At 39.3% G+C, this 57,671-nt stretch carries 53 protein-coding genes and 1 tRNA gene (2 of these 54 running past the window's edge); 26 read left to right on the top strand and 28 right to left on the bottom strand.

Annotated elements, in window-relative coordinates; translation table 11 throughout:
• Nucleotides 1-321 carry the 3' portion of a hypothetical protein gene (locus tag E6H07_09515; GenBank protein TMI66120.1) on the top strand. It extends 1,701 nt beyond the left edge of the window, so the window shows 321 of its 2,022 coding nt (coding positions 1,702-2,022); the start codon falls outside the window, past its left edge; the stop codon is at nt 319-321.
• An 86-nt stretch (nt 322-407) separates the two neighbouring features.
• Here the strand turns inward: E6H07_09515 and E6H07_09510 are convergent, their stop codons facing one another.
• The 3 genes from E6H07_09510 to E6H07_09500 all read right to left on the bottom strand — a co-directional run bounded on the left by E6H07_09510 (nt 408) and on the right by E6H07_09500 (nt 4,848).
• Nucleotides 408-1,274 (bottom strand): sugar phosphate isomerase/epimerase, encoded by an 867-nt coding sequence (locus E6H07_09510; protein TMI66119.1) that lies wholly within the window; start codon nt 1,272-1,274, stop codon nt 408-410.
• A gap of 140 nt (nt 1,275-1,414) precedes the next feature.
• Nucleotides 1,415-2,920, bottom strand: coding sequence for a Gfo/Idh/MocA family oxidoreductase (locus E6H07_09505; GenBank protein ID TMI66118.1), 1,506 nt, complete (start codon nt 2,918-2,920; stop codon nt 1,415-1,417).
• A 125-nt stretch (nt 2,921-3,045) separates the two neighbouring features.
• Entirely contained in the window at nt 3,046-4,848 is a 1,803-nt protein-coding gene (locus E6H07_09500) for a carboxypeptidase regulatory-like domain-containing protein (protein TMI66117.1), read from the bottom strand.
• Nucleotides 4,849-5,009: 161 nt separating this feature from the next.
• On the opposite strand from E6H07_09500, the gene E6H07_09495 reads away from it, so the two are divergent.
• Nucleotides 5,010-5,498 carry an asparaginase gene (locus tag E6H07_09495; GenBank protein ID TMI66116.1) on the top strand — a complete coding sequence of 163 codons (489 nt, stop codon included), beginning with the start codon at nt 5,010-5,012 and terminating at the stop codon, nt 5,496-5,498.
• A 234-nt stretch (nt 5,499-5,732) separates the two neighbouring features.
• Here E6H07_09495 and E6H07_09490 read toward each other — a convergent pair whose 3' ends face one another.
• On the bottom strand, nt 5,733-6,236 hold the full coding sequence (locus tag E6H07_09490; GenBank protein TMI66115.1) for a DUF4399 domain-containing protein: 504 nt from the start codon (nt 6,234-6,236) through the stop codon (nt 5,733-5,735).
• Nucleotides 6,237-6,344: 108 nt separating this feature from the next.
• Between E6H07_09490 and E6H07_09485 the strand changes: the two genes are divergently transcribed.
• On the top strand, nt 6,345-7,199 hold the full coding sequence (locus tag E6H07_09485; protein TMI66114.1) for a dienelactone hydrolase family protein: 855 nt from the start codon (nt 6,345-6,347) through the stop codon (nt 7,197-7,199).
• 25 nt (nt 7,200-7,224) lie between these two features.
• The gene (locus tag E6H07_09480) at nt 7,225-7,761 is read left to right on the top strand and encodes a hypothetical protein (GenBank protein ID TMI66113.1); all 537 of its coding nucleotides are present in this window, start codon (nt 7,225-7,227) and stop codon (nt 7,759-7,761) included.
• Here the strand turns inward: E6H07_09480 and E6H07_09475 are convergent.
• Nucleotides 7,752-8,729: a threonylcarbamoyl-AMP synthase gene (locus E6H07_09475; protein TMI66112.1), complete on the bottom strand. Its 978-nt coding sequence runs from the start codon at nt 8,727-8,729 to the stop codon at nt 7,752-7,754. The two genes, E6H07_09480 and E6H07_09475, sit on opposite strands and share 10 nt — an antisense overlap.
• 59 nt (nt 8,730-8,788) lie before the next feature.
• Here E6H07_09475 and E6H07_09470 point away from each other — a divergent pair, with 59 nt between their 5' ends.
• The 3 genes from E6H07_09470 (at nt 8,789) to E6H07_09460 (ending at nt 11,708) form a co-directional block, all read left to right on the top strand.
• A complete protein-coding gene (locus E6H07_09470) occupies nt 8,789-10,693 on the top strand; it encodes an ABC-F family ATP-binding cassette domain-containing protein (GenBank protein ID TMI66111.1) in 1,905 nt (634 codons plus the stop codon).
• A 228-nt stretch (nt 10,694-10,921) separates the two neighbouring features.
• Nucleotides 10,922-11,434, top strand: coding sequence for a hypothetical protein (locus E6H07_09465; GenBank protein TMI66110.1), 513 nt, complete (start codon nt 10,922-10,924; stop codon nt 11,432-11,434).
• Nucleotides 11,435-11,465: 31 nt separating this feature from the next.
• On the top strand, nt 11,466-11,708 hold the full coding sequence (locus E6H07_09460) for a hypothetical protein (protein ID TMI66109.1): 243 nt from the start codon (nt 11,466-11,468) through the stop codon (nt 11,706-11,708).
• Between the two features lie 327 nt (nt 11,709-12,035).
• On the opposite strand, the gene E6H07_09455 is transcribed toward E6H07_09460, so the two are convergent.
• The 4 genes from E6H07_09455 to E6H07_09440 are packed head-to-tail and all read right to left on the bottom strand — an operon-like array spanning nt 12,036 to nt 16,267.
• Complete coding sequence (locus E6H07_09455) at nt 12,036-13,022, bottom strand: glycosyltransferase family 9 protein (GenBank protein TMI66108.1); 987 nt, start codon at nt 13,020-13,022, stop codon at nt 12,036-12,038.
• 21 nt (nt 13,023-13,043) lie between these two features.
• The gene (locus E6H07_09450) at nt 13,044-14,282 is read right to left on the bottom strand and encodes an MFS transporter (protein ID TMI66107.1); all 1,239 of its coding nucleotides are present in this window, start codon (nt 14,280-14,282) and stop codon (nt 13,044-13,046) included.
• A gap of 3 nt (nt 14,283-14,285) precedes the next feature.
• Complete coding sequence (locus tag E6H07_09445) at nt 14,286-14,969, bottom strand: DedA family protein (GenBank protein TMI66106.1); 684 nt, start codon at nt 14,967-14,969, stop codon at nt 14,286-14,288.
• A gap of 11 nt (nt 14,970-14,980) precedes the next feature.
• Entirely contained in the window at nt 14,981-16,267 is a 1,287-nt protein-coding gene (locus E6H07_09440) for a dicarboxylate/amino acid:cation symporter (protein ID TMI66105.1), read from the bottom strand.
• A 150-nt stretch (nt 16,268-16,417) separates the two neighbouring features.
• Here E6H07_09440 and E6H07_09435 point away from each other — a divergent pair, with 150 nt between their 5' ends.
• The 3 genes from E6H07_09435 to E6H07_09425 all read left to right on the top strand — a co-directional run bounded on the left by E6H07_09435 (nt 16,418) and on the right by E6H07_09425 (nt 19,378).
• Nucleotides 16,418-18,070 (top strand): amino acid permease, encoded by a 1,653-nt coding sequence (locus E6H07_09435; protein TMI66104.1) that lies wholly within the window; start codon nt 16,418-16,420, stop codon nt 18,068-18,070.
• Between the two features lie 120 nt (nt 18,071-18,190).
• Complete coding sequence (locus E6H07_09430) at nt 18,191-18,913, top strand: YebC/PmpR family DNA-binding transcriptional regulator (protein TMI66103.1); 723 nt, start codon at nt 18,191-18,193, stop codon at nt 18,911-18,913.
• A gap of 51 nt (nt 18,914-18,964) precedes the next feature.
• On the top strand, nt 18,965-19,378 hold the full coding sequence (locus E6H07_09425) for a thiol-disulfide oxidoreductase DCC family protein (protein TMI66102.1): 414 nt from the start codon (nt 18,965-18,967) through the stop codon (nt 19,376-19,378).
• Nucleotides 19,379-19,409: 31 nt separating this feature from the next.
• On the opposite strand, the gene E6H07_09420 is transcribed toward E6H07_09425, so the two are convergent.
• On the bottom strand, nt 19,410-20,204 hold the full coding sequence (locus E6H07_09420) for a PhzF family phenazine biosynthesis protein (GenBank protein ID TMI66101.1): 795 nt from the start codon (nt 20,202-20,204) through the stop codon (nt 19,410-19,412).
• Nucleotides 20,205-20,255: 51 nt separating this feature from the next.
• Nucleotides 20,256-22,649, bottom strand: a complete 2,394-nt coding sequence (locus tag E6H07_09415) for a transketolase (protein ID TMI66100.1) — start codon at nt 22,647-22,649, stop codon at nt 20,256-20,258.
• 120 nt (nt 22,650-22,769) lie between these two features.
• On the opposite strand from E6H07_09415, the gene E6H07_09410 reads away from it, so the two are divergent.
• From E6H07_09410 to E6H07_09400, 3 genes are all read left to right on the top strand, one after another.
• Nucleotides 22,770-23,252, top strand: a complete 483-nt coding sequence (locus E6H07_09410; GenBank protein TMI66099.1) for a DUF1573 domain-containing protein — start codon at nt 22,770-22,772, stop codon at nt 23,250-23,252.
• A 22-nt stretch (nt 23,253-23,274) separates the two neighbouring features.
• Nucleotides 23,275-23,724 (top strand): DUF1573 domain-containing protein, encoded by a 450-nt coding sequence (locus E6H07_09405; protein ID TMI66098.1) that lies wholly within the window; start codon nt 23,275-23,277, stop codon nt 23,722-23,724.
• Nucleotides 23,725-23,831: 107 nt separating this feature from the next.
• Nucleotides 23,832-25,055: a pyridoxal phosphate-dependent aminotransferase gene (locus E6H07_09400; GenBank protein TMI66097.1), complete on the top strand. Its 1,224-nt coding sequence runs from the start codon at nt 23,832-23,834 to the stop codon at nt 25,053-25,055.
• Nucleotides 25,056-25,062: 7 nt separating this feature from the next.
• On the opposite strand, the gene E6H07_09395 is transcribed toward E6H07_09400, so the two are convergent.
• The 10 genes from E6H07_09395 to E6H07_09350 form a co-directional block, all read right to left on the bottom strand.
• The gene (locus E6H07_09395) at nt 25,063-25,653 is read right to left on the bottom strand and encodes an N-acetyltransferase family protein (GenBank protein TMI66096.1); all 591 of its coding nucleotides are present in this window, start codon (nt 25,651-25,653) and stop codon (nt 25,063-25,065) included.
• A gap of 94 nt (nt 25,654-25,747) precedes the next feature.
• Nucleotides 25,748-25,987 (bottom strand): GIY-YIG nuclease family protein, encoded by a 240-nt coding sequence (locus E6H07_09390; GenBank protein TMI66095.1) that lies wholly within the window; start codon nt 25,985-25,987, stop codon nt 25,748-25,750.
• Nucleotides 25,988-26,075: 88 nt separating this feature from the next.
• Nucleotides 26,076-26,315 carry a GIY-YIG nuclease family protein gene (locus tag E6H07_09385; protein TMI66094.1) on the bottom strand — a complete coding sequence of 80 codons (240 nt, stop codon included), beginning with the start codon at nt 26,313-26,315 and terminating at the stop codon, nt 26,076-26,078.
• Between the two features lie 33 nt (nt 26,316-26,348).
• A tRNA-Met gene (locus E6H07_09380) sits at nt 26,349-26,425 on the bottom strand.
• A gap of 124 nt (nt 26,426-26,549) precedes the next feature.
• On the bottom strand, nt 26,550-28,616 hold the full coding sequence (locus tag E6H07_09375; GenBank protein TMI66093.1) for a tungsten formylmethanofuran dehydrogenase: 2,067 nt from the start codon (nt 28,614-28,616) through the stop codon (nt 26,550-26,552).
• A gap of 139 nt (nt 28,617-28,755) precedes the next feature.
• Nucleotides 28,756-29,367, bottom strand: coding sequence for a fumarylacetoacetate hydrolase family protein (locus E6H07_09370; GenBank protein ID TMI66092.1), 612 nt, complete (start codon nt 29,365-29,367; stop codon nt 28,756-28,758).
• A gap of 155 nt (nt 29,368-29,522) precedes the next feature.
• Nucleotides 29,523-30,098 carry an aminoacyl-tRNA hydrolase gene (locus E6H07_09365; GenBank protein ID TMI66091.1) on the bottom strand — a complete coding sequence of 192 codons (576 nt, stop codon included), beginning with the start codon at nt 30,096-30,098 and terminating at the stop codon, nt 29,523-29,525.
• A gap of 107 nt (nt 30,099-30,205) precedes the next feature.
• Entirely contained in the window at nt 30,206-30,856 is a 651-nt protein-coding gene (locus tag E6H07_09360; protein TMI66090.1) for a 50S ribosomal protein L25, read from the bottom strand.
• 21 nt (nt 30,857-30,877) lie between these two features.
• Nucleotides 30,878-31,825, bottom strand: a complete 948-nt coding sequence (locus E6H07_09355) for a ribose-phosphate pyrophosphokinase (GenBank protein ID TMI66089.1) — start codon at nt 31,823-31,825, stop codon at nt 30,878-30,880.
• Between the two features lie 91 nt (nt 31,826-31,916).
• Nucleotides 31,917-32,135, bottom strand: coding sequence for a hypothetical protein (locus E6H07_09350; protein ID TMI66088.1), 219 nt, complete (start codon nt 32,133-32,135; stop codon nt 31,917-31,919).
• A 101-nt stretch (nt 32,136-32,236) separates the two neighbouring features.
• Here E6H07_09350 and E6H07_09345 point away from each other — a divergent pair, with 101 nt between their 5' ends.
• Both E6H07_09345 and E6H07_09340 read left to right on the top strand, forming a co-directional pair.
• Entirely contained in the window at nt 32,237-32,929 is a 693-nt protein-coding gene (locus tag E6H07_09345) for a JAB domain-containing protein (GenBank protein ID TMI66087.1), read from the top strand.
• A 64-nt stretch (nt 32,930-32,993) separates the two neighbouring features.
• Nucleotides 32,994-33,371, top strand: a complete 378-nt coding sequence (locus tag E6H07_09340; GenBank protein ID TMI66086.1) for a four helix bundle protein — start codon at nt 32,994-32,996, stop codon at nt 33,369-33,371.
• Between the two features lie 25 nt (nt 33,372-33,396).
• Here E6H07_09340 and E6H07_09335 read toward each other — a convergent pair whose 3' ends face one another.
• From E6H07_09335 to E6H07_09310, 6 genes are all read right to left on the bottom strand, one after another.
• The gene (locus E6H07_09335) at nt 33,397-33,711 is read right to left on the bottom strand and encodes a DUF3467 domain-containing protein (protein ID TMI66085.1); all 315 of its coding nucleotides are present in this window, start codon (nt 33,709-33,711) and stop codon (nt 33,397-33,399) included.
• A gap of 129 nt (nt 33,712-33,840) precedes the next feature.
• A complete protein-coding gene (locus E6H07_09330; protein ID TMI66084.1) occupies nt 33,841-34,764 on the bottom strand; it encodes a DUF1735 domain-containing protein in 924 nt (307 codons plus the stop codon).
• Nucleotides 34,765-34,791: 27 nt separating this feature from the next.
• Nucleotides 34,792-36,369: a SusD/RagB family nutrient-binding outer membrane lipoprotein gene (locus E6H07_09325; GenBank protein TMI66083.1), complete on the bottom strand. Its 1,578-nt coding sequence runs from the start codon at nt 36,367-36,369 to the stop codon at nt 34,792-34,794.
• 38 nt (nt 36,370-36,407) lie between these two features.
• On the bottom strand, nt 36,408-39,563 hold the full coding sequence (locus E6H07_09320; protein ID TMI66082.1) for a SusC/RagA family TonB-linked outer membrane protein: 3,156 nt from the start codon (nt 39,561-39,563) through the stop codon (nt 36,408-36,410).
• Between the two features lie 175 nt (nt 39,564-39,738).
• Nucleotides 39,739-41,784 carry a helix-hairpin-helix domain-containing protein gene (locus E6H07_09315; GenBank protein ID TMI66081.1) on the bottom strand — a complete coding sequence of 682 codons (2,046 nt, stop codon included), beginning with the start codon at nt 41,782-41,784 and terminating at the stop codon, nt 39,739-39,741.
• Between the two features lie 16 nt (nt 41,785-41,800).
• Nucleotides 41,801-42,634 carry a TonB-dependent receptor gene (locus E6H07_09310; protein TMI66080.1) on the bottom strand — a complete coding sequence of 278 codons (834 nt, stop codon included), beginning with the start codon at nt 42,632-42,634 and terminating at the stop codon, nt 41,801-41,803.
• Nucleotides 42,635-42,734: 100 nt separating this feature from the next.
• Here E6H07_09310 and folD point away from each other — a divergent pair, with 100 nt between their 5' ends.
• The 10 genes from folD (at nt 42,735) to E6H07_09260 (ending at nt 56,055) form a co-directional block, all read left to right on the top strand.
• On the top strand, nt 42,735-43,610 hold the full coding sequence (gene folD / locus E6H07_09305; protein ID TMI66079.1) for a bifunctional methylenetetrahydrofolate dehydrogenase/methenyltetrahydrofolate cyclohydrolase FolD: 876 nt from the start codon (nt 42,735-42,737) through the stop codon (nt 43,608-43,610).
• Nucleotides 43,611-43,680: 70 nt separating this feature from the next.
• A complete protein-coding gene (locus E6H07_09300; GenBank protein ID TMI66514.1) occupies nt 43,681-44,262 on the top strand; it encodes a radical SAM protein in 582 nt (193 codons plus the stop codon).
• A 100-nt stretch (nt 44,263-44,362) separates the two neighbouring features.
• Entirely contained in the window at nt 44,363-46,285 is a 1,923-nt protein-coding gene (locus E6H07_09295; GenBank protein ID TMI66078.1) for a flagellar motor protein MotB, read from the top strand.
• Between the two features lie 88 nt (nt 46,286-46,373).
• Nucleotides 46,374-47,483 (top strand): DNA-protecting protein DprA, encoded by a 1,110-nt coding sequence (gene dprA / locus E6H07_09290; GenBank protein TMI66077.1) that lies wholly within the window; start codon nt 46,374-46,376, stop codon nt 47,481-47,483.
• A 309-nt stretch (nt 47,484-47,792) separates the two neighbouring features.
• Nucleotides 47,793-49,289, top strand: a complete 1,497-nt coding sequence (gene guaB, locus E6H07_09285; GenBank protein TMI66076.1) for an IMP dehydrogenase — start codon at nt 47,793-47,795, stop codon at nt 49,287-49,289.
• A 204-nt stretch (nt 49,290-49,493) separates the two neighbouring features.
• Nucleotides 49,494-51,083 carry an apolipoprotein N-acyltransferase gene (gene lnt / locus E6H07_09280; protein TMI66075.1) on the top strand — a complete coding sequence of 530 codons (1,590 nt, stop codon included), beginning with the start codon at nt 49,494-49,496 and terminating at the stop codon, nt 51,081-51,083.
• A gap of 15 nt (nt 51,084-51,098) precedes the next feature.
• Nucleotides 51,099-51,890, top strand: a complete 792-nt coding sequence (locus E6H07_09275) for an alpha/beta hydrolase (protein ID TMI66074.1) — start codon at nt 51,099-51,101, stop codon at nt 51,888-51,890.
• A gap of 17 nt (nt 51,891-51,907) precedes the next feature.
• Nucleotides 51,908-54,523: a T9SS type B sorting domain-containing protein gene (locus E6H07_09270; protein TMI66073.1), complete on the top strand. Its 2,616-nt coding sequence runs from the start codon at nt 51,908-51,910 to the stop codon at nt 54,521-54,523.
• Nucleotides 54,524-54,573: 50 nt separating this feature from the next.
• Nucleotides 54,574-55,335 carry an SDR family NAD(P)-dependent oxidoreductase gene (locus E6H07_09265; GenBank protein TMI66072.1) on the top strand — a complete coding sequence of 254 codons (762 nt, stop codon included), beginning with the start codon at nt 54,574-54,576 and terminating at the stop codon, nt 55,333-55,335.
• A gap of 225 nt (nt 55,336-55,560) precedes the next feature.
• Nucleotides 55,561-56,055: a hypothetical protein gene (locus E6H07_09260; protein ID TMI66071.1), complete on the top strand. Its 495-nt coding sequence runs from the start codon at nt 55,561-55,563 to the stop codon at nt 56,053-56,055.
• Nucleotides 56,056-56,062: 7 nt separating this feature from the next.
• Here E6H07_09260 and E6H07_09255 read toward each other — a convergent pair whose 3' ends face one another.
• The gene (locus E6H07_09255) at nt 56,063-57,247 is read right to left on the bottom strand and encodes an aspartate aminotransferase family protein (GenBank protein ID TMI66070.1); all 1,185 of its coding nucleotides are present in this window, start codon (nt 57,245-57,247) and stop codon (nt 56,063-56,065) included.
• 241 nt (nt 57,248-57,488) lie between these two features.
• Between E6H07_09255 and E6H07_09250 the strand changes: the two genes are divergently transcribed.
• A protein-coding gene (locus E6H07_09250; protein TMI66069.1) for a gamma carbonic anhydrase family protein crosses the window boundary here: on the top strand, nt 57,489-57,671 show its start. 330 nt of this gene lie beyond the right edge of the window; only the first 183 of its 513 coding nucleotides appear in the window; it begins with the start codon at nt 57,489-57,491; its stop codon lies off the right edge, out of view.

Raw genomic sequence — 57,671 nt, 5'->3', positions numbered from 1 at the left:
AAAACAAATATTTCCGCAGATTTACTTTGTTACTTATCGATTGCCTATTTCAAAAAAGGTGACCTTGTGGAAAGCAAAAATATTCTGCGGCAATTACAAGAAAAGCCTGCCAACAAAAATCTTGATATTGATTTTAACATTGCCAGAATTTATACTCAATACCAGTTAAAAGATTCCTGTTTCCTAAGCCTGGAAAGATCTTTTGTGAACCGGGAAAGGGAATTCAGATTACTGAAAATAGATCCGCTTTTTGAATCTATGAGGCAGGATCAGCGCTACAAGGATTTGTATCACCGATATGGGTTCGACAAGTATAAATAAATTATCCTAATAACGGAGATGTCCTCCACTCAACAACTTTCCAATTGTAAGGCTTTAATTCAAAAGCAAAATTAAAAGGCAGCCGCTTATTGATTCAACAAGTATTTCTTCAGCATCTCCACTCCTTTTTTAATTTCTTCTCTTCCGGTTGATTCAATACCATACCATCCTTTATAGCCTCCTTTTTTACTCAACTCGATCATCTTAATCGTTAAGTCATCAGTTGGTTGATTACGATACGACATTCCTTTTGCATAAGGCAATGTTTTCCTGAGATACTCATAATTATCAAACTCAGGAGATGGTTTTCTCCAATCAGGATAAGTACCAAAAGAAGGATTCTTTATTTTCTTTACCAGGTCAACCATCCAATCAGCATCATTAGAAACACCACCATGATTTTCTATTACAATGCTGATGTTGGCAGGTTTTGCATATTCCAGTAACTGGTTATATGCATCTGTCGACCATTTCAATGCTTCTTTCTTATCAGCATTCTGTGGACCACGGCAATTGGTACGTATGGCATGGCAACCGAGATAGTGAGCAATATCAACCCATTTGCGGTGATTGATCACAAATTGTTTTTGTCCTTCCTTAGTATCTGAACATCCATCACCTTCCTGGTCACACATAATAAGTACCATTGTTACTCCATGATCCTTTGCATTCTGCTTTAATTTCTTCAGGTAATCTTCTGTAGGCACTTCAAATAAAGTATTTACAAATTCAATCCCATTCACACCAAAATCTTCACGGGCAATACGGGGGAAATCAAGGTTCTTCCATTTGCCGGCTCTTATTTCTTCCACTAATGCCCATTGTGCAATGGATATATCATCTTTGAATTCTGTTGAATTGTTTGTCATATCAGGCTGATTTAATAATGAAGGTGCAACTAAACCACCGGCACCAATCGTTAACGATGTTTCTAAAAAATTTCTTCTATCCATTTGAGTAGTTTTTAATTCAAAGTATTTTGGGGCCACAGAGTACCGCTGAGTTTAAGGAGAACCACAGAGTTAAATCTCTGCGTACCTCAATTCCTCTGTGGTTCTCTGTGGGCTAAATCCATTTTTAAAAATAATTGTTTTTACATCTCCCACCCGGGTCTGTATTCACGATAAAAGAATTTATTCGCAGCTTCATCATTCGTTATTTTCATCGCTGCTGAATCATAGTCTACTTTTTTTCTTGCTCTTAAAGCAACAGCACCGAGTAAGATCGTTTCTGTTACTGCACCTGCATTTAAAAAACTTCCGGGTGATTCTGTTTTATTTTTAAACGCATTTATCCAATGGGGTCCGCCGTTTTCTATTTCTTCTTTGTAAGGCTCTTTGCCTTCCATATAGGTTTTCATTTTACCATCAGGAATCAATCTTGGATTTTCTGTACGGAATCCAGCAATGATTTTTCCTTTATCTCCAACGAACATCATTCCCTCAGCCTCCAATGGTTTTCCTTCCAGTTCATCCGGTGCATTAGGTTTCATACCACCATCATACCAGTAAAGATCAAATGCAGGTAATGTTTCCTGCTTTGAAAATTTAAACCGAACGATGCAGGAAACAGGAAATGCCACATCATTATTATATGGTTTGCTGATACCGCTTTCAACAATTCTTGTTGTAGTGCCATATGCTTCTGCCGAAAGCGGAGCAGTGTTTATTCCAAGTTGAAGAAACATTGGCCATAAACTATAGTGGCCCATATCAGCGATTGCGCCACCACCGAAATCGTACCATCCACGGAAAACATTATGCGTATAATTAGGATGATAGGGTCGATCAGGTACGAGACCTAACCAGAGATCCCAATTAAAATCCTGGGGTACCGGTGGTGTTTCTTTTGGATTTGCTATCCATTGCGGCCAAACGGGACGATTACTCCAGTTATGAATTTCTTTTAATGTTCCAATTCTTCCCTCATCGATCCATTGTTTCACTAACGTATTGCCACTTCGTTTACTCCATGCCAGCAAATGTGTACTCATCCCTGTCTGTTTTGCAGTATTCATTACGAGTTTTGCTTCATACATCCGGTTGGCGAGTGGTTTATGTATCACTACATGCTTTCCTTTTTTCATGGAAGCAACAGATATATATCCGTGCAAATGATCCGGCGTCATAATTTTTACTGCATCAAAATCTTTTTGCTTTTCCAGGAGCTCACGAAAATCAGTATACATTGAACAGCCTTTGAAATTACGATCAGCAGCTTTTGAATAATAAGCATCCACTACTTCTTTACCAATAGCGAGGCCCCCAGGTATGCCGTTAAAATTTTTGCCCCAGTCGGGATTACCCAATAGTTTTCCGATTGCTCCTTTTATACGGGTTGCATTCCAGTCAATATAATCTGTACTGAACTTATTCGGATCGCAAATAGAAACAATTTGAATGGAAGGGTCAGTTATCAGCTCACACATTTCGGCAAGCCCTTGTGTACCGCAGCCGATATAGGCAAGATTGATCTTATCACTGGGCGCAACAAATCCTTTGCCACCTAAAACATTTCTGGGAATAATTGTGAAAGCTAATGAAGCAGCAGCCGTTGTTCTTACAAACTCACGGCGGTTGATGTGTCTTTTCTTTTTCATACAGCAATTCGTTTTATTGAAAACAGGTTTTTAAATGTACGATTATTTAAAAGGCATACAATTGATTTTCGTAAATGAAAAAATCCCGCAACTGCGGGATCTATGAAATGATTTGTTATTGTCTTTTAGAATCGTCGAACCCTGAAATTACAGGATACCGTTCGTGGAGTACCTCCTATTGTCATCTGGATACTAAAATTACCTTCTATAAATCCTGTCATCACCGGCCCTACAGCTGTTATGTTTACAACCGGTGATGGTGTTGTTATAATTTGTTGTGTTGAGTTAGGCCCTTGCACAAAGCAAGTTAATAATGGCGTAGTACCCGGTGATGTAATATCTGTATAAGTAAAACTTACATAGCTGACAGTGCCCGGTGTTATTATTTTCATGGCATTAACACCTCTTGTTCCACCTTGTGCATGCGCCGTGATACTATCTGGCGGTGCTGTATAAACAGTAGGTGTTCCATCTACCATTACATCTACAAACTCAACTGCTGATGCACCGCATGCCTGTAATGTACCTGCATTCACAGTGCCTGTTGTGCCAGTAACTAAAACAGGATTGCTTTGTTGCAACGTAGCATAATCAATTGCCTGCACACTCAGGTTCAGCGTACCCGAATTATTACACCTGACAATATTTATAACAAACTGGCCATTACTGATAGCAGCCGAATAAACATTGCCTCCCCCCAAATAAGCGAAAGCAACTCCACTTGTTACATTACCGCCTGAACAATTAACTGCATTACCGGTAATGGTCAATGTATTTACAGTTGGCAGCGTAACCACAATAGTTCCTAAATCAGTATTAGAAGCAAATGGTCCGATATTTTGAGAGTAAGCCACTATGTTGCATTGATCCAATACTTCAAGCACCAGCGATTCATTTTTTGGCACTTTACCACAAAGCCTGCCTGCAGAATCTGTTCGGCCATAACCATAGGAATTATTTACTGTTCTTTTAATTCTCACCGGTGCATTACTAAGCGGCCCATTCTCAGGTCCTTTTACCAGTGTCATGCACAAATCAATTAATGGAAACTGTGCATCGCAGTTCCAGAAGGAAAAATGAGAAACGTTGGCGATATAATTACTTCCGGTTTTTGTTGCTGTGCCTTCCTGTTTCCATCTTGCTGTAGCTTCATCAAAATGCCAGAGATCAATTGTAGCAGGTGCAGATGAACCTAATGCAGCAGGAATAGGAAATGTTAGCTCAGCGGTTTTGCCACTTGCAATTTTTAAAGGTTGACCGCCGCCGCCTGTAAGTTCAACACCAAGCATACCATATGTAGTCAAACCTCTTTCGACGCCACTGGTTGTTATACCTCTCAAATCACCCATTACGATTGAACCGAGGTTTGCAGCAGTGGGATCGATCCATGTCATGGCAACATTCACTGTACCATTATAAGCAGCGCCCCCTGCATCTGTAACCGCCGCCACAGGCACAACTAGTTTTGCGCCACCGGGTAAATTAATTGTTCCTCCTGCGGGTGCTGCAAAATTTCCTGTATTTGTTTTTGGCAATAGCTGGATGCGTACATTATGTGTACGTCCTGCTGTTGTTACGAATGTGCGGTAAGCAGTAAAGTATCCATTCTGCTCCACCTTTACTTTTCCGTTTGCTTTGGATAAACTGATATTGCTGAACCGGAAGATACCATGCACGTCAGTTGTGGTTGTATTTGTTCCGCTTTTAACTATTGCACCCTGTACAGGGATATTATTTTCATTTACTACCACACCCAATACGGACGCAGTTACCATTTCATTATCATTCACCGGGGTTTCAGTACCGGGGTTTGGATTCGGGGTGGAACCCGGCACCTCTTTAATTTCCTGTTGACAACCGATGCCGGCAATTAATGCTGCAAAGAGAAAAACAATAATAAGTTTGTTTAAATGCTGTATACGATTCATGGCTCGTAATGTTGATTTGGTAATAAAAATAGACAAAACTGTTTTAGTTTCCCATACCTGACATCAAAAAGAATCAGGCCGTTGCTTTGGATTAATGGCAGTCACCCGGTTTCCTTAATTTTACCCCTGCCTGCGGCAGGCAGGCGCATAAAACCAACATTATGTCAATCCGGGTCTTCATCACAGGCGGCACTTTCGATAAGGAATACAATGAACTGGACGGAAAATTATTTTTCCAGGATACCCATTTACCCGAAATGCTGAAACTGGGCCGCTGCAACCTGGATGTGGAATTGAGAACACTTATGATGATCGACAGTCTTGAGATGGGTGTGGATGAAAGAGAATTGATCGTATTCCAATGCAACCGTTCGGATGAAGATAAAATTGTTATCACTCACGGTACAGATACCATGACAGAAACCGCCAAAGTGCTGGCTGAAAAAGTAAAAGATAAAACGGTTGTTCTCACCGGCGCCATGATACCTTATAAATTTGGCAGCTCTGATGGTTTATTTAATCTTGGCAGTGCTTTGGCTTTTGTACAAACATTACCGCACGGTATTTATATAGCAATGAATGGAAAAATCTTTAACTGGGATAATGTCCGCAAGAATAAACAAACCGGGCAGTTTGAAGAGTTGGATTAATTATTTGTTCGTGTGAACTAAATAATCCTACATTTGGCTGATTACCGCCTCCTCTGAATTTTCTCCGATCCACCTTACTAAGACTTAAGTACCTGTTTTTTTTATTTGTTCAAAAGCTGGTCCTATTATAATACATAATAGAACCAAAAAATAGTATACTGACCCGCTCTCTATAAAAAACCAAAGGGGTGATTGAATCTTCAATCACCCCTTTACTATTTCAGTTAAATATAATTACTTCTTCACATTCACTTCCACAGTTGCAGCCATTTGTCCGCCATATGCACGATGCAAACCATCTGCAAACTGCAAAGTAAGCTTATGCTTACCGGGAGATAGTTTCAATTCATACTCTGTTTGTCCTTTTCCAAAATGAACATTCACTGAATCTTTTTTCACAACTGTTCCTCTTGCCAATGAATCAGGCCCGTCGATCATCAGGTGATGATGACCTGAACCCGAAACCAGTGGACCGGCTGTATCGACCTTCATTCCCTCCACTCCCATTTCCATTTTATAGGTTGTAGCAATTGTTTGTCCGGCTTTCAGATTTTTAAAAAACACTTTTGCACCTGCAGGTGGTATTTCTGTATCTGCCACTGCGGATGTAGGAGCAACATGCTGATGATCGTGGTCTGCTGTATCCATTTTTTCACCGCCTTCGGCAGTTGAATCATTATTATTACAGGCTATCATAGCTGATAAAACCATTGCTGAAAGAAAAATTTTGATTTTCATATTTTATTTTTTGGATGCTAAAGGTAGGTTATCTGCCCGATTGCCAAACCCGTTCATCCCGTTTTCTGAAAGAATACCCGTAACTTTCGTAACTCAAAAACTCTATTTATGGACCAGAATATTATCAATCTCTATGATGAGTATATTCATTCGCCTTCTATTTCAAGAGGTGATTTTCTGAAAAAGCTTATTATGCTCACCGGCAGTGCTGCCATTGCCCAAACAGTATTATCGCAAATTGAAAATAATTATACTGTTGCCGGCAACACTCCTGATGATGACTTGTTTACTGAAAAAGTCTCATTTGCCGGTGTACCCGGAAATATGTCGGCCTATGTAGCAAGACCGAAAGAAGAAAAGAAATACGCCGCCGTGATAGTGATCCATGAAAACCGCGGATTAAATGCTCATATTGAAGATGTGGCACGCCGTGCAGCCAAAGCCGGTTATTTGGCAATTGCGCCAAACGCTTTATCGGCCCTGGGTGATCTGCCTGCAACCGAAGAAGAAGCAAGAACAAAATTCGCGGAGCTGAAAGCAGAAAATAATTTGCAGAACTTCATCAATGCCTATAACTATTTAGCCACACGAAAAGATTATAATGGCAAAGCCGGTTGTGTTGGTTTCTGCTGGGGCGGCGGAATGGCAAACAGCCTTGCTGTGAATTTGCCCGACCTGAAAGCAGCTGTTGCATTCTATGGCCGCCAGCCTGCTGCTGAAGAAGTAAGCAAAATAAAAGCTGCTGTGCAGTTGCATTATGGCAGTCTTGATACAAGAGTAAACGAAGGCATACCGGCTTATGAAGAAGCATTAAAGAAAAATAAAATCACCTATGAACTGTATATGTATGAAGGTGTGAACCATGCTTTTCATAATGATACATCACCCGGCAGATATAATGAAGCAGCCGCTAAACTTGCATGGCAACGTAGTATTGAATTTTTTGGAAAATATGTAAAGTGATTTTTAAACCGGCTTCATTACTACTATGATACTTCCGTTGCGACGCTCCGTTTATCATCCTGTTCTGTATTCAGCAACTGCCTCGCAGTTTACCCTGAGCTTGTCGAAGGCTCGCACTCTTGTAAATTCGTATTGCTATTCAGCATTAGGCCGCAGTTTACTCATTGCGACACTCCTGTTTTGTTTTTTTACAAATACCATAAATGCCGCTGATTCATTCGCTGAAAAAATAATCACAGTAAAAGTGAACAGTTCAGGAATTGTAACTATTGGAAGGGACACGGTAAGTTCGGATGATATTGCAGCCTATATCCGGGACCGGTTATTTAAAAGCTACACCGGGACAGGCAAAATGTATGATGCGATCAAATTAGTGATTGATGGAGAACCACAAGCCGTAGTAATGGAAGTAGTGCAAAAAGAAATTGCCAGGGGACAGAAAAAAGCATTGAATGAACTCTGTATCGAAAAATATAAAAAACTATTTGAAGATATTAGTCCGAGGCAACAAGATAAGATCAAGAAAAACTTCAAAGTACTTTTCCAGGAAAGTTATGGCTGATCGATTTTATTTTCATGCTGTGCTCTCTGCAACCGGTCATTAATAGCAGCGCCTAATTCTTTATCCGGCATTTTATCAGCAATGATCAAATCGGTTTTCATCTCATCTGCCTTTCTTAATACAGAAAAAAGATTGCGGGCTGCTTCATCAAGATCTCCTGATGAGGATAACTGAAACTGAAATGCAGGTGTGAGGTTTGAGAATTGTTTATTCAAACTAATAACTACAAATTCTTTATCGGAAAACCGGCTTATCAATTCTTCAACATTTCCAAAATATAATGGAGTTGATGTAGCATAATGACTTTTTAACTGGCCGGGTGTATCCGGTGCAGTATGTGATAACAGTAACCCAACAATTTTTCCCAACACTTCTTCAATCGCTTCTTTCGAAATACCTCCGAGCCGGTAAATAATTGTTTGCCCATCCTCAAAACCAACAATGGTTGATTCAAGACCAACTGTACATTCACCGCCATCGAGTATGTAGGGGATCTTTTCATTCAATCCTTCAAGCACATGTTGTGCTGTTACCGGGCTTACATACCCAGAAGGATTGGCGCTGGGTGCTGCCAATGGAAAATCAATTTGTTTTAATAACTCTGTAAGCATCGAATGATTGGGGATTCGGATCGCTACTTTTTTGCTTCCGGCTGTTACCAGGTCAGGTACTGAATCTTTTTTCTTTAATAAGAACGTAATCGGCCCCGGGGAAAATTTTTCAGCAAGTTTTATACAATCAGCCGGAATTTCCTCAGCATACTGTTTTAGTTTTTCAAAACTTGCAACATGGAGTATCAATGGGTTAAAACGGGGACGATTTTTTGCATGATAAATTTTCAATACAGCTTCTTCATCTAATGCATTGGCAGCAAGACCATAAACAGTTTCAGTCGGTACAGCTACCAATTCACCCTGTTTCAATAATGATGCGGCTTTTATAATATCGGTTCCGGTTATTGTTTGCATAAAATCCCTGCAAAGAAACATATTTCAGCATAAAGAACGCCACCTGTTATCTTTGCGGCATGCACTATGTTTCTGCCGAAGGATTGACAAAGAGTTACGGCATTCAGCCCCTGTTTGAGAATATTTCATTCCATATTGAAGAAGGAGATAAGATCGCCATTGTAGCAAGAAATGGCTATGGCAAATCCACTTTATTAAAAATTCTTTCAGGTTTTGAAACCGCTGATGAAGGAAAATTATGGGTACATAAAGATGTAACTGTTGCTTTGTTCGAACAGGAACCAACATTTGAAGAAGATAAAACGATCCTTGAAAATATCTTTTATCATAATCATCCGATCATTAACGCCATTGCAGAATATGAACTGGCCTGTGATGAAGATAATATGGAAAGGATGAGTGCCGCCATCATTAAAATGGATGAACTCGGAGCCTGGGATTTTGATTCTAAAGTGAAACAGATCCTTGGCAAACTTAATATTCATCATTTACAGCAAACAGCAAAGACCCTAAGCGGTGGCCAGCGAAAAAGAGTGGCGCTGGCAAAAACATTAATTGATATCGGTTTTGAACATAAACATGTTTTACTTATTATGGATGAACCGACCAACCACCTTGACGTAGAAATGGTGGAATGGCTGGAACATTATCTCAACCAGGAAAATGTAACGCTGCTACTGGTAACACACGACCGGTATTTTTTAGATGCGATCTGCGAAGAGATATGGGAACTTGACAGGAATGAGTTTTTTGTTTACCGGGGTGATTACGAAAATTATTTAGAAAAGAAAGCTGCACGAACAGAAAGTGATGCTGCCAGTATTGATAAAGCTAAAAACACTTACCGCAAAGAACTGGAGTGGATGCGCAAGCAACCTAAAGCAAGAACAACAAAAAGTAAAAGCCGCCAGGATAATTTTTATCAAATAGAAAAGAAAGCAAAGCAACAGATAGATGACTCACAGGTTGAGCTACAAATGAAGATGAACCGGCTCGGGGGAAAAGTGGTAGAGATGAAAAAGATCAACAAAAGTTATGATGAGAAAATTATCCTGAAAGGTTTTGATTATACATTCAAAAAAGGTGAACGTATTGGTGTAGTTGGAAAAAATGGTGTTGGCAAATCAACTTTTATTAATATTATTCTCGGAACAGAAAAAGCTGACAGTGGCAAACTGAATATTGGTGACACAGTGATATTTGGCAGCTTTTCTCAAAAGGGGCTGGAAATAAAGGAAGACATGAGAGTGATCGAGTATGTAAAAGATATTGCTGAACATTTTCCTCTGGCTAGCGGTGGTTCATTAAGCGCTGCACAGTTTCTCCAGCTCTTTCTTTTTGATCCGGATAAACAATACACTTATCTCAGCAGGTTAAGTGGTGGCGAAAAGAAAAGATTACAATTGCTTGCAACTTTATTTCGCAATCCAAATTTTTTGATACTTGATGAACCTACTAATGATTTAGATCTTCCTACGTTGGGTGTACTTGAAAATTTCTTAAGCGAATATCCAGGCTGTTTACTCATTGTATCGCATGACCGTTATTTTATGGACAGGCTGGTCGATCATCTTTTTGTTTTCGAAGGTGATGGTATAGTGAAAGATTTTCCGGGAAACTATACGCAGTATAGACAGTCAACAGTCAACGGTCCACAGACCACAGAAACAGATTTGCAAAGGGAAAAAGATATTACTGAATTAAAACACTCGGCTGTGGTCAGTGGTCTGTCGTCTGTGGTCAAAAAGCGACAATTTTCCTATAAAGAAAAACGTGAATTTGAACAATTAGAAAAAGAAATACCAGCTCTGAATAAGGAAAAAGAATTGCTCACCGAACAACTCAATAATGGTAGTCTACCTTTTGAAAAGTTAACCGAAACCTCATTAAGAATTAATGAGATAACGGCATTGCTGGATGCAAAAGAACTACGTTGGCTGGAGCTTAGTGAGCTGGCTGGTTAGCAGGTTCGTTTGACTTCCTTACTAAAAACCCATGATCTCGCCGTTAACGTAAAAATAATCCTCTTAATTTTCAACGGTTTGCAGCATATCGTGTTTTTCCTTTGTCTGAATGTTGATATAGTTATTTTGAAGCTTCAGTTTTCTTTCTAACTTACATCCTGATTCTATCTCCAATTCCTGCGATTAACAATTTCCGATATCCTCAATTGTTAATTTAAACCTTAACCCATGAGCAGGAACTTTACCCCCGAGGAAACTCTCGTTGATAACCTTCTTTTAAACGACACAGAAGCATTTGAAGAACTTCATCATCGTTACTGTATTTCACTTTACAATTATTGTATTGATAAACTTAATTCTCCCGAAGATGCCAAACGCATTGTAAGGGAAATCTTTGTTTCATTATGGGAAAACCGTCATACACTGCCTGTTGGTTTTTCTGTTTCAATTCATCTTTATAAAGAAGTAAGAAGAAAAGTAATTGAATGCATCAGTAATAACCTGGGTAGTGATAAAAACACAGTTATAATAAAAGACGAGGTAATACCTGGTTTTCGGGTTATGCAGCTTCAGAAAGCAAGGCAACCTGTAAAAACTGTTTTTAAAGAAAGAACAAATATTCAAACAGCCATGATTCATAAAATAAATCATGAGAATAATAAAAAACGAAATTCTTACTTCGATACCGTTGTTCTGAAAAACCTGCTTTATGCATTTCAGAAAATAACACATCTCTGGTAACCTTCAATCACCTATACCTTAAACTCATCGTATGACTATTGAAACATTAAAGAAAAAAACAGATCGCTACCTGAATGGCGAATCAATGCCTGCTGAAACAAAACAGATCCAAAACTGGTTATCCTGCATTGATGATAAGAAAGATAAGTTGTCAATCGAAGAGAAGCTGGTAATTGAAAAAGAAATATTGGCGGAAATTCAGGCCTATACGGCTTATCCTCTTTTCTTCCCCAAACCTGAACCCTGGTGGAGAAAGTTCACTGCCCTATTTTAAATGTTGGAACAGAAAATCGTATGTCACTGTAGGTCAATCTTCTTTTGCTCAATTTTTAAATTGCTTGCATAAATTAAAATGTCTTTCTATTTTTAATATAGCTTATTCACGTCTTAACATCTCCGTACTCACTGTTTTCAAGTTAGCTATCCGTACACCTCTTGATCCGCATCCCATTTTTATTAACTTAAAACGATTGGTGTATGAAAAAGATCAACATGTATTTAAGCAAACCCGATGTGCAGGGTGCAGTAATCATTGGATTAATTTTCGTTTCAGTAGCTGTTGCTACTTTACTCACTTGGGGTAAATAAAGTTTAAAGGAACTTACATCAGCCTTCTAACAGCTGCCAGCACATGTTCGGCGGAGGTTTTACTCATGCATTTAAAATGCCCGAGCGGACATTTATTGTATCCGATCTTGCTGCAAGGCCGGCACCAGAGTTTTTTTACCTCTACTATTTCATTTGGTATATTCTTTTCTCCGTAATAGGGAGACATACCAAACGATGGAACCGTATTACCCCAGATAGAAACAATTGGTTTTTTATAAGCAGCGGCAATATGCATGAGGCCCGTATCATGCGTCACTACAATTTTTGATTTCTTTACAAGGTCTGCGCTTTCATTAATGCTGAACTTACCGCAAGCATTATATACTTTCACTTTATCGACAGAAGCTATCTCCTCTCCTGCTGCATAGTCTTCTTTGCCACCTAATAAAATTATCGGGTGATTTATTTTTTCAGCAAACTCTTTCCATCTTTCAGCCGGCCATTTTTTTGTTGTATGTGCAGCACCGATCACACAGGCAATATAACCAGCATAATGTGATGCAGGTAAATCCGTTTTTTTTGTTTCATCATGTTCACCGATAAAATAATCCAGCCCGTTCCCATCATTCTTTACTCCAAATGATTCGACAGTTTTCATATACCTGTCAACAATATGAATTTTTGGTAGCACATTCAGCTTGATGCTTGTGTAGATATATTTTTCAATATTGAGTTTGTAAAAAGAGAATGATTTTTTCTTAAGTTGTTTTTTTACACGCAGTGTCTTTACATTATTGTGCAGGTCTATAATGTAATCATACTCTTCCGCTTTCAGTTCTTCCATCGTTGTTTCCCAGCTATGCGCCAACACATGAAATTTATCGATATAGGGATTGTGCTGAACGACTGAAAGGAACTTCTCTTTTACTAAAAAATGCACTTCAGCATCCGGCACCTGTTTTTTCAAACAACGGATAACGGGAGTGGTGAGAACAATATCACCGATCGAGGAAAAACGTATGATGAGAAATTTCGGCACTGGAATATTTTACCAAACTTATTAATCCTTTTCGAGAAAGTCCATGTCCTTATTAAAGGTTTCTTTTGTAAACAAAGCTGCAATAATTGTGATCACCATAATGATGACAGCAGCATAAATACCTCCGTTCACATATCCAACCCCTTCCATATCCCGCAACCACTGAAATAAAGGAAGTATAAAAACTGCCAGCATTCCACGAACCATATTGGGAATTGTGGTAGCAGCAGTGGCACGCAAGTTTGTACCGAATTGTTCGGCGCCCATCGTTACAAAAATCGCCCAGAAGCCGGTTCCAAATCCTAACCCTGCACATAACCAGTACATTTTTTGCGCACTGCCATTCCATTGTGTAGTAAAAAATAAAACCATGAAAAGAGCCGTAATACCATAGAAAAGAAATAATGCCTTTTTCCGGCTTTTGAACCACTGACTTACAAAACCAATTAATATATCGCCGATAGAGATCGCTGCATAAGCATACATGATAGCTTTACCAGGGTCGATCTTTTCTTTTATACCGAAGCGTTTGCCGAATTCACTTGAGAAAGTAACCAATACCCCAATTACAAACCATGTTGGCAACCCGATCAATATTCCACAGAGATATCTTTTGAACCTATCTGCGTTTGTAAACAGCATAAAGAAATTTCCTCTTGAGACATCCAGTTTCTTTACCTGGTGAAACATGCCTGACTCAAAAACCGAAATGCGCAATAGTAATAATAATAAACCCAGCCCGCCACCAATAAAATAACATGTACGCCAATGAAAATTTTCTTTCATAATGAATGCAACGACGGCCCCGGTTAAACCAATACCCGCTACCATTGATGTGGCAATCCCTCTTTTCTCTTTGGAAATAATTTCTGATACTAATGTAATTCCGACACCTAACTCACCTGCCAATCCCAGGCCAGCAATAAAGCGTATCCCTTTATACTGATCCACTGTTTCAACAAAGCCGTTTGCAATATTGGCAAGTGAATACAAAATGATAGAGCCAAATAATACACTCAACCTTCCTTTTTTATCACCAATGATGCCGGCAATAATTCCACCGATAAGCAATCCCCACATTTGCCATTGCAAAATCTTTTCTCCACTTATTTGTACTTCTGTTTCCGACAAACCAAATGATTGAAGACTGGGTATACGAATGATACCAAACAACAGCAGATCATAAATATCAACGAAGTAACCCAGGGCGGCTACAATAACAGGAATGGAAAGAACACCGTAACTGGTTTTGGCTTGCATAGTTTATGAAAGAGTTTGAGTAGGTTCTTCTTCGTCTTTCTTACGGAAAAATATTTTATATAAAACCGGAAGTGTAGTTATCAGGATTATTCCGATTGTTATTGCTTCAATATGTTCTTGCAATTTGATACCAAACTTTCTCTCAAACCATCCGTTCAGATAATAACCACCCAACATCATCGAACCCACCCAAGCTACACTACCAATAATATTATAGAACATAAATATTGGCTTGCTCATTTTTACCATACCTGCAACTATCGGTGCAAACGTGCGGATGAAAGGAAGAAATTTTGCAACAAAAATGGTGGGCTTACCGTATTTCTCATAAAATGCTTTAGCCTTTATTAAATGTTTTTTCTTAAAGAGCCAGGTGTCCTTTCGTTCATACAACAATGGTCCTGTTTTTTGGCCAAACCAATAACCAACGATATTGCCCAAAACAGACGCAATCATAACCATAATAACAAGGGTCATCCATTGCCAAACTGCAACATCTCCTGTTTCACCTAACGTATAAAATTCACGGGTAAGTTTGTCTAAATAAATTCCAGCTGCAAATAATAAAGAGTCACCGGGAAAAAGAAAACCAACCAATAAACCGGTTTCGGCAAAAACAACGAGCAGTAAAACATAAAAGCCACCGTTTTCAATTATCCATTCAATAAATCTTTCTAAAAAACCCATAGGTGTAATTATTAATGATGATGACCTTGTTGATGTGAATGATCGTGACCATGACTGTGTCCGTCACCCGGCCCCAATTCCCCTTCCCATTTGCTTACTACACTGGTAGCAATACTATTGCCGACAACGTTAGTGGCAGTGCGGAACATATCGCAGAAATGGTCAATTGGTAAAATAAGGGCAATGCCTTCTGGTGGAATTTTAAACATAGCACAGGTAGCAATGATAACAACTAAAGATGCCCTCGGCACACCAGCTACTCCTTTACTGGTAAGCATTAATACCAGGAGCATAGTAATCTGTGTGCCGATGTCAAGATGAACACCATAAGCCTGTGCAATGGTGATGCTGGCAAATGTCATATACATCATACTGCCATCGAGATTGAAACTATAACCGAGCGGAAGAATGAAAGAAACAATTTTGTCTTTACAGCCAAAGCGTTCAAGTTCTTCAGTCAATTTTGGAAAAACTGCTTCACTGCTCGTTGTGCTAAATGCAATCAACAGGGGTTGTGAAATTCTTTTAAACAAATGCGGAATGCGGTCCCGTAAAATTAAATAACCTACGCCCCATAATATTGTCCATAATAAGGCAATGCCAATAAGGAAGTATAAAAAATATAACGCATAAAAATTAAAGATCTGTAATCCTTTGACGGCAATTATTGCTGCAATGGCGCCAAATACACCTAAGGGTGCAAAGTTCATTACATAGCCAACTATTTTTAAAATAATATGCGAAGCAACATCCAATGCCTTGATCACCGGCTTTGAATAATCGCCTAACGCAGTTGCAGCTACTCCAAAGAAAATACTGAAGACAACCAATTGAAGAATTTCGTTAGTTGCCATTGCTTCAAACACACTCTTTGGAAAAACATGCTCTACAAATTTTGCTAAAGAGAATTCCTGTGTTTTACCCAGCAACTCTTTTGCCCCTTCATTATCAGCATTACTTAAATCGATAGCAGTGCCAGGATGAAAAAAATTCACTAATACAAGCCCCAGTAATAAGCTCACAAGCGATGCACTCACAAACCAGAGCATCGCTTTACCACCTACCCTGCCTACGGCTTTTAAATCGCCCAATTTTGCAATACCTACTACTAATGTTGTAAATACCAATGGGGCAATTATCATCTGCACCAATCGAAGGAAAATTGTAGTTAAGAGCTTAATGTTGTTTGCAAATTTTTTAATGAACTCAGGCGAGCTTTGATCGTGTACTACATAACCAACTGCAACCCCCAATACCATTGCAAGGAGTATAAAAAAAGTAAGCCTGTTTCCTTTCATTCAGTTGATTTTAAAGAAGGCCGAAAATCGGGAAAAAAACCGACTTGAAAACTTTTAAATGACTAAAATTCCGTCCGTGTAAAAGAAATGGGTTTGCAAATGAAATATTTCATTACTTTACGGCTATTGTAAACTATAATCAAACTACTTATGAGTTTATTCGTCAGAAAGCCAATGGATGTTTTAATGAATGAAGCATCTGAAACAGGAACACATACGCTTAAAAAAACATTAGGTGCTAGGGGTTTAATTGCATTAGGAATAGGCGCTATTATCGGTGCTGGTTTATTTTCTATTACTGGTATGGCTGCAGCAAATCATGCTGGTCCGGCCATCACCATTTCATTTGTAGTAGCAGGTTTAGGTTGTCTTTTTGCCGGTTTATGTTATGCAGAGTTTGCATCGATGATTCCCGTTGCAGGAAGCGCATATACTTACTCATATGCTACCATGGGCGAATTTATGGCCTGGATTATTGGTTGGGATCTTGTACTGGAATATGCAGTAGGTGCCGCAACTGTTGGGATAAGCTGGAGCCGGTACCTTGTTAAGTTTTTAGATGGCTTTGGTATTGCACTTCCTACCGAATTAACTGCTGGCCCAGGGGACGGTGGTATTATCAATCTTCCTGCTGTATTTATTATTGTGCTGATGAGTTTGTTATTAATAAAAGGCACAAGGGAGAGTGCTTTTGTAAACAGTATTATTGTTGCAATAAAAATAGCGGTAGTGCTAATCTTCATTATACTAGGTTGGAAGTATATTAATAATGACAATTATAATCCCTACATTCCTGACAATACAGGAAAATTTGGAGATTTCGGATTCAGTGGTATTATCAGGGCTGCAGCCATCGTGTTTTTCGCCTACATTGGTTTCGATGCTGTGAGTACAGCCGCACAGGAAGCTAAAAATCCTAAAAAGGATATGCCAATAGGTATTTTGGGTTCGCTGCTTATTTGTACAGTATTATATATATTATTTGCACATGTAATGACAGGTGTTACAAATTATACAACTTTTGCAGGCAAAGATGGTATTGCTCCTGTAGCAGTAGCAATTGATCATATGGGAACGGTTGATGCATCCGGAGTAGCAAAACCTGATTACCCCTGGTTGAACCGTGCCATTGTTGTTGCCATTCTTTTTGGCTATGCTTCGGTTATCCTTGTTATGTTAATGGGACAAAGCCGTGTCTTCTTTAGTATGAGTAAAGATGGTTTGATTCCTAAAATATTTTCAGCAGTTAATCCTAAGACGCAAACACCTGCAAAAAACAATTTATTGTTTATGCTTTTTGTAAGTGCATTTGCTGCATTTGTTCCTGCAAGGGTTGTCGGAGAAATGACAAGCATTGGAACACTGTTCGCCTTCATTCTTGTATGCATAGGTGTATGGGTAATGCGCAAAAAAATGCCTGACTTACCAAGAGCATTTAGAACACCGATGGTTCCCCTGGTTCCTATACTTGGTATTGCTACCTGCTTATTTATGATGGTATTTCTGCCAATGGATACATGGATCCGTTTATTGGTTTGGATGCTGATAGGCTTGGATATTTATTTGGTATATGGCGCAAAGAACAGCCATCTTGGTAATGGAACTACAAATAGAAAAGGCATGAAAATAGCCCGCTATACAGGTATATGCCTGAGTATTTTGCTGGTTGTAGTAGGTCTCCTGCATCAGTATACTGTTGGGTTTGATACAGACAGAACCCTGCTTTATATTTCTATCGCTTTTGCAGTTGTTCATCTGGTACTTTATGCAATCCGGCTTAGTAAAGCTGAAGCAGAAAGTTAATACTGGTAAATAAATTATTGCTCAAACCGTCCTGATAAAACCAGGACGGTTTTTCTTTTTACCGCATTGCCTTACATTTGCAGCCCTGATTAATCAGTTCCAAACAACAGGAAGAATTTTATGGGAAGAATATTTGAAGTACGCAAGTCCAGCATGTTTGCCCGCTGGGATAAGATGGCAAAAAATTTTACCCGCATCGGTAAAGAAATTGTGATTGCTGTAAAAGCTGGTGGCCCCGACCCTAATTCGAATGCTGCTTTGCGTCGTTGCTTTCAAAATGCAAGAAGTGTCGGCATGCCAAAGGACCGTGTGGAAGCTGCAATCAAAAGAGCACAAGGTAAAGAGTTGGTCAACTATGATGAGATTTTATATGAAGGCTATGCACCTCATGGCGTGGCATTACTGGTGGAAACAGCAACTGATAACCATGTAAGAACAGTGGCCAATGTAAAAGCTATATTTAATAAAGGTGAAGGCACTTTAGGTAATAGTGGTTCTGTTGCATTTCAATTTAAAAAAATGGGTGTGTTTAAATTGAAACCAGAAGGATTGAATGCAGATGATATGGAACTCGAGCTGATCGATTTTGGTTTGGAAGAATTGGGTGATAGCACAGGAGAAAATGGCGAACCGATCTTAGTAGTTCGTTGTGGTTTTACTGATTTTGGCAATATGCAAAAAGCTTTGGAAGATAAAGGTATCATACCTATCACTGCAGAATTAGAATGGATACCAACTGTTACAGTTCCTGTAAATGATGAACAAGCTGCTGATGTAAGTAAGCTGATCGAAAAATTAGAGCAGGATGAGGATGTGCAAAAGGTGTTTCATAACATGGGATAAAGCTGATTGGTAAAATTAATTTACCACAAATAGGCGAACTTTGTTTTGGAAATGAATCAGCTTAGTACAGGTAATAAAATTATTTTGTTTGACGGTGTTTGCAATCTTTGCAACAACAGTGTTCAGTTTATTATTAAACGGGATAAAAAAAAACAATTCAGCTTTGCATCATTGCAAGGAAATTTTGGGCAAGAATTTTTAAAAAAACATAGTCTCCCCGCTGATAATTTCAATTCATTTATTTTACTGGAAGATGAAAAAATTTATACCCGCAGCACCGGTGCCTTACGAATGCTTAAACATTTAGGTGGCGGATTGGGCTTACTTTATGGTTTTATTATTCTTCCAAAATTTATTCGTGATGGAGTTTATAACTGGATCGCAAAGAACCGGTATAAATGGTTTGGAAAAAAAGATGCGTGTATGATTCCTACACCAGAATTGAAAGAAAAGTTTTTGGATTGAGGCAAAGATGAAAGAGTTCTTTAAATTCTGATCAGAGAGTCAACTCTCCTTTCATATAAAATATACATTGACCAGCCATCGTTACACGGTCACCCCAAAGACCGCATTGCAATTCACCACCACGTTGTGATAGTTGCTTTGCAAACATTTTTTTCTTACCGAGTTTTTCTGACCAAAAAGGAATTAACTGTGAGTGTGAAGAACCGGTAACAGGATCTTCATTGATACCTGCGGAAGGAGCAAAAAAACGGGAAACAAAATCTACTTCGCCGCTACCCGGCGCTGTGATAATAACTTTTTCCCCGAGTTTTTTCAATGCATTAAAATCCGGCGTACATTTTTTAACCGCATCTTCATTTTGTAACTCAACCAGTAAATCACGGTGTTTGTACACGCCAACAACTTCATCTACTCCTAATACTTTTTGCAACGTTTCAGGGTATTCATCTGTTTTTTGAGGCGTCCATGCCGGGAAATCCATGCGGTATACATCCCCATTCTGTTCTACTTCCAGTTTTCCGCTTTTGGAATGAAAAACAATTTTGTTTTTTTTGAAACCCAAAAACCTGAACAAAATAAATGCTGACGCTAAGGTGGCGTGACCACATAAGTTTATTTCGACATCAGGTGTAAACCAGCGGATATCATAATCCACTCCCTGCTGTTGTGAAGGAACAAAGAAAACGGTTTCACTGAGATTGTTTTCCAATGCGATCTTCTGCATCAGCTCATCATCTATCCATTGTTCAAGGGGAATAACGGCGGCAGGGTTGCCATGAAATAATTTATTGGTGAAAGCATCCACCTGGTAAAGGGTAAATTTCATAAAACCACTTAGAATTTATTATAGAATAGGTAAACCTGGTTAATTCTTATGTTACTCCTTCATCATAGCCGCTATCACCGCTTCTACTTCTTCAGTATTGGGCTTGCTGAAGTAATCACCATCACTTCCATAAGAAGGACGATGCGCTTTTGCTGTAATTGTTTTTGGTGCTACATCAAGATATCGATAACCCCCCTGTTCTTCCATCACTTTATTAAACATAAATGCAGCAGCGCCACCGGGCACATCTTCATCTACAAAAACAATCCGGTTTGTTTTTTTCAGCGAACTTAAAATGCTATGATGAGTATCAAATGGCATTAAGGTTTGCACATCTACCACTTCGCAACTAATACCAAAATTTTCCAATGTTTCTGCAGCTTCCATAATAATTCGTAAAGTAGAACCGTAGGAGACAACTGTAACATCAGTTCCATGACGAATTATTTCCGGTACACCTAATGGCACAGAAAATGTACCGAGGTTTGATGGCATTTTTTCTTTGAGCCTGTAACCATTCAGGCATTCTATCATCAGCGCCGGATCATTACCTTGTAATAATGTATTGTACATACCGACTGCCTGTGTCATATTTCTTGGCACACAAACAAGCATACCACGCAGGGCACTTAGCACCATACCCATTGGAGAGCCGCTATGCCAGATACCTTCGAGCCGATGACCGCGGGTTCTTACAATCAATGGACAACTTTGTTTTCCTTTTGTTCTGAAATGAAGTGTAGATGCATCATCACTCAGCGGTTGCAATCCATATAAAAGGTAATCGATATATTGTATCTCAGCGATCGGACGCAATCCACGGAAAGCAAGTCCGATGCCCTGGCCCATAATGGTTAGTTCACGAATGCCTGTATCAGCAATTCTGTTCATTCCATACTTTGCCTGCAATCCACTAAAGCCTTGGTTCACATCACCGATATATCCTACATCTTCACCAAATGCAACCACTTTTGGGTTATTTGCAAGCAACTGATCAAAATATTTATTCAGTATTTCATAGCCATTGATCAATGGAGCTTTTTCATCATATGTTGCATCAACGGCCTGAACATTTAATGCACTTTTTTCACCTTCATTATACAAATGTGAATTGTACAATGATTTATTTTCATTCAATAAATCGTTATAGTAATCTTTTGTCCAGTAAGCGGCTTCGTTATCTCCGGCAATATCAATTGCATCTTTCAATGCTTTCATCACATCGCGACGCAATGGTTCACGGTTAGTTGAAAGTTCTTTTGCAATTTTCTGCAACATTTCTGCTTTCAGAGGGAATGCACCAACCAATGATAGTATTAAATCGACCGTTCTTGTAACTTGAATTTTTATCGGCGCAAAAAATTTCTCCCATGCTTTATTTTTCCCGTCCCTTACAACTTCTTTTGCTTCTGTTTCAAGTTGGCTGATCTCTTCTTCTTCTGCAAGATGATTTGCCAATATCCATTCACGCATTTTTTTATTGCCGTCAAATTCCCGTTCCCATTCCAACCGCTCAGGCGTTTTATATCTTTCATGGCTGCCTGATGTTGAGTGTCCCTGGGGTTGAGTTATCTCTTCAACATGAAAAAGACAGGGTATATGTTTTTCTCTTGCAATTCTCACTCCTTCTTCGAATGCTTCGCACATGCCTGCATAATCCCATCCTTTTATTTTATAAATATTCATTCCGTTTGTGCCATCCTGTTTTTGGAAACCCTGTAGCGCATCGGAAATAGAACCTTTCGTTGTCTGATATTTTTTAGGAACGGAAATTCCATACCCATCGTCCCACACAAAAACACAAAGCGGTATCTGCAACACACCTGCGGCATTTATAGTTTCCCAAAAATGTCCTTCACTGGTTGATGCATCACCAATAGTGGTAAAGCAAACCTCATTACCATTATCGGAAAGATTACTGAATTGCTTTAGTTCAGGAACAGCCCTGAATATTTTTGAGGCTAGCCCCAACCCGATTGATCTTGGCATTTGCCCGGCAGTAGGAGCAAGATCTGCGATATTATTCTTTACGTTTACGAGATCATTCCATTCACCATTTTCTTTGGTATTGGGTGTAGCAAAATGAGCATTCATTTGCCGGCCGGCACTGAATGGATCGTTATTAATATCCGGATCGGAGTATAACTGGGAAAAATACTGCTCCACATTAGTCAGGCCTGTTGCATAGGCAAAAGTCTGGTCGCGGTAGTACCCACTGCGGTAATCACCAGGTTTAAAAAAACGGGCCATTGCTACTTGTGCCACTTCCTTTCCATCCCCAAAAATTCCAAATTTCGCTTTGCCTGTGAGGACTTCCTTACGGCCTAAAAGGCTGGTTTCCCGACTGATACAGGCAACACGGTAGTCGCTTAAAACCTGGTCACGAAAAAGATCGAAGGATAATTTTTCAGCAGATGATATGGTAGCAACTCCAGACTCTGGCATAGGGCAAATATAACGGAATCAGTTTCACAAATAATTCTCATTATTTCCCCACCCCAATCGTGCAACGTCTATTGGCTTATTGCCATCTTTGCACTAAATTTGGAATCTCAAAAACTCCCAATGAAACATTTCATCACCATTATCTGCTGTTTTCTTTTCACATTTACAGCATTTGCGCAAACACCAAATGACGGTCATAATCATGAAGCAACACCTGCAGCGCCTGTCGCTCCAGCAAAAGTGGATCTGATTAGTTTTAAAGAGCTTGCCCATGATTTTGGTAAAATTCCTCAAGGCAAACCTGTTTATTATAATTTTGAAGTCGTGAATGACGGTAAAGAACCAGCAAAGCTTGAAAACGTAAGTGCAAGCTGCGGATGTACTACTCCAGAATGGAATCGCGAAGCAATTGCACCGGGAGCTAAATCAATTATCAAAGTTGGATATAATGCAGTAGCAGAAGGTGCATTTAAAAAATATATCACTGTAAACTATGCAGGTGGTTTTAAGCAAATAGAAATTTCAGGTGAGGTATGGAAAGCACCTGAAGGAGCAGCACCTGCCAATGCTTCTGTTCAGTTTTTGAAAAAACAAAATTTATAATTTTAAAAAATAAACCATCGTCATGAAAAAGTTATTATTAGCATCCGTTGCTCTCATTTTCAGTGTAGCATTAATGGCACAGGAAAAATTTGTTGACCACCTTAAGTTCAAAACAGAAGAGCATGATTTTGGAAAAATAAAACAAGGAGTTCCCGTTACTTATGATTTTGCCATTGAAAATACCGGCAAAACACCTGTTGTAGTTGAAAGCGCAACTGCAAGTTGCGGATGTACTACACCCGTAAGACCTGAGCAGCCGATAATGCCCGGTGATGCCAACAAGATCACTGCCGGATTTAATGCAGGGGCCCCTGGTCCGTTCACAAAAACGATCACCGTTAAATTGGCTGGTGTAGATGAAACAAAAGTGATAACTATTAAGGGTGAGGTTTTATCTGCAGAAGAATATGATGCTTATGTAAAGACAAAAGGAAAAGACTCCAAAGACAATAAAAGCAAACCTAATAATTAAGAGTTTGTATTTATGATACTCTCAAAACCCGGCTAATATGCCGGGTTTTGTTTTATACAACAGCAAATTTCTTTTTTATCTACCCTCTCCTCTTTTACCTTTGTTGCATGCTTAAAATTTCTAATCGTGGCCAGCAAATGCCGCCTTCACCAATACGCAAATTGGTTCCTTATGCAGAAGCTGCAAAGAAAAAAGGAATAAAAGTTTATCATCTGAATATTGGCCAGCCCGATATAGAAACACCGCCGGCTATAATGGATGCAGTGCGTAATGCAGATATAAAAGTCTTGGAATATAGTCATAGTGCAGGCAATGAAAGTTATCGCCGCAAATTGGTACAGTATTATAAAAGTGTTGGAATTAATGTTACCCATGAACAGATATTAATTACTACTGGTGGCAGTGAAGCAATTCTATTTGGTTTTTTTTGTTGTCTCAATCCGGGTGATGAAGTAATTATACCAGAACCCTTTTATGCAAACTATAATGGATTTGCCTGTACTGCAGGAGTGAATGTAGTTCCTATTACTTCGTATATTGAAAATGGGTTTGCATTACCACCGATCGAAGATTTTGAAAAAGTAATTACTCCAAAAACAAAGGCGATAATCATTTGCAGCCCCAATAACCCGACAGGTTATTTGTATAGTATGGAGGAAATGGAAGCACTGAAAAAGATCTGTATTAAACATAATCTCTATTTATTCAGCGATGAAGCTTACCGGGAGTTTTGCTATGATGGCAAATATGTAAGTGCTATGCATCTTGAAGGGTTGGAGCAGCATGTAGTATTAATGGATACTATTAGTAAACGTTATAGTGCTTGTGGTGCGAGGCTGGGCGCCTTGGTTACAAAGAATAAAGATGTTTATAATACAGCCATGAAATTTGCTCAGGCAAGATTAAGCCCTCCGGGTCTTGCACAGATAATGGGTGAAGCAGCTGTTGATCTGCCTGCCTCTTATTTTGACACACCTAAAGCCGAATACTTGTCAAGAAGAAATACAATGATAGGCCGGTTGAATAAAATGCCAGGTGTGTATTGTCCGAATCCCGGCGGCGCATTCTATGCTATTGCGAGATTGCCAATTGATGATGCAGATAAATTCTGCCAATGGTTGCTTGAAGATTTTTCTTATAACAAACAAACCGTAATGCTTGCCCCTGCTACCGGATTTTATGGTACGCCTGGCTTAGGTAAAAACGAAGTGAGACTTGCCTATGTATTAAATAACGATGCACTGAATGCTGCAATGGATTGTTTGGAAAAAGCGTTAGAAGTTTATCCTAATAAAGTAGAAAATAAAAATACGGCAAAAGCATTTGCCTAAATATAATTTACGATCGTATCATTTTCGATTTCTCTTCAAAGAGATCTTGTAGAAAATCTTTTTTTAATTCAGAAAATTTAATGGGAGCCAAGGGATCCATGCCGTACTCATTAATACTTAGCTGCCACCAGCCAACATTTTTCCATTTACCTAATTTATAGCCTACTTTTTCATAAGTGGCGAAATAAGTGAAGCCACAACTCTCATGAAATTTTACGCTTCTATCATTGGGCAAATTGATTACGGCATAAATATTTCTATAACCTTGTCTCTTTAGTATTTCAATTAATGCTTCGTATAAGGCCTTACCAATTTTGTGTTTTAAAAAATCATCATGAATATAAATGGAACTTTCAACGCACCATTGATAAGCTGTTCTCTCACGGTATTTGGCACCATAAGCATAGCCTGTAATCACACCATCAATTTCACAAACAACCCATGGCCAGTTGATAAGGTAATCTGAAATCCTTTTTTGAAAATCTTCCAGTGAAGGAACCTCTGTTTCAAATGTAAATGAAGTGTTTTCTATATACGGCGCATAGATTTCTAAAATTCCTGCTGCATCATGAGTTGTAGCTAAACGGATATTTGCCATGGTTTAAAAATACAAAAACCCACAAATGTGGGTTTAAATAAGTACCAGAGAGCCGACTTGAACTGCCGTCCGCCGCGGCGGATATGAACCCTTATTAATGCGGCAATGTTTTAATAAAATCTCTACCTGCACCAGTTTTCAGCCATTTCTCATACACCATTGCAAGATTTTTGTTTTCAAACTCTTTTTTATAAATAAGTTTCCATGGCCTATAACGGGACGTCCAGTCTTTTCCAAATTCGTTATGAGAATTTAACCGTTGTTCAAGGTCTGAGGTGAACCCGGTATAATGTTTATTATGCAGCTCTGAGTATAAGATATAAACGGAAAACATTTGCAAAATAAAGGCTCTTTAAAGAGCCTTTATTAGTACCGGAGAGCAGACTTGAACTGCCGTCCGCCGCGGCGGATATGAACCCTTATTAATGCGGCAATGTTTTAATAAAATCTCTACCTGCACCAGTTTTCAGCCATTTCTCATACACCATTGCAAGATTTTTGTTTTCAAACTCTTTCTTATAAATAAGTTTCCATGGCCTATAACGGGATGTCCAGTCTTTTCCAAATTCGTTATGAGAATTTAACCGTTGTTCAAGGTCTGAGGTGAACCCGGTATAATGTTTATTGTGCAGCTCTGAGTATAAGATATAAACGGAAAACATTTGCAAAATAAAGGCTCTTTAAAGAGCCTTTATTAGTACCGGAGAGCAGACTTGAACTGCCGACCTTCGGGTTATGAATCCGATGCTCTAACCAGCTGAGCTACCCCGGCAAAAAATATTTTATTAAGCAGCAGACTTGCATGCCGTCCGCCGCGGCGGATATGAATCCGATGCTCTAACCATCCGCCGCGGCGGATACCCCGGCAAATGGGCAGCAAAGATAAGGTTGAGAGGCTAATTTGCCAGCAGATTTTTGATTCGTTTGCTAACCTTTTCAGCATCAGGCAGCATTGCTTTTTCCAATGCCATATTCATTGGCACAGCAGGTAAATTCAATGCTCCAATTACATCTACCGGTGCATCCAGCCAATGAAAACAAGCTTTTGAAATGCGCCCTGCTAATGCTTCTGCAAAAGAATTATTTTGTTGCTCTTCCGTCACGATCAAACATTTTCCATGCAGTTTTACTTTTTCAAAAACCAATTCTTCATCCAACGGAAATAATGTTCTCAGATCAATCACTTCAATTTGACCGGAAAAATTTCTGGCTGCAGCTTTTGACCAATACACTCCCATTCCGTAAGTAATAATTACACAGCTTTCGCCATTAACTATTTTATTTTTATCTGCGTGTAAAACAATATTCGCTTTTCCAAAAGGCAAAATATAATCACGGGCCGGTTCTTTTGTTTTTGCTTCATCGGTACCCGGCACTTTACTCCAGTAAAGCCCTTTATGTTCGAGCATCACTACTGGATTAGGATCTAAGTAAGCTGCCTTGATCAATCCTTTCATATCTGCAGCATTAGATGGATAAGCGACTTTAAGTCCTTTGATGGAAAGTAGAGTTGTTTCAATACTACCGCTATGATAAGGGCCGCCACCGCCATAAGCACCAATAGGTACACGAAGGATCATGGATACCGGAAACTTACCGCAGGTGAGATAACAACTTTTTGAAACCTCGCTTGCCAATTGATTAAATCCGGGATAGATATAATCTGCAAATTGTACTTCAACGATCGGTTTCAAACCCATAGCACTTATACCAACGCATGAACCAACAATAAAAGCTTCTTGTATAGCTGTATTAAAAACACGATGGGAACCAAACCGATCCGCCAATGTTGCTGCTTCACGAAAAACGCCACCTAATCTTTTGCCAACATCCTGCCCGTATAAAATTGCTTCAGGATGATCTTCCATTATTTCACGGATAGCATACAAAGCGGCATCTACCATTAATACTTTTTCTGCATCAACAGGAGAACGTTCACCTGATTCGTTAATTACAGTTGTTGGGGCAAAAACAAAATCTTCGACCGAGGATGGATCCGGCTCAGGAGAAGCTATTGCTTTTTCAAAATCAATTTTGATCGTATCGTTAGCTTCAGTTTCAATTTTTAAAATTTCTTCTTCGCCTACTCCACGTTCGGCTAATTTTTTTCTGAGCTTGGGATTAGGATCATGTGCTATATGTTTTGTCCAGTCATCTTCGCTTCTGTAAAATTCTTTTCTCACACCACTTGTATGATGCCCAAGCAATGGAACCTGTGCATGAACGAGATACGGTTTTCTTTCTTTTCTTACCCAATCACAAACATATTTCAACACTTCATAAGAAGCTTCGAAATCACTTCCATCTACCTGTATCCTGTTCATTCCTTTAAAACCTGCTGCATATTCAAATGCATTCATTGTTCTTGATTCAGCCGCAGAAACGCTGATGCCCCAGTTATTATCCTGAACTAAATAAATAATAGGTAATTGCTTGAGGACGGCGAACTGCATTGCTTCACTCACTTCTCCTTCCGTTATACTTGAATCGCCTAATGAACAAATAACAATTGGCAACTCATCGTTCACTCCGTGCGGTAAGTCATCGGGTTTATAGTTTTCTTTGAACTGAACTCCATACGCCAAGCCTGTTGTAGGTATCGCCTGCATCCCAGTAGCGCTACTTTGATGAATGATAGTGGGTTTATCAACGCCCTTGTAATTGGGATGCGAATAATATTCTCTTCCGCCAGTGAAGATATCTTCCTTTTTTGCAAGCAACTGCAGCATGAGCTCATAAGGTGTAAATCCCATACCTAACAGCATACTCTCATCACGATAATAAGGACTTACAAAATCCTGTGGCTGTAATTGAAATGCTGCGGCTAATTGTATGGCCTCATGTCCTCTTGAAGTGGAATGAACGTATTTGCAGATGGAGCGGTTAGCCTCATAAGTTTCAGCCATGAATTTGGCTTTACTCATAAGGGCATAGGCTTTCAGTAAAATGGAATTATCAATCATCGTTGCAAGCTAACCCGGCAAAAATAAGGGAACATTGACGCTTAAATAAAAGAAAACATCCCGTTAAAATAACCGGGATGTTTTTTTATGGTGCAGTTGGTTTTGCTTTGTCGATTCAAAGCGTGTAATAACTCTAAAACTATTTTACGTCAAATTTTAATAAGCTTTCGTCCTCAATAAATAATTCAAGTTCATCTCCTACTACCAATTCTCCAACACCTGCCGGTGTCCCGGTAAATATGAGGTCACCGATATTGATTGAAAAGTATTGAGAAATGTATGCAACGATCTTATCAAAGCTGTGCAGCATATTGGAAGAATTTCCCTGCTGTACCAGTTCTTTGTTTTTATACAAACAGAAATTGATATCTTTTTTGTTTTTGATATTTTCTACAGGTATCCATTTGCCAATTGCTGCTGAGTTGTCCCAGGCTTTGGCTTTTTCCCATGGAAGACCTTTTTCTTTCAGCTCATTTTGAATATCTCTTGCTGTAAAATCGATACCTGCTGTGATTGCATCATAATATTTACCCGCAAATTTATCCTGCAGGTATTTTCCGTTTTTACAAACACGCAGTACTAGTTCGCATTCATGATGCAATTCGTTGGTAAACTCAGGATAATAAAATGGAGTGTTAGGCTGTAACAAAGCACTTTTAGGCTTCATAAAAATCACCGGTTCATCGGGGATTTCGTTTCCTAACTCAGAGGCATGGGCTGCATAATTGCGGCCAACACAAAAAATCTTCATAACAAGGTGGCTTTAATGATTAAATACATCGGATACAATACAAAAAGGGCTGTTCATCCCATATATTCATTTGGTGCTTCAATAAGATCGGGGATTTTAAAAAAGAATGGCTTAAAAAACTCAGGGGAGCTAAAGTAAGTAATGAATCTGATTTGTCATAGAGAAATCTCTTTATTATTTACCTGGTTCATAGCTGTGGTTAAACCAGCTAAGGCAAATGTCTCTATTACTTCTATAGCCACATTAATCTTATGCTTTACAAGAGGTTCTTCTTCTTTTTTCCATTTGCTTAGTACAAAATCGGCCTGCATGCCTTTAGGGTAATTACTACCTATACCAAATCGCAGGCGGGGATAATCTTTTGTTCCAAGCACTTCATTAATACTTTTAAGCCCATTATGTCCTCCATCATTTCCACCCGGCCTTAATCGAAGTTTGGTTAGTGGTAAGGCAATATCATCAAGAATAATAAGCACATTCTCTACCGTTATTTTCTCCTTATCCATCCAATACTTAACCGCAGAGCCGCTAAGATTCATAAAAGTGGTTGGGCAAATACAGACCATTTTCTTTCCCTTCCATTTTACTTCCGCTGTATATGCCAGTCGCCCGGTAGAAAAAGATCCCCCATGCTTAAGTACAAAAGCATTCACCACATCGAAACCAATGTTGTGGCGGGTGTGTGCATATTCATTGCCAATATTTCCCAAACCGACTACCAGGTACTTCATGATATACTGATGAATAGAAAACTAATTTACATTAATCCTTTTCTTTTAGGCTACAAAAAAACCCACAACATGAATGAAGTGGGTTTTGTATAGAAATCTTTTCCTGTTTATTTCTTCTTTTCTTTTGCTGGTGCGGCAGCAGGAGCGGCAGCAGCGGCAGCAGCCGGAGCAGCAGCAGCGGCAGCAGGTGCAGCGGCTGATTCTTCTACTTTCAACTCACGGGTTATTTGTACTGATGCAATGGGAATACGGGGAGAGTTCAATATCTCATAGTTCTCAATCTTTACATCCTCTACACGTACGTTGCCATGCAATTCCAGTTTCTCTATATTCACTTCAATGTTTTCCTTCAGGTATTTCGGGTAAGTTTTTATTTTAAGTGATTTCATTTTTAACGCCAGCTTACCTCCATCTTTTACACCTACCGGTACCCCTACATACTTGATAGGAATGGTAGCAATCACTTTTTTATCCTCAACCAGTTCGAGTAAGTCGATATGCATCAACTCATCTGTAATTTTATCAAACTGCAGATCTTTCATAATACAACGGTAAGTTTTACCATCGATAGTTACTTCTGCAAGCTGAAAATCCGGAGTGTAAACTAATGACCTGAGAGCCTTTGCAGGAGCTGAAAAGTTCACCTCTGCGGCACCGCCATAAATTACACCGGGCACTAACTCCTGAGAGCGGATTAGACGGGTGGCTTTCTTCCCGTTTCCGGTCCTCAGTTGTCCTTCGATTGTAATTGTTTTCATTTTATGTTGTTTGTTTAGTTACTATTTGTCTTTGCGCTGTGAGTGTATGAACAGGCTGGTGATACTTTTATTTTCAAAAGCGTTCCTGATAGCCACTGCGAACAATTCTGCTACCGTGATCACTTTTATTTTTCCTCCATCTTGTCTTAAGGGTATTGTATCACAAACCACTAACTCTTCCAGCACACTGTTATTGATATTATCATATGCCTTTCCACTCAAAACAGGGTGTGTGGTCAAAGCCCTTACACTTCTTGCACCTTTTTCTTTTAAAAGAGCTGCGGCTTTTGCCAGTGTTCCGCCGGTATCGCAGATGTCATCTATTATCACAATATCCTTATCCGTTACATCCCCGATTACCACCATGCTTGCTATCTCGTTTGCCCTTTTCCTATGCTTATCACAGATCACCATTTCGGCTTCGAAGTAGCTTGCAATTTCCCTGATGCGGTTACTAGCTCCCACATCGGGGGCGGCAAAAGTAAGGTTTTTAAGGCCAAGTTGCTGTATGTAAGGGATAAAAACTGCCGAGCTATCCAGGTGATCAACCGGAATATCAAAATAACCCTGGATCTGGGGGGCATGAAGGTCCATTGTAATTACCCTGTCTGCTCCTGCCGCTACTAACATATTGGCAACCAGTTTACTTCCAATTGCAACTCGGGGTTTGTCTTTTCTATCCTGCCTCGCATAGCCGTAATAAGGCATAACGGCCACTACTTTATATGCCGATGCTCTTCGGGCTGCATCTATCATCAATAGAAGCTCCATAAGGTTATCAGACGGTGCGTAGGTACTTTGAACAAGGAAAACATAATCGCCACGGATACTTTCGAGGAAAACAGGGCATATTTCGCCGTCACTAAATTTCTGGATATTCACTTTGCCTTGCTTGGCTCCGAATTGTTTACAGATTTGCGCCGTAAGGGCCTGTGAGCCTGTACCTGAGAAAATTTTGACTGATGACATGGTGAGGACTGCTTTGGAGCGGCGAAGATAGGGAAAGTCATCAGTCGGAAACTGAATACAGTGATACTGTAAAAGGAAAATTTATTAAAAATTACCTTCTGGCGATTGCCATCGATTGCGCCGGCTTTTCAGTCTGCATTGGAGGTTTTGCCTGTTTTGTTTTACCTGTAAAACCAGCACTGGTTGACTGGCAACTGTAGAAGATCGCTGAACAGATAAAAATCGAAAACAAAAGGGCTACAAAATAAATTCCACTGAAAAATAATACTGGGTGCAGGGCGCCAAGAGGTTTTTGTGTACGGGTTTTCATAGTTTGGATATTTAGTTTCTCAAAAGTTTGGATTTCGGTTCTTCTTCTCAATACCTGTTAGTGGTATTGTTGAGGATAAAAATATTATCTAACCTTGCTTCATGCAAGAGCAGTACTACTCAATTAAGAACTGGGCAAAAGACGAACGGCCAAGAGAAAAACTACTTGCTCATGGCGCGGAAATCCTCAGCAATTCTGAACTCCTTGCTATCCTGATAAACCATGGGACAAAAAATAAAAGTGCAATAGAACTTGCAAAGGAGATCCTTGAGGCTGGAAAAAATAACCTCCAGGAACTGGGTAAACTTTCTGTAAAAGAGCTTACAAAAGTAAAAGGTATCGGTGAGGCCAAAGCGATCACAATTGTTTCTGCTATGGAACTTGGCAGAAGAAGACAGGCCTCTGATGCGCTGGAAAAGAAAACAATAGTTTCATCGGGTGATATTGCTTCTTTTCTTCAATCAAAAATAAAAGATAACCGCCGCGAAGTATTCGCTGTACTGTTTCTTAACAGGGCGAATAAAATAAATCATTTTGAAATAATAAGTGAAGGCGGTATTACCGGAACTGTTGCTGACCCGAGAATAATTTTAAAAAAAGCATTGGAAGAAGATGCAGTAAATATAGTGTTAGCCCACAACCATCCTTCGGGTAGTTTAAAACCCAGCCGTGCTGATGAAGAACTCACGCATAAAATAAAAGAAGCGGCGAAGTATTTTGACATTAAAGTTCTCGATCACATTATCATCAGCGATCTTGGGTACTATAGTTTTGCAGATGAAGGACTTTTGTGAGTTAGGAGTCTGGAGATAGGAGTTAGGAGAAGAAGATTATTTCAAAAAACAGCATATTAATTTTATGGGATACTATAAAGATCTGTTGGCCTATAAAAAGGCTTACTCACTGGCAATGGAAATCTTTATTATTTCCAAAAGGTTTCCGTCAGAAGAAAAGTATTCATTAATAGATCAAATAAGAAGATCGTCAAGATCAGTTTGTGCAAACATTGCCGAGTCTTATCGAAGGAGAAGATACAAGGACTATTTTATAAGTAAACTGAATGATGCTGAAACCGAAAATAGTGAAACCCAAGTTTGGTTGGATTTTTCAAAGGATTGCGGCTATTTAACAACAGAAGAGTATAACAATCTTACTGGTAAAAATGATGAGGCAGGTAAACTTATTTGGTATATGATTAATAACCCTGATAAATTTATTTCTACGTCAGATTCCTAACTCCTATCTCCCAACTACCAACTCCTCATGCTTGCGCCGTCGGACCAAAACTCAGCGGCACCTGAACATCTTCAAGGTCTTTTATCTGTCCATTTACAGCTTCATATTTGCTGATGTTTTCCATCATTGCTTTCATAAACCGTTTTGCATGTTGCGGGGTAAAAATAATACGACTCTTTACTTTACTCTTGGGAGTGCCGGGCATTACGTTTACAAAATCAATTACAAACTCTGCATGTGAGTGAGTGATGATAGCGAGATTGGCGTAATTACCTTCTGCTATTTCTTCTGTCAGTTCTATATTCAGCTGGTTGGGCGGCTGATTGTTTTGATTATCCATTTCGTTTATTTTAAGCGGACAAATGTAAACTCATTATGCCATACAATCGTGTAAAAATTGCCTGGCAAAATGGACAAAAAAAAGTTCCGGAATAATCCGGAACTTTTATAAAGCAATTAACCTTGGTTATTATCTTGGTCCTTTGTACTTAAACACTACATGATATTCACGGGTAGTGGAAGTTGGATTCCACCAGAAATTCAGAGTGAAAGTTTTAGTTGCAGGGTTATAGTTATTTGGCTGTCCAGCAATATTGGCCATAGTTACAGCTGTTGTAGACGTAGTAGTTGTTGCATTCGTAGCTGCATTAGTTGTAACAGTTACTGGGTCTACACCACCAACTCCGCCACCACCAGACCACTGCAAACCTTGAAGCAGATTTGTAGCAGCACCAGTTGTAACAAATTTTACATCAGGAAGCGAAGTCGTTAAAGGTCCGCTCAACGCATCATTGGCTGGCACTCCGGGTGAAAGATACCTTACCACACTCCCTGATACATAAGAATAAATACCATCATACGGATTCTTTACCAGGAATGTAGCTATAACCTCTTCTTCCAATACATTGATGATTCCCTGGCTAACAGTTACCAACTTCATCCCAATAGCATATTGGTTAGAAAGATTGAGATTAGCTTTATTGATCGTCATTGGAAGGATAGCCTCTCTTTTATTTGTTGCTACATTAGCAGGAATAGTTGCAGTCATTGATGGAAGTGTATAGGCATTTGCCGGCAACGCAACGTATGACGTTCCATTTGCGGCATTATATGCAGTAACAAGTGAGTTATCAATAACCACTGTCGCTGTAATATCACCCGATGGTTGCACTTCTCTTGCAGCCGTTGTCTTAAGCACAAGAAAATCTATTGTTTCAACAGTCGGTGTCAGATTTAAAACAAATGGCTTGATCTCACCAGAAGTAGCCGCGTCATAGATGCCTGTGAGTATCTGCCCCTTGTCAGCTTCCCATCCAAATTCGTCTTCGGATTTCAGGCAGGAGCTAATCACAAAGGCAACTAGTCCAATTGTTAATAATGTTTTTATTTTCATATAAATGTTATTTAAATGTGGCAAAATTTAGTTTACATCCCAGAATATCTTGCTTGTAAACCTGTCAATACCTGCTGGTACATGTGCTCCATTCACCTGCTCTTCTCTTCTTGGATATAACAAACGTACTGGTTCAGGATTTGATCCGGCGCTAAATGATTTAGGAGAAGTCGGAAGTACTGTACCATAACCCGCAGCTCCGCTTGCCTTTCTATATTCGCTCCATTGTTCCAAACCATCAATATGAGTAAGAGCAAGCCATTTCTGGATCAGGATCGTTCTGCGTCTTTCAATATCTGAAGTTGCAGCAGCATAATCAGAAAAGAGTGTTGCGTTTGAAGTATAAGAAGCAGCAGCAGCGTCAGCTTGTGCATTAGTAGCTGTAGCTGTTGCAGTATGTGTTGCTGCAGCTACGCGGAATGCCCACATAACGCCTGCATCATAATTACCTTTAGCTGTACCAGGTAATCCGGTAACACCGATCAATTGTGCTTCTGCAATGTTTAGATATACTTCAGCCGGTGTCATGATTATCATGCGACGTGTAGCATCATATTTAGCCGCTTGTACAGAACCCACTCCCGATACAAGATCCTCAACATAAGGCGCAGGAGCTCCGGTTGGTCCAAGAGGTACTCCAACATAATCTGATGTATTACCAACTGTACCACCTTTTTTTGGTGTAGCTAACCTTTGCAAACGGAAGAGGTCAGCACTTTTTAAATAGTTAATGATAACAGCATTCATTTTACGAAAACGGAAAGTTCCTGTTTCCTGATCCTGCTCATTATACCCATAGGTTCCATAATACAGGTTGAGCTTGCCAATCTGCTTTAAATAACCTGGGTTTGCTGAAACTAATCCAGCTGTCATATAACCAGAACCTTCAGCAGTTATCTCAGATACCTTGCTTTGAATATAAGCAAGACGACCGGGCATGAAGCTTTGACGCATAAGAATACGAAGCTTAAGGCTATTAGCAAATCTCACCCAGTTACCTCTAATATCAGCGCCGCTAACTGCAGGTGTTCCAAATATGATATCTGCAGCATCAGCACTAGGAAATGTCGCACTTTTAATTTCTGTGATAGCCTCAGTCAGCTTAGTAATTAGTGACTCATAAACTGTCTGCTGATTATCATAAACAGGACTAAAGAAATCTGTACCCTGTAATGCTTCAGTATAAGGAATATCGCCATACATATCAACCAGTTTCTGGTAGATAAGGCACTGCATTACTTTAGCAGGTCCTACTAAGTGACCAACGTTCTGTGCAGCAGCATTGTTGATCACATTTTGAAAATCAAAAAGGATATCATAGGCTCCATCAAAATAGTTGAAGTTATCCTTTGAAAACTCATAAGTTTTCTCTTCACCGCCTCCGGTAAAGCTGGTGCTATGTGACATAGAACCCGTCCAGGTAGAACCCAGCGCATGCGAACCGCCAGTCTGGTAACCTGTTGCGGCATTCACCGCATTGGTGAATACATTTTGGGCAGGTGCTGAAGTAGCCTCAGGTGTATTTGGATTTTTATTTACATCCAGATACTTTTCACAGCTCCCGAGGCCAACCACTGCTCCAAATAATATTAAATATTTTTTCATTTTAGTATTGCTTAGTGTTAAACAATTTGTTTTATTCTTTAGAATCTCACATTCACAGTAAAACCATACTGACGAACAGGAGGAGTATTAAACGAATTATTAATACCTTGTCCATTTCCGTTTGTTTGTGAAAACTCTGGGTCAGTCCACTGATTGTCATCTGGCAACAGAGTAAGCAGGTTACGACCGAATATTGCAGCATTGATTCCTTTAACAACTTTCAATGATTTCAGCCAGTTCTGTGGAAAATCAAAGCCAAGAGATACATCACGTAATTTCCAGAAAGCTGCAGAACTTGTAAATACTTCTCCATTGAACAGGGTACCACGGGAAAAACCATAATCACCCCAACCTTGATAATTGGCAATTGTATTTTCAACAGGAATATCCGTATTTGCAACATACTTGCTGCCATCCCAATAACTGGAATTAGGGAAAATAAATGACATACGATTATACTTTGTAGTATGAGCTCCTGAACCTGTAAAGCCCATATCTTCTCCAAGATCATGATAGATAACATGGCCACCACGGTATTCAGCATTTGCTGCTAATGTCCAGTTCTTATACCCAACTTTGAAACCAACACCTACCTGGTAAACAGGAATTGTAGTACCTGCATTTTTTAAATTTGGATCCATTTCTGGCCAGCCATCAGCAGGATCAATTACTACTCTTCCGTTTGGATCTCTTTGCCACTGTGATGTTCTCAGTAATGGGAACGGCTGCCCGATCTCTGCATATACAAAGGCAATGCGGCCATTTGATTGTAACAATACACTTGATAAGTCGCCAAACAACTCATCTACTTTATTCTCATTGTAAGTAAAGTTAGCATTCACATCAACAGTCCAATTTTTGTTTTTGATAATACTAGCTCTTGTTTCTACTTCCACACCCCAGTTATTTACTCTTGCGGCGTTCAATGTAGTAGTTGTATAACCAGTAGCACTTGACATTGACACATTCAACACCTGCTCATTTGCGTCCTGTGTATATACAGTAGCATCCAGGTTGATCCTGTTCTTCAGGAACTGCGCTTCTATACCAACTTCTTTTGTGATCACAAACTCAGGAGTTAAGCTTGGATCAGGCAGGTTATTGTTGATCGTTAAACCAACAACATTTCCATAAGGGAAACCACCACCATTACTAGCAGTTGCCTCTAAGCTATGAGGAGCAAGGTTATCATTACCATTTCTGTTTATAGATCCGCGGACTTTCAAATAAGACATCAGATCAGATTTTAAAACAGGAATTGCTTCCGTTAAAATAACTGAAAAGTCGCCACCATAATAGGGGTATGCATAAGCACTCTGATCTCTTCCGGCAGCATAGAATGCAGAAGACATATCATATCTGAAAATACCATGCAGGAACATCCAATCTTTGTACCCGAAAGTTGCATCGACATAGTTACCTACTTTACGTAATTCAGATGTTGATTCACCACCCCCTAATTCACCGGCGCGGTTACTTACATTGTAAATTCCTGGAACAGTTATGCTTGAGCTGCTCACGTTAAGACTTTTTGAGCGGCGAACCTGTATATTGTTACCAATGATGAATTTAGTAGAGATATCACCGAATTCTTTGTCAATACCAATAAAGAAATCTGAGTTAATACGATTAGCCCAGCTTGCAGCATCACTTACACCACCCAGGATGTCATTCTTAGCACGGAAAATACCGTCATAATCATTATACTGGGGATCAAATGTTTTTGCGAGGTTTTTAGCATGGTTAGTAAACTGGAATTTTCCAGTCCAGCTTTTACCAAATGAGTTGGTAACCGCAGTACCCAAACGATAATTTAAGTTCAACCAGTTAGTTGCTTTCAGACTTAACGTAAGGTTACCGTTGAAATAGTTGTTACGTGTATCATTACGGTTATTATCCAACTCAAACCATGGATTATTATAATAGTCATTGTAATAAGCGTTCGGACTGGCGAACTTATTATTTTGCCAATCTTTCATTTGCTCAACAGGAATAGCACCTGCAGCATTTAAAGCAAAGAAATAAAAGTCAGATGTTGTACGCTGTGCACGGTCAGTTGTATAAGTTGCATCAAAAGACGCCTTGAACTTTCCGTAAGTTTTACTTGCACTTAAGCGAAGCGCATCACGGCGATATTCATCTTTCCTTACGACACCTTTTGTTTTAACATCCTGGAAAGAGAAATAGTAGGAACTGGATGCATCACCACCAGAAACAGAAACATCATTTTGTCCGGTATAACCTGTTTCCCAAAAAGCTTCACGGTTCTTATCATTATTCTGATAAGGAACTTGTAAAACACTTCCATCTTCCAGTACACGGCCTATAGCACGGATGCTTCCATCATAAGCATCACCGTACTGCTGGTTCTCAAAAGGACGATAGTTCTGCTCTTGTGTAGTTCCATAGTGTGAACCCATACCATGAGTAGTATTGAAATCTGGCAGGAAAGAAACTGACTCAAAATTGCTTGAATGTGTAAAGCTAACCTGTGGTTTGCCCTGTCCTTTTTTAGTTGTAATAACTAATGCTCCATTCACACCATCAGAGCCATACAATGTAGCAGCCTGACCACCTTTCAGGACAGTCACACTTTCAATATCGTTAGGATTAAGATAGTTGATCGTGTTCTGAGGTACAGGAACACCATCTAAAACAAGCAATCCCTGGTTTTCACCACTGATTGACCTGTTACCACGTAAAACGATACGCGGAGAAGCGTTTACAGAGTTACTGGTATTATACACAGTTAAACCTGCGATCTTACCAGAAAGGGCATTACCCAACGTTGGTGATTTACCAAGCGTAAGGGCATCTCCTTTTACAGTTGTTTGTGTGTAACCGAGTTCTTTCGGTCTTTTCTTAACACCTAATGCAGTAGTAACAACTACTTCAACTCCTGCCTGATCAGTAATTGTCAGTGTTACCTGAACTGATGAGGAAACCGGAGTGAGTGTTTTTGATTCGTGTCCGGCAGCTGAAAATGTGATTGAGCCACCATCTTTGATCTTAATGCTGAAATACCCGTTGCCATCAGCCTTTGCACGGTTCTGAGTTCCTGTTTCGGTAACGGTGGCGAAAGCTACTGCCTCACCTTTTTCGTCCTTTACCTGTCCTGAAACTGTTTTTTCTTGTCCGTACGCTAATGCACAAGAAAGCATCAGCATCGTTAGCAGTGATGCGAATTTTCTCATGTAATGTAAATTTTAAGAATTAAAAAGCATTGATTTGCAATGTATACCGTCCATTTTAAATGGAGTTGTCTGATTAGAGACAGCCTTACATTTAAAAATGCTGCGCAATGTATTGGTTTTTTTTAACAAATTATTTCAGCTCAATAAAAAAAATATCAACTGTTTGTGACTATTGTTATAAAATGATGATTACCTGAGCCTTAAATTCTGATTTTTGATTGCCTGGAATTTCATCGAGACCGCTTCCAATACTCGTTTTTCCATCATAGATCGATTGTGCCCACCTGAGCCAAAAAGTTGTTCGCCTTCCAAGGTTGTAACTCAGGTTCAGATAATACCTAAATCCTTTATCATAAAAAACAGGAATTGAGTAGCTGTAGAGGATATCATTTTCATAAGCATAGAGCCGGCTATCATAGTCATCAGTTTCAAAATACTGAAGCCGGATATTGCCAGCAAAAGGCTTTAATAACGGTTTATAAAGAACATCAAAAAAGGTCAGAAATCCTCTTTCGGAATTGTTTCCCTTATTATCAAACCATAAAAGCTCGATCCTGTTCTTTAAAGTAAATGTCGGGTTGATCCTGTACCTGATCTGTGTTCGCCAGCTTTGCTTTGGAATTTTCACTAAATAATTTGTAACAGAAATATTATCGGGCTGGTTGGTTTCTTTCGTTTCATTTCTGAACCGGGTGAAAATTTCTGTTTGTTTGTTGGGTAAATAACTAAGCTGCACTAAAAAATCTGATCCGCTACTTGGAGCATCTACCAGATATTTCAACCAGGGAAATTTGAAAAGATCCATGTAAGCATCGATTCGCCAGTTGTAGGAAGGTTTAATAGCGATACCTGTAAATAATCCATTCTCATTTGTAGGGTAAGTGTTTTCAGTAAAAGCATTTCCATTGATCGCCTGGTATTGCTCACTGATATTACGGTGTAAAATAGAAATATCAACTCTTGGATCGACACTGACCATCAAACCGTTTATAAAAGCTGTTTTGAAATCCTGTGTTGAAGCGGCCTCACCAAAAAAATGAATATTGCGGTAAGTATAACTGTAATCGATACTGAAGTTAGTCCATGTTTTTCCGCCTATTGCATACAGGTTGTAAGGTTCAGTTCTTTTTTGAATGGGTAATGAAAACCTGTAATGGATGCCATTAAACCCGATATGCCAATTGGAAGATCTATACTTAATATTACCGCCAACCGCAAATTGACCTACTTTGTTTTTATCAGCTATTTCACTTTCTGTTCTGTGATATCCTGAATTAAGAAACGATGAAATAAAGTCTTCGTGATTTACTGTATCGGCAACAAAATTTGCACTTAGTTTTCTATAAGAAATAAATGCAGTTGCTTCAATTTTTCCTGACTGAAAAGTTGCTGCTGCCCCGCGATTAAATAAAAATTCGCCTGCAGAATTGTAAGGTCGTATTACAGGTGATTGCCGTTTTATATTTAAAATATCTGCACCTTTTCTTAACGCAAGATTTTGCCATTGTATTAAACCCTGTCCCATGTTGAGAGAGTAATCACCAATTGCAATTGCTTTGAACTTTCCAATATTTCGTACGAAAAAATGGAAAGTGTAAAAATCAAACCCTTGTTTTTGTGAACCTTTAAAAAATTCTTCACCGGCATCTTTATCAGCAGCAATACCATACTGCAGAGTATTGCCATAAGAATACCTGTAACGGGAAAAGAGCCGCAGCGGACTGCCAAGGTATTTTGTACCCGTAGATGATTTATCATACCCTAGTGACTTTTCAAGTACCTGCGATACCCTGACTAAAAAACTATGCTCACCACCGTTGAATCTTTTTTTAAAATCTTCATGTACTGTTAAAACATTTGCTATCGTTATGAATGGTAAAATTTTTTTGATGGTGACAGCATCCCATAAAGGCACAGCTTGTAACTCATAAACACTTAACAAAGGCCCAAACAAACGGCGATAACGAATAAGATTATCAATCTGCAGGTCAGAAATCACTTTCAACTCCTTTAATTCATCTGCTGTTGCTGTATTGATATTAACGGGGTTTTTTAAAAATTGCTGTAACTGCTGCCAAAAACTGTCATCTTCCGTTTCTGACTGATCCATATCTGTTATGTTTTCCAATTGCTGCTCTGTATTCGATGAAATGGTCTCCTGGGCAATTGTGAATAGTGAATAGTGAATTATGAATAGTCCTATAATAAAATGTTTTATCATTCTATTTTAAAATTTATTACTCCCCTTTAGGAGTTGGGGGTTTGCCACTGAATAGCAATAACAAACCAGGCGTAATTCCTAATTGCGGATGATGACTCGTAGTAATATCCAACCTGAAACTTTTTAACTGTAACCCGATTCCTGCATATACAGTTGATGTAGCCGAACACACACCTCCTCTCACCAATAACTGCGGAATAAATTTGTATTGTATCCCTGCATTAACGGATACCGGTTTATTTTCTTCTTTCTGAATTTCTGCACTTACAAAAAACTTTTCTGATGCTTCATATCCCATTCCAGCTGTATAAACTGATGCAAGTTTTTCCTGGTTATCTTCTCCAAACTTTCCACCCACAGGATTGTAAGCATGAAAACCTCCATGCAGTTGTTCTGATAAATGCATGATCGCTCCTATTTGAAAACTAATTGCTGAACTATTTCCGTAACCGGCAATTTGTAAAGAATTATAATCAAATTGAACTCCCAGATCCAATTTGCTTCCCAACTTCCTACCATATGCAAGACCGATCTGTGTTTCTTTATAATCACTGAAACCGAAATAACCTGTTTGTAATCCAAAATTGCCTGATGATGTTGGTAATGCAACGGCAGCGGTATAATAACTAAGTTCTGATAATGAAAACCTTCTTTCACCATATACACCTGCAGAAATATCTTTTATTTCTGCCAACGATGCCTGGTTAGATGTAAATGAAAAAACATCAGCATGTGAAATACTATAAGCACCAAGACCCGTGTAAGGAGATGCAACAGGCCTGCGGGTAACCTGTGATGATAGGTTGATTACTAATTGAAAAAATAATATAAAAGCTAAACCCTTTTTCAAACAGATTTTTCTGTAAGATAAATTATTTGAATTACGAAATTATTACTTCGCCTATTTAAATGTATCCATTCAACTATTCGTCTTCACCTATCTTTGCAACATGAAAATTTTAGACGGGAAACTCACTGCACAGGCAATAAAAGATGAACTTAAAATAGACGTGGCACAACTAGCGGCAGAAGGAAAAAAGGTACCCCATCTTGCTGCTATCCTCGTGGGTACGAATGGCGCCAGCGAAACTTATGTAGCTGCAAAAGTGAAGGCTTGCGAAGAATCAGGATTTAAATCAACCTTGATACGTTTTGAATCGGAGATATCAGAAAATAAACTACTGGAAAAAATTCACCAGTTAAATACCGATCCTGATATTGATGGCATCCTTGTTCAATTGCCTTTACCAAAACATATTAATGATGAACATATCATCAATGCTATCGATCCGGATAAAGATGTAGATGGATTTCACCCGGTGAATGTGGGCAGAATGGTACAGGGTTTATCAACTTATGTTCCGGCAACTCCTTATGGGATCATATTATTGTTACAGCATTATAAAATTGATACAAAAGGAATGCATGCAGTAGTGGTCGGCAGAAGTAATATAGTAGGAAGACCAATGAGTATTTTATTAAGTGAAAATAAAAATCCGGGCAACTGTACCGTTACACTTTGTCATTCACAAACAAAAAATATTGCTGAGCTATGTAGATCAGCCGATATAATTGTAGCAGCATTGGGCAAAGCTGATTTTCTAACTGCAGATATGGTGAAAGAAGGTGCCATCGTAATTGATGTCGGTATTACAAGAGTTGCAGACGCAAGTAAGAAAAGCGGGTTTAAATTAAAAGGTGATGTAGATTATGAAAATGTAGCACCAAAATGCTCTTACATTACACCTGTACCCGGCGGTGTTGGCCCTATGACGATCGCTGCATTATTGAAAAACACATTTAAAGCATGTGTTCAAAACAACTAAGCGTCGTGTATCAAAAGATCTTGTTTAAATGAGCTTACTCACAAAACATACTATCTCTTCGCTTCCTGTAATGGAACATTTTTACACATTACAAGGTGAAGGTTATCACCAGGGAAAGGCTGCCTACTTTATTCGCCTCGGTGGTTGTGATGTAGGTTGTGTTTGGTGCGATGTAAAGGATAGCTGGGATGCAGATAAGCATCCGCAATTAAAAATTGAAGATCTACTTTCTGATATTTCGAAGACAGCTGCCGGGATGGTTGTGATCACAGGTGGCGAACCTTTGATGCATGATCTTGATGAACTAACTGCTGCATTACATGAAGCCGGCTTAAAAACAAATATTGAAACATCGGGTGCACATCCATTAAGCGGTTCGTGGGACTGGGTCTGTTTATCACCAAAAAAATTCAAAGCTCCATTGCCTGAAATTATTCCTCATGCAAATGAATTAAAGATCATCATTTTCAATAAATCAGATTTTGATTGGGCTGAAAAATATGCTGCACTGGTTTCATCGGAATGTAAATTGTACCTGCAACCTGAATGGGATAAAGCAGCCGAAATGACCCCTTTGATAATTGAATATATCAAAGCAAATCCTAAATGGGAACTGAGCCTGCAGATACATAAGTATATTAACGTGCCGTGAGCACAATATGCAATTGGCAATAAGCAACTCTACTTAACAATAATTTACTGAAAATGGAGTAAAAAAAATTTAAATTCGTTACTTATTATACCCGGTATCAATGAAAAATAATCTCTCCTTAGTATTTCTTGCCTGTTGCCAATTGCTTATTGCCAATTCAATTCTTTCGCAGCATTATAATCCCGCCAAAATAAATAAGAAAGCACAGCAATATTTTTCTTCAGGTATGGCAAAAGCAGATGAAGGAAGTTTTGCTGAAGCTATATCATTACTGGAAATAGCGATCTATACAGACACTGGCTATGTAGATGCCTATATGGCGCTGGGCAGTGTGTACAATCAGCAGAAAAAATATCAATTGGCAACAGAATATTATGAGCAAGCTATTGCAAGAGATTCTGTTTACACAAAACCGTACAGGCTATCTTATTCACTTGCTCTTGCAGGCAAAGGTGACTTTAAAAAAGCTTTGAGTGTAGTTGATCAATATCTCACTGATCCTAAATTAAGTCCCGGGGGACGTAAAAGAGCAGAAGATAGAAAACACAATTATGAATTTGGTGTTGAATTCGAAAAAAAGAATGCAGGTAAAAAGTATTTATTCGATCCAAAAAACCTGGGCGACGGTATCAATTCAAAATATTCCGAATATTTTCCTTCATTGACCATTGATGGAAGCGAGTTTATGATCACCAGAAAACTTTCAGCTATTAATGAAGATTTTTTTACTTCGAAAAAACAAAATAACCAGTGGACGACTACAATTCCATTACCCGGCGATGTAAACACAGATATGAATGAAGGAGCTTTGATGATCTCACAGGATGGGCAAGTACTTACATTCGCTGCATTTGGCCGTCCCGGTGGCCGCGGCAATTTTGATATTTATTTTTCTTACCGCAATAAGGATAAATGGGGCGAGCCGCAAAATGCAGGCGTTATTAACAGCGACCAATGGGATTCACAACCTTGTTTATCACCCGATAAAAAACATCTTTATTTTTCAAGCAGGCGGATCGGTGGTTTTGGCGGCGCTGATATTTATGTTTCTAATTTATTACCAAATGGCAATTGGGGCTTGCCAATAAATCTTGGGCCAACAGTTAATACAGCAACGGATGAACAATGTCCTTTCATCCATGCCGATAATCAAACTTTGTTTTTTACTTCATCCGGCTTACCGGGTTATGGGGATGATGATCTATATTATACCAAACTATTACCTGATGGCAAATGGAGTACACCCGTAAACCTGGGTTATCCTATTAATACAATCGACCGTGAAGGAACATTATATATTGCTGCCGATGGCAAAACTGCTTACTATGCAGGTGAAAGAAGTGATAGCCGTGGCGGCCTTGATATTTACAGTTTTGAATTGCGGGAAGATATGCGGCCGGTAAAAACTTTATGGGTAAAAGGAAAAGTAACTGATAAAAAAACAAAACAAGGATTGTCTTCTTCTGTTGAATTGATTGACTTAAGCAGCAACGTTGTTATTTCAAATGTGCAAACTGATCAACAGGGAAATTATCTTACGACACTTCCGACGGGAAAAGATTATGCATTCAGTGTAAATAAGAAAGGCTACTTGTTTTATTCAGATAATTTTTTACTCAGCCAGCGTTCCCCAGATTCAATTTATGAAAAAAATATAACTCTCTCTCCAATAGAAAAAGATGCAAGTATTGTTTTAAAAAATATTTTCTTTGAAACAAATAAATTCAACCTGAAATCGGAGTCACAATCGGAACTGGATAAGCTTGTACAATTGCTAAATGAAAACCCTACACTTAAAATAGAGATCAGCGGGCATACAGACAGCATTGGCAAAGCACCCGATAATCTTAAACTTTCTCAAAGCCGGGCAAAAGCTGTTGTCGATTACCTGATCAGTAAAAAAATTACAGCAACAAGATTAACCTCAAAAGGATTTGGCTCTACCAAACCTGTAGCCCCCAACAAAACAGAAGATGGCCGGGCAATGAACAGGAGGACGGAGATGAAAGTAATCAGCCAATAGATGATAATTATTGAGATGACAGATGATAGTTTATCAGCCGTTTTGTAAATTGCCATAACTATCATCTCAAAAACTATCAACTATCATCTTGTCTTCTGACCTTTTATATCAATTGGCACTAACCGACATCCCCAACATCGGTTGTGTGCATGCAAAAATTTTGACTGCAGAGTTCGGCAGTGCTGAAGCAATCTTTAAAGCCAAACAATCACGATTAGAAAAAATTGAAGGCATCGGTGCAGTAAGAGCAAAATCGATCAAAGGCTTTCATGATTTTTCAAAAGCTGAAGAAGAAATAAAATTCATTGAGAAGTATAAGATCACTCCTTTATTTCTTACTGATAAAAATTATCCGCAGCGATTATTGAATTGCTATGACTCCCCTACTCTTTTATTTTATAAAGGTGACGCAGATCTAAATACTGCAAAGATCATAGCGATCATCGGCACAAGAACTCATACCGACTATGCAAAGCAGCAAACTGATAAATTGATCAAAGAGTTAAAAGAACAAAATGTTTTAGTGGTTAGCGGTATGGCTTATGGTGTAGATGCAATTGCACATAAAGCTGCAATAAAAAATGAATTACCAACAGTTGGTGTGTTGGCACATGGTCTCGACCAGATCTATCCATCCGAACATTCCAATCTTGCAAAAGATATGCTGAAGAAAAACGGTGGCCTGTTAACTGAATTCAACAGCAACACAAAACCTGATAAACATAATTTTCCTACCAGGAACAGGATCGTTGCAGGTATAAGTGATGCAACAATTGTAATTGAAACAGGAATACGTGGCGGAAGTATGATAACTGCCGAACTCGCCAACGGATATAATAAGGATGTATTTGCATTCCCAGGAAAAGTAACAGACAATAAAAGTGCAGGCTGTAATTATTTGATCAAAACAAATAAAGCAATGCTACTTACCGATGCACAGGAACTGATCGAAATAATGGGATGGGAAGAAAAGAGCAAGAGTGAAAAAGAGAAAAGGAGACAAAGGGAATTGTTTATTGAACTTACTACTGATGAAAAAATAGTAGTAGATATATTAAAAGAAATCGAATCATTGCATATTGATGAACTCAATCTCCGCAGCGGATTAAGCAGTAGTGCAATGGCTGCCGCTACATTAAATCTCGAATTGCAGGGTGTACTTCTTTCGCTGCCAGGGAAAGTTTATAAACTTTCATAAAAAAGAGTCGTAGAAAAATTGTCTCCGAAATAAAAATCCTCACCAGCATCCTCATAAGCCACCTCATTTTCCGTGACCCGAGAACAAAAGCTGGGCTAGTGATATGGTAGGCTTTATTTTATGTTGAAAGATAATAAGCAAAGGAAAATGGAGTGGTGTTGAGGATGCGAGGCCCGCCGGCCTGAGGCAAAAAGCTCAGTATAGAACAGAATGTACAAGAGTGCGACGCAAGGAACGATGAAAAGAATTACAAAAGCTGGTCGCAAAAATTCCATTTTCTCATTTCTTCCGACCCCCCTATCTTTGCACATGGCAACAAGAAATATCTCCACTCAAGACAACAATTCCACAAAATTTTTCGGTGATGGGCTCACATTTGATGATGTGCTGTTAATGCCCGGCTACAGCCAGGTATTACCACGGGATGTTGAGATCAAAACCCGTCTTACCAAAGACATTACATTAAATGTTCCCTTGCTTTCTGCAGCAATGGATACCGTGACAGAAGCCACTTTAGCAATTGCATTGGCAAGAGAAGGCGGCATTGGTATGCTGCATAAGAACATGAGCATTGAAGAACAGGCGGCGCAGGTACGTAAAGTAAAAAGAAGTGAAAGCGGATTGATCATCGATCCCGTTACACTAAAAGCAAATGCGACAATCGGCGATGCGCTGCGACTGATGCGTGAAAATAAGATCGGCGGTATTCCGATCATTGATAATTCAGGAAAACTTGTCGGCATTCTTACTAACCGTGATCTGCGGTTTGAAAATGATATGAAAAGAAAAGTGAGTGAAGCAATGACAAAAGAAAATTTGTACACAGCCCCTGAAGGAACTGATCTGAAAAAAGCTGAAGAGTTATTTAAGAAAACCAAAGTTGAAAAATTACCTATAGTTGATAAACAAGGAAGGCTGAAAGGATTATTTACTTACAGTGATATTTTAAAATTGAAAAGTCATCCGAATGCAGTGAAAGATAGCTTCGGAAGACTGCTGGTTGGTGCCGGTGTCGGTATTACAAAAGATATGATGGATCGTGTAGCTGCATTGCAGGCAGTAGGTGTTGATGTGATCGGCCTTGATAGTGCACACGGACATAGCAAAGGAGTAATTACTGCACTTAAAGAAGTAAAAAAGAATTTCAAAAATATAAATGTCATTGCAGGTAACGTAGGAACTTCTGCAGGCGCAAAAGCATTGGCGGAAGCTGGTGCTGATGCAATTAAAGTGGGTATCGGTCCCGGTTCTATTTGTACTACACGTATTGTCGCCGGCGCAGGTGTGCCTCAACTGACTGCTGTAATGGAAGCATATTCTGTTCTCAAACAAAAAAACATTCCACTGATCGCTGATGGCGGTATCCGCTACACAGGTGATATGGTAAAAGCATTGGCAGCTGGTGCTGATACGGTAATGATGGGAAGCATTTTTGCAGGCACAGAAGAGAGTCCCGGCGAAACGATCATCTATGAAGGAAGAAAATTCAAGGAGTATCGTGGTATGGGTTCACTTGGTGCTATGGCCACCGGTAGCAGCGATCGTTATTTCCAGGATGTGGAAGATGAGGTAAAGAAATTTGTACCGGAAGGCATCGAAGGCCGTGTTGCATATAAAGGCACATTAAAAGAGATCGTTTATCAATTCACAGGTGGCCTGCGTGCAGGTATGGGTTATTGTGGCGCTAAGAATTTGGCCGAACTCAAAGCAGCTACTTTTGTAAAAATTACCAATGCAGGTATGCGTGAAAGCCATGCACATGATATTGAGATAACGAAGGAATCACCGAACTATAGCAGAAGCTGATTAGCTGGTGTGCGGATTTGGCGATTTGCGGATGTGCAAATGATTTTATATACTTAGCTACACTGCTACTATCATCGCCTGTTGTGTCACTCACTTGTACGTTCAGGACATTATTCAGCATAAATCGAATTCTCCCTTTGCGTTATTAGCTTTTCTTTGCGTCTTTGCGTGAAATAAACTTTTATTTTTACCAAAACAACCTGCTTGAAGCGATTCTCCAATTTATTCATTGCAATCACCGGCGGTTTATTACTGTGGGCCTCATGGCCGGTTTCTCCCCTTACCTTTTTGATCTTCGTTGCATGGCTGCCGATGTTATGGTTGGCTGATAATGTAAAAAGCAGGAAAAAGTTTTTTGGACTTACTTATATAGCAATGTTCGTTTGGAATGTTGCTACCACCTGGTGGATTTGGAATGCAAGCATACCCGGAAGCCTGGCAGCTTTTTTTGCAAACAGTTTTATCATGTGCTTACCCTGGCTCGGTTATCATGTAATAAAAAGAAAATGGAATGATTCATTAAGCTATCTCGCATTGATTGCTTTCTGGATGTGTTTTGAATTTATTCATCTTAATGATTGGGGACTTAGTTGGCCCTGGCTTACACTCGGCAATGCATTTGCCACCAAACCCGAATGGGTACAATGGTATGAATATATCGGTGTAAGCGGCGGTACTTTATGGATCTTACTCAGCAATATTTTGATCTATGCTTTAATAAAAGAATACAGGGAAAACTTGCGGAGTAAAAAATATTTTAAATTAATGATCAGTTGGCTGGCGGCATTGGCATTGCCGAATATTCTTTTCATGTTATTTTCAAAAAACGAGAAAGTCATTTCATTATCCGACTCAAACATTGTGGTAGTTCAGCCGAATATTGATCCCTATGAAAAAGTTTCAACTGGCTCATTTGACGAGCAGATCCAAAAACTCATCAACACTTCAGAAAAAGCAATAGATGATAAAACAGCTTTAGTAGTTTGGCCGGAAACAGCTTTGTTTATGCCCAACGGAATTGAGGAAAATAAAATGAAGACCAATTATTTTCTTAACCCATTATGGGATTTTTTAAGAAAGCATCCGAACATCACTTTATTTTCAGGGATTGAAAGCTATCGTACTTACGAAGACAAACAAACAAAGTCAGCAAGGTCTATCCAGGGTACAAATTATTTTTACGATGCATTTAATGGCTCTGTTTTACTGGATAGTAGCGGGCCCATCAATTATTATCACAAATCCATGCTGGTGCCGGGAGTTGAAACACTTCCCTGGTTTTTAAGATTTATAGATAAATGGTTTGAAAAATTTGGCGGCACTACAGCTGGATATGCAAAGCAAAATGAAAGAACGCCATTAATAGATAGCAGTCATTTATATATAATTGCACCTGCTATTTGCTATGAAAGCATTTATGGCGAATTCATGACCCGGTATATTAAAAAAGGGGCAAATGTAATTTGTATCATCACCAATGATGGATGGTGGAAGAATACACCCGGCTATAAACAACATATGAATTATGCAAGGCTTCGTGCCATTGAAACAAGAAAGAGTATTGCCAGAAGTGCCAATACAGGTATTAGTTGTTTTATCGATGAAAATGGAAATGTATATGAACAACAACCATGGAATACAACTGCCGCCATCAAAATGAATCTCCCGTTAAATAATTATCAAACATTCTATGTAAGGTTTGGAGATTGGCTATATAGGTTAATGGCGATATTAAGTGGTTTGATTATCGCAACAAGACTGTTTTTTAAAATCAGAACCCTTTTCAGGAAATAAGTTTAGTTTTCATTTGTGGCAAAAAAAGAATTTACATACCAGGACAAAAAAATCATTTATCACACATATGGTAGTGGCAAACCTGCTATGTTTATTCATGGTTTTGGAGAAACACATGAAGTCTGGAAAAATCAAATTGAATTTTTACAACGTAAATTTTACCTGATCATTCCTGAATTACCCGGTAGTGGCTCTGATATAATTGATGACATGAGTATGGAAGGAATGGCTGAAGTGATGAAAGAAATACTGGCACAGGAAAAAATTGATAGAAGCATCATTATTGGCCATAGCATGGGCGGTTATATTCTATTGGCATTAGCAGAAAAACATCCCGAACTGATCAGCGCATTGGGACTTCTTCATTCTTCTGCCTATGCCGACAGTGAAGAAAAAAAAGCAACCCGGCAAAAAGGAATTGATTTCATAAATACACATGGAGCTTTTGAATTTATTAAAACCAGTACCCCTAATCTTTTTTCGCAGCCATCTAAGGATAAAAACCCTGAATTTATCAATGAATATATCCGCAGCCTGAACAACTTTTCTCCCGAAGCACTCGTTAAATATTACCGGGCTATGATGCAACGTCCGGACAGAACAGAGGTCATAACAAAAACAAAAGCAGCAGTGTTGATGGTAATGGGAAAATACGATGTGGCGGTACCGTTAAAGGATGGCTTGGAGCAATGCCATCTGCCTGAAAAAGTGTACATTCACATCCTCAGGCAATCAGGCCATTTAGGCATGCTTGAAGAACCTACCGCCACCAACTGCATACTCGAGAAGTTTTTGATTGAAAACTAAATCCCTGATTCGGGCTCATGAAACGACTTTTACTCGTAATAACGATCTTTTTATCCTTTGGAATTCCGTCGCAGGCTAATCACATTACCGGCGGTGAAATGTACTATACTTTCGTGAGCCAGGCTGGTAACCAGTTTACATACCTTGTTACACTGAAATTATTCCGTGACTGTAATTCAACTGGAGCACAGTTAGACCCCACAGCTTCAATAGCCATATTTGACAATAGCACCGGGGCAAGAGTCTGGAATAACACTTCAATTCCAAGATCTCAGATTGTTACATTAAGTCTTGGTTCGCCGGATCCCTGCATCAATAATCCACCATCTGTTTGTTACCAGGTAGGTTATTATACATTTTCAGTTACCCTAACGGGAAATGCAACAGGCTATACGATTGCCTATCAACGTTGCTGCCGGATAGCAGGAATCAATAATGTCGGAGGTTCAAGTACAGTAGGTTCCACTTACACAGCAATGATACCGGGTACTAATACAAGTGCTAATGCCCCAATGAATAATAGTGCAAGATTTATTGGCCAGGATACGGTTATCGTTTGTGCTAACAATCCTTTTCAATATAGTTTCAGAGCAGTTGATGAAGATGGCGATTCGCTGGTCTATGGTTTTTGTAATGCGTTTGAAGGTGGATCCACAGGTACTCCTGCACCGAGTCCACCAGCAGGCCCACCTTATTCCTCAGTGCCTTATGCAACCCCTTTCAGTCCTTTTGCACCAATGGGCAATGGAGTTACTTTAAACACTTCAAATGGTCTTATCGGCGGTATTGCACCGGCAGCAGGCATTTATGTAGTTACAGTTTGTGTAACGGAATACCGCAATAATGCACCGATTGCTACTCAACGAAAAGATCTGCAAATAAAAGTTGGAGATTGTTCTATTGCTGCTGCTACGCTGGACCCAGTTTATACAATATGCAACCGCAGTAACCTCTTCGATGCAAATTTCCATAACCTCAGCACCAGCCCACTTATTAATAGTTATTTCTGGGATTTTGGAGTTGCGTCACAAACAAATGATACCTCTAATGTTGCCTCGCCTAGTTTTACTTTTCCTGATACAGGCATCTACATAATTAAACTAGTAACTAACCGTAACCAGCCTTGTTCAGACTCAACAACAGCTATTGTAAAAGTTTATCCCGGCTTCTTCCCCGCATTCGATTTCAACGGCATTTGTGTTAACAAGCCCATTGGTTTTACCGACAGAACAGCCACTAACTATGGTTTTGTTGATTCATGGAGATGGGATTTTGGTGATGTAAGTACTACAGCCGACACATCAAGACTTAGAAATCCTACATGGACATATCCCGTATCAGGACCAAAAAATGTGATACTTACAGTAACCAGCAATAAAGGTTGCCGGGATACGGCAATGAGGGTTGTAACCATATTGGATAAGCCACCGATAACACTTGCCTTCCGTGATACATTGATATGCGTACCGGATGCAGTGCAGTTGCAGGCAGGCGGTTTGGGCAATTTCAGTTGGGCTCCGAATACCAATATCATTAATGCAAACACCGCCACCCCAACAGTGAGCCCGCCAACAACAACTGTATATAACGTAACACTGAATGATAATGGTTGTATCAATACTGATTCTGTAAGGGTAAGGGTTGTAACGTTTGTTACACTAAACGCCATTAATGACACTACTATTTGCCAGGGCGATGCGATACAATTAAATGCTATTTCCAATGGTCTTGCATTTCAGTGGACCCCGACTATACCTTTGAATAATCCGAGCATTATTAACCCGATAGCTATAACTAATAATACTACTCAATACCGGATCACGGCAACCATAGGAAGTTGCCGTGCCGTGGATGATGTGGTTGTAAAGACCATTGCCTATCCAGTTGCTAATGCCGGACCTGACCAACAGATATGCCATCTTACTTCGACACAATTAAGTGGAAATATAAATGGATCATCATTTAACTGGAGTCCGGGTGCCACATTAAGCAGCACTTCTATCCTTAACCCGATAGCTTTCCCTAAAAGAACTACCACATATGTGCTATCTGCCTACGATACATTGGGCTGTCCCAAACCCGGAAAGGATTCTGTAATTGTAAATGTATTGCCAAAAATGAGTCCATTTGCTGGTAGAGATACAATGGTAGTGATCGGTGAAAACTTACAATTCAATGGCAGTGGTGGAGTAAGTTATCAATGGACACCGTCAACAGGTTTATCTTCTACAACTATTCCAAATCCCATTGGAAATTATTCCGGGGAATTTGACAGCATCCGTTATAAATTATATGTAAGAAATGAGGCGAATTGCCTGGACTCAGCAACCGTACTGGTGAAGATTTTTAAAACTGATGCGTATGTTTTTATTCCATCTGCTTTTACACCCAACGGAGATGGGCTGAATGATAAACTGGCACCAATAGCTGTCGGTATCCGCCGTATCGAATACTTCCGCATCTTCAATCGCTGGGGCCAAATGGTTTTCAGCACTACGATCAATGGCGAAGGCTGGGATGGAAGAATATCGGGGACGCCGCAAGCCACAAATACATTTGTCTGGATCTGCTCTGCAATTGATTATACAGGCAGAAGAATTTTCCTCAAAGGAAAAAGTACATTGATACGATAACATTCCAGAATTATTAATTATTGATTTTTAATTAATAATTAATATTGCACATGCCTAAAATCATCTTCATTACCGGTGCTACATCCGGCTTTGGAAAAGCTGCCGCTGCAAAATTTGCTTCTAATGGTTATGATTGTATTATCAACGGAAGAAGAGAGGACCGTTTAGACCAGTTACAGGTAGAATTAGAATCGAAATATAATGTGGCAGTTTATTGTCTTCCTTTTGATGTGCAGGATGAAAAAACAGTTTTTGAATCTATCAATAGCTTGCCGGATGACTGGAAGAATATTGATGTGCTTTTCAATAATGCCGGTCTTGCACTTGGCCGTGCTTATTTTGATGAAGCTGATCTGAATGACTGGAATACGATGATCGATACAAATGTGAAAGGCCTTCTCTATGTTTCAAAAGCCACACTACCGTATTTAAAAAAACCGGGTGGGCATATCATCAATATGGGTTCGGTAGCGGCAAAAGATATTTATGAAAAAGGCAATGCCTATTGTGCCAGCAAAGCCGCAGTGGATACCATCAGTCATGCTATGCGGATCGACCTGTTAAGACATGGGATAAAAGTGACAGCTATACATCCCGGCGCTGCAGTAACTGAGTTTTCAATCGTTCGCTTTAAAGGTGATGCTGAAACTGCAAACAGCATTTATAATGGGTTAAATCCTTTATCAGCAGAGGATGTGGCCGATATCGTTTATTACTGTGCTTCATTGCCCGAGCATATCTGCATCAATGATCTGGTAGTAACATGCACCCGCCAGGCTGATGGGATTTATTTCAACAGAACAGGTGTTTGATCTCGATCCGGGCCAACAACTCCTTTCGTTTGCAATAATTCCCTACCTTCCATCCTCTTTCAACCCTTTTCTCTTCAATCCTTACCACTTCCGTCCCTGCGAATATTTTCTGTGTAACCCCTTCGGAAAAATACTTTTTTGGAACAATAATTGACTGAATCATTGATTGCAGAGAAACCATACTATAATTTTAACACGTTCGTCCAATACTATAGAAACATCTTTATGAAAAAGCTGCGCCTGCTCATTGCTCTTCTCTTACTTAGCGTAAGCATTTCCTTTTCGCAGGAAGTTATCCGTGTTCAATCATGCTCCGATAATTTAATTTCTAAACAGGTAGACAGCTTAAAAGCAATGTATGCAAAGGACGGGTTCATCGTTCTGAAAGAAGCCAGTATTACCATGCAAAGTGAATATGAAATGCCGGTAATAGTTCCACTAAACCAGGGAAGCTGGTACCAGTTTGTTTTTATTGGCGATATTTCTTCAAAGCTTTACGAAGTAAGAATGTTTGATTACAACGAAAAACAGGTAGTATACCAGAAAAAAAAGTGGGGCGATGTAGATGGGAATATTATCTCTTATAGCTATATACCCCAGTTTTCTGAATATCATATAATGAAACCTGTGCAGGTAAATAAAACAAAAAAGAAAGGATTGTGCGGTTATGTGATGCTGCTGAAAAAAACAGCCGAACAAAACTCAAAGCCCAATCCATAAAAATATTTTAGGGATGATCTTGTACAGCCTGCAGAATAATATTGCAGGCTTTTTTTATTTGTTCATCTGAAATAGTAAGCGGCGGTGATATTCTTAAACAGTTAGGAGTAAATAAAAACCAATCGGTCATCAATCCTTTGCTTAAGCAGGTATCAATAACTTTTTTACAAATTTCAAAAGAATCAAACTCCACCGCCATCCATAACCCAAATGAACGGACAGCTTTTATTTTTGGATGAACAAGTAATGATCTAAATAGCTTTTCCTTTTGAAGAACTTCATTTATCATTTCTTCTTTCAGTAAAGCTTTCATAGCTGCCAATCCAGCTGAACAGCATACCGGGTGACCACCGAAAGTCGTGATATGTCCCAGTACCGGATTTTCGGTTAAAGTCCACATCAGTTTTCTATCTGCAATAAAAGCACCGAGCGGCATGCCGCCACCCAATGCTTTGCCCAATAATAAAATATCGGGTACAATATCAAAATGCTCAAAGCCCCAGAGCTTGCCTGTTCTTCCAAAACCTGCCTGGATCTCATCAAGCACAAACAATGCTCCAGTCTCAGTACATTTTTTTCTTAAAGCCTGCATCCATTCTATGGTTGGAGCAATAATGCCAGCTTCAGCCTGTACATTTTCAGCAATTACACAAGCTGTTTGTTCTGTTATTTCATTTAATGAATCAAAAGAATTGTATTCAAGGTGCAGGATATCCGGTAAAAGCGGACGAAAAGCATTTCGCCAGTATTCATCGCCCATTATGCTTAATGCTCCTTGCGTACTTCCATGATAAGAGTTTTTAAAAGCAATGATCTGTGTTCTGTTTGTTACCCGTTTGGCCAGTTTCATAGAACCTTCCACGGCTTCGGCACCCGAATTAGTAAAATAAACCGAGTTGAGTGAGGCCGGTAAATGTTCGGTAAGCAGTTTGGCATATTGTACTTGCGGACTCTCAACAAACTCCCCATACACCATTACGTGCAGATAAGCGTCGAGTTGTTTTTGTATTGCCTCAATTACTTTAGGATGCCGGTGGCCGGTATTAGCAACACTGATACCGCCGATAAGATCGAGATATTCTTTTCCATTTATATCATATAACAAACAACCTTCTGCTCTGGCTATTTCAAAAGCCAGTGGCGATGGGGATGTTTGGGCTATATGTTTTAAGAAAAGTTCACGCTGATTCAATGGAAAAATTTAACCGCAAAGAACGCAAAGGCAGCGCAAAGACGCAAAGAAATTCTCTAATTTGCAGCGATTGACATGGTAGTACGATATACAAAAGATTGTTGAATAGAATTACCGAACCTGCCGACCGGCAGGCAGGCGTACAAGAGCCGATAGCTATCGGGTACGACGCAATGAACGTTGATAAGAATTACTGATGCCAGTAAACAAAACCAAAAAACGAAAAATTAAAAATATTTCAATGCCTGTAATACTCCCTGTAGAAGGTAAACTCCCCCAGTTTGGGAATAATAATTTCATTGCGCCCAATGCTACCATTGTTGGTGATGTAATAATGGGTGATGACTGCAGTATCTGGTTTAATGCTGTTGTAAGAGGTGATGTGAATTTTATAAGAATGGGAAACAAAGTGAATGTGCAGGAC

It is taken from the genome of Bacteroidota bacterium (assembly GCA_005882315.1).
In the GTDB taxonomy this organism is placed as follows: Bacteria; Bacteroidota; Bacteroidia; order Chitinophagales; family Chitinophagaceae; genus VBAR01.
This window is presented reverse-complemented; position numbering and strand designations above follow the sequence as displayed.

Excerpts from the sequence above, each read along its gene's own strand:
- E6H07_09350 (TMI66088.1), bottom strand. The coding sequence starts at position 32,135 with ATGAAAACCCGTACACAAAAACCTCTTGGCGCCCTGCACCCAGTATTA.
- E6H07_09445 (TMI66106.1), bottom strand. The coding sequence starts at position 14,969 with ATGGGTTTTTTAGAAAGATTTATTGAATGGATAATTGAAAACGGTGGC.
- E6H07_09405 (TMI66098.1), top strand. The coding sequence starts at position 23,275 with ATGAAAAAGTTATTATTAGCATCCGTTGCTCTCATTTTCAGTGTAGCA.
- guaB (TMI66076.1), top strand. The coding sequence starts at position 47,793 with ATGGCAACAAGAAATATCTCCACTCAAGACAACAATTCCACAAAATTT.
- E6H07_09480 (TMI66113.1), top strand. The coding sequence starts at position 7,225 with ATGATACTTCCGTTGCGACGCTCCGTTTATCATCCTGTTCTGTATTCA.
- E6H07_09425 (TMI66102.1), top strand. The coding sequence starts at position 18,965 with ATGAATCAGCTTAGTACAGGTAATAAAATTATTTTGTTTGACGGTGTT.
- E6H07_09495 (TMI66116.1), top strand. The coding sequence starts at position 5,010 with ATGTCAATCCGGGTCTTCATCACAGGCGGCACTTTCGATAAGGAATAC.
- E6H07_09330 (TMI66084.1), bottom strand. The coding sequence starts at position 34,764 with ATGAAAATAAAAACATTATTAACAATTGGACTAGTTGCCTTTGTGATT.
- E6H07_09450 (TMI66107.1), bottom strand. The coding sequence starts at position 14,282 with ATGCAAGCCAAAACCAGTTACGGTGTTCTTTCCATTCCTGTTATTGTA.
- E6H07_09375 (TMI66093.1), bottom strand. The coding sequence starts at position 28,616 with ATGATTGATAATTCCATTTTACTGAAAGCCTATGCCCTTATGAGTAAA.
- E6H07_09420 (TMI66101.1), bottom strand. The coding sequence starts at position 20,204 with ATGAAATTTACCCTTTACCAGGTGGATGCTTTCACCAATAAATTATTT.
- E6H07_09500 (TMI66117.1), bottom strand. The coding sequence starts at position 4,848 with ATGAATCGTATACAGCATTTAAACAAACTTATTATTGTTTTTCTCTTT.
- E6H07_09315 (TMI66081.1), bottom strand. The coding sequence starts at position 41,784 with ATGATAAAACATTTTATTATAGGACTATTCATAATTCACTATTCACTA.
- E6H07_09335 (TMI66085.1), bottom strand. The coding sequence starts at position 33,711 with ATGGATAATCAAAACAATCAGCCGCCCAACCAGCTGAATATAGAACTG.
- E6H07_09295 (TMI66078.1), top strand. The coding sequence starts at position 44,363 with ATGAAAAATAATCTCTCCTTAGTATTTCTTGCCTGTTGCCAATTGCTT.
- E6H07_09265 (TMI66072.1), top strand. The coding sequence starts at position 54,574 with ATGCCTAAAATCATCTTCATTACCGGTGCTACATCCGGCTTTGGAAAA.
- E6H07_09485 (TMI66114.1), top strand. The coding sequence starts at position 6,345 with ATGGACCAGAATATTATCAATCTCTATGATGAGTATATTCATTCGCCT.
- E6H07_09385 (TMI66094.1), bottom strand. The coding sequence starts at position 26,315 with ATGTTTTCCGTTTATATCTTATACTCAGAGCTGCACAATAAACATTAT.
- E6H07_09395 (TMI66096.1), bottom strand. The coding sequence starts at position 25,653 with ATGGCAAATATCCGTTTAGCTACAACTCATGATGCAGCAGGAATTTTA.
- E6H07_09435 (TMI66104.1), top strand. The coding sequence starts at position 16,418 with ATGAGTTTATTCGTCAGAAAGCCAATGGATGTTTTAATGAATGAAGCA.
- E6H07_09465 (TMI66110.1), top strand. The coding sequence starts at position 10,922 with ATGAGCAGGAACTTTACCCCCGAGGAAACTCTCGTTGATAACCTTCTT.
- E6H07_09470 (TMI66111.1), top strand. The coding sequence starts at position 8,789 with ATGCACTATGTTTCTGCCGAAGGATTGACAAAGAGTTACGGCATTCAG.
- E6H07_09415 (TMI66100.1), bottom strand. The coding sequence starts at position 22,649 with ATGCCAGAGTCTGGAGTTGCTACCATATCATCTGCTGAAAAATTATCC.
- E6H07_09340 (TMI66086.1), top strand. The coding sequence starts at position 32,994 with ATGGGATACTATAAAGATCTGTTGGCCTATAAAAAGGCTTACTCACTG.
- E6H07_09260 (TMI66071.1), top strand. The coding sequence starts at position 55,561 with ATGAAAAAGCTGCGCCTGCTCATTGCTCTTCTCTTACTTAGCGTAAGC.
- E6H07_09270 (TMI66073.1), top strand. The coding sequence starts at position 51,908 with ATGAAACGACTTTTACTCGTAATAACGATCTTTTTATCCTTTGGAATT.
- E6H07_09460 (TMI66109.1), top strand. The coding sequence starts at position 11,466 with ATGACTATTGAAACATTAAAGAAAAAAACAGATCGCTACCTGAATGGC.
- E6H07_09355 (TMI66089.1), bottom strand. The coding sequence starts at position 31,825 with ATGTCATCAGTCAAAATTTTCTCAGGTACAGGCTCACAGGCCCTTACG.
- E6H07_09370 (TMI66092.1), bottom strand. The coding sequence starts at position 29,367 with ATGAAGATTTTTTGTGTTGGCCGCAATTATGCAGCCCATGCCTCTGAG.
- E6H07_09475 (TMI66112.1), bottom strand. The coding sequence starts at position 8,729 with ATGCAAACAATAACCGGAACCGATATTATAAAAGCCGCATCATTATTG.
- E6H07_09510 (TMI66119.1), bottom strand. The coding sequence starts at position 1,274 with ATGGATAGAAGAAATTTTTTAGAAACATCGTTAACGATTGGTGCCGGT.
- E6H07_09430 (TMI66103.1), top strand. The coding sequence starts at position 18,191 with ATGGGAAGAATATTTGAAGTACGCAAGTCCAGCATGTTTGCCCGCTGG.
- E6H07_09440 (TMI66105.1), bottom strand. The coding sequence starts at position 16,267 with ATGAAAGGAAACAGGCTTACTTTTTTTATACTCCTTGCAATGGTATTG.
- E6H07_09390 (TMI66095.1), bottom strand. The coding sequence starts at position 25,987 with ATGTTTTCCGTTTATATCTTATACTCAGAGCTGCATAATAAACATTAT.
- E6H07_09345 (TMI66087.1), top strand. The coding sequence starts at position 32,237 with ATGCAAGAGCAGTACTACTCAATTAAGAACTGGGCAAAAGACGAACGG.
- E6H07_09300 (TMI66514.1), top strand. The coding sequence starts at position 43,681 with ATGGAACATTTTTACACATTACAAGGTGAAGGTTATCACCAGGGAAAG.
- folD (TMI66079.1), top strand. The coding sequence starts at position 42,735 with ATGAAAATTTTAGACGGGAAACTCACTGCACAGGCAATAAAAGATGAA.
- E6H07_09365 (TMI66091.1), bottom strand. The coding sequence starts at position 30,098 with ATGAAGTACCTGGTAGTCGGTTTGGGAAATATTGGCAATGAATATGCA.
- E6H07_09410 (TMI66099.1), top strand. The coding sequence starts at position 22,770 with ATGAAACATTTCATCACCATTATCTGCTGTTTTCTTTTCACATTTACA.
- E6H07_09400 (TMI66097.1), top strand. The coding sequence starts at position 23,832 with ATGCTTAAAATTTCTAATCGTGGCCAGCAAATGCCGCCTTCACCAATA.
- E6H07_09320 (TMI66082.1), bottom strand. The coding sequence starts at position 39,563 with ATGAGAAAATTCGCATCACTGCTAACGATGCTGATGCTTTCTTGTGCA.
- E6H07_09505 (TMI66118.1), bottom strand. The coding sequence starts at position 2,920 with ATGAAAAAGAAAAGACACATCAACCGCCGTGAGTTTGTAAGAACAACG.
- E6H07_09360 (TMI66090.1), bottom strand. The coding sequence starts at position 30,856 with ATGAAAACAATTACAATCGAAGGACAACTGAGGACCGGAAACGGGAAG.
- E6H07_09325 (TMI66083.1), bottom strand. The coding sequence starts at position 36,369 with ATGAAAAAATATTTAATATTATTTGGAGCAGTGGTTGGCCTCGGGAGC.
- E6H07_09490 (TMI66115.1), bottom strand. The coding sequence starts at position 6,236 with ATGAAAATCAAAATTTTTCTTTCAGCAATGGTTTTATCAGCTATGATA.